Source organism: Nocardioides pantholopis (assembly GCF_003710085.1).
Lineage (GTDB): Bacteria > Actinomycetota > Actinomycetes > Propionibacteriales > Nocardioidaceae > Nocardioides > Nocardioides pantholopis.
In genome coordinates this window covers 1,863,682-1,920,490 of sequence record NZ_CP033324.1, presented here as the reverse complement: position 1 = coordinate 1,920,490, position 56,809 = coordinate 1,863,682, and the positions used below count along the sequence as shown (strand labels likewise).

General features: G+C 72.8%; 52 protein-coding genes (2 of these 52 running past the window's edge). 26 read left to right on the top strand and 26 right to left on the bottom strand.

Going from position 1 to position 56,809, the window contains the following annotated elements:
* The 5 genes from EBO35_RS09180 to EBO35_RS09160 form a co-directional block, all read right to left on the bottom strand.
* A protein-coding gene (locus tag EBO35_RS09180) for a site-specific integrase (protein WP_164477881.1) crosses the window boundary here: on the bottom strand, positions 1–50 show its 5' end (the start). 820 nt of this gene lie to the left of the window's left edge; 50 of the gene's 870 nt are visible here — the first part of the coding sequence; its start codon is at positions 48–50; its stop codon lies off the left edge, out of view.
* A gap of 122 nt (positions 51–172) precedes the next feature.
* Positions 173–1,003 (bottom strand): class II glutamine amidotransferase, encoded by an 831-nt coding sequence (locus EBO35_RS09175; protein WP_122817440.1) that lies wholly within the window; start codon positions 1,001–1,003, stop codon positions 173–175.
* A gap of 117 nt (positions 1,004–1,120) precedes the next feature.
* Positions 1,121–1,663: a flavin reductase family protein gene (locus EBO35_RS09170; RefSeq protein WP_122817439.1), complete on the bottom strand. Its 543-nt coding sequence runs from the start codon at positions 1,661–1,663 to the stop codon at positions 1,121–1,123.
* Positions 1,656–2,402: a pyrimidine reductase family protein gene (locus EBO35_RS09165; protein WP_122817438.1), complete on the bottom strand. Its 747-nt coding sequence runs from the start codon at positions 2,400–2,402 to the stop codon at positions 1,656–1,658. Before EBO35_RS09165 ends, EBO35_RS09170 begins: the two co-directional genes overlap by 8 nt.
* Positions 2,403–2,472: 70 nt before the next feature.
* Positions 2,473–2,931 carry a MarR family winged helix-turn-helix transcriptional regulator gene (locus EBO35_RS09160; protein ID WP_241153941.1) on the bottom strand — a complete coding sequence of 153 codons (459 nt, stop codon included), beginning with the start codon at positions 2,929–2,931 and terminating at the stop codon, positions 2,473–2,475.
* Positions 2,932–3,034: 103 nt separating this feature from the next.
* Here EBO35_RS09160 and EBO35_RS09155 point away from each other — a divergent pair, with 103 nt between their 5' ends.
* Complete coding sequence (locus EBO35_RS09155) at positions 3,035–4,123, top strand: alkene reductase (protein WP_122817437.1); 1,089 nt, start codon at positions 3,035–3,037, stop codon at positions 4,121–4,123.
* 36 nt (positions 4,124–4,159) lie between these two features.
* On the top strand, positions 4,160–5,092 hold the full coding sequence (locus EBO35_RS09150; protein ID WP_122817436.1) for an NADP-dependent oxidoreductase: 933 nt from the start codon (positions 4,160–4,162) through the stop codon (positions 5,090–5,092).
* Positions 5,093–5,170: 78 nt separating this feature from the next.
* Here the strand turns inward: EBO35_RS09150 and EBO35_RS09145 are convergent, their stop codons facing one another.
* A complete protein-coding gene (locus EBO35_RS09145; protein WP_122817435.1) occupies positions 5,171–6,850 on the bottom strand; it encodes a long-chain-fatty-acid--CoA ligase in 1,680 nt (559 codons plus the stop codon).
* Between the two features lie 195 nt (positions 6,851–7,045).
* Here EBO35_RS09145 and EBO35_RS09140 point away from each other — a divergent pair, with 195 nt between their 5' ends.
* On the top strand, positions 7,046–7,738 hold the full coding sequence (locus EBO35_RS09140; protein WP_122817434.1) for a DUF4389 domain-containing protein: 693 nt from the start codon (positions 7,046–7,048) through the stop codon (positions 7,736–7,738).
* Here the strand turns inward: EBO35_RS09140 and EBO35_RS09135 are convergent.
* On the bottom strand, positions 7,725–8,060 hold the full coding sequence (locus tag EBO35_RS09135; protein ID WP_164477880.1) for a hypothetical protein: 336 nt from the start codon (positions 8,058–8,060) through the stop codon (positions 7,725–7,727). The genes EBO35_RS09140 and EBO35_RS09135 overlap by 14 nt on opposite strands.
* Positions 8,061–8,541: 481 nt before the next feature.
* Between EBO35_RS09135 and EBO35_RS09130 the strand changes: the two genes are divergently transcribed.
* From EBO35_RS09130 to EBO35_RS09105, 7 genes are all read left to right on the top strand, one after another.
* Positions 8,542–9,849, top strand: coding sequence for a glycosyltransferase (locus tag EBO35_RS09130; protein ID WP_122817432.1), 1,308 nt, complete (start codon positions 8,542–8,544; stop codon positions 9,847–9,849).
* The gene (locus tag EBO35_RS09125; RefSeq protein WP_122817431.1) at positions 9,846–11,717 is read left to right on the top strand and encodes a right-handed parallel beta-helix repeat-containing protein; all 1,872 of its coding nucleotides are present in this window, start codon (positions 9,846–9,848) and stop codon (positions 11,715–11,717) included. The genes EBO35_RS09130 and EBO35_RS09125 overlap by 4 nt, the downstream gene beginning before the upstream one ends.
* Entirely contained in the window at positions 11,714–12,958 is a 1,245-nt protein-coding gene (locus EBO35_RS09120) for a right-handed parallel beta-helix repeat-containing protein (RefSeq protein WP_206422726.1), read from the top strand. Before EBO35_RS09125 ends, EBO35_RS09120 begins: the two co-directional genes overlap by 4 nt.
* Entirely contained in the window at positions 12,949–14,085 is a 1,137-nt protein-coding gene (locus tag EBO35_RS09115) for a UDP-glucose dehydrogenase family protein (protein ID WP_317983535.1), read from the top strand. Before EBO35_RS09120 ends, EBO35_RS09115 begins: the two co-directional genes overlap by 10 nt.
* Positions 13,983–14,345: a UDP binding domain-containing protein gene (locus EBO35_RS20290; protein WP_317983537.1), complete on the top strand. Its 363-nt coding sequence runs from the start codon at positions 13,983–13,985 to the stop codon at positions 14,343–14,345. Before EBO35_RS09115 ends, EBO35_RS20290 begins: the two co-directional genes overlap by 103 nt.
* Before the next feature lie 80 nt (positions 14,346–14,425).
* Positions 14,426–15,478 carry an OmpA family protein gene (locus EBO35_RS09110; RefSeq protein ID WP_127481103.1) on the top strand — a complete coding sequence of 351 codons (1,053 nt, stop codon included), beginning with the start codon at positions 14,426–14,428 and terminating at the stop codon, positions 15,476–15,478.
* 29 nt (positions 15,479–15,507) lie between these two features.
* Positions 15,508–16,551: a right-handed parallel beta-helix repeat-containing protein gene (locus EBO35_RS09105; protein ID WP_164477878.1), complete on the top strand. Its 1,044-nt coding sequence runs from the start codon at positions 15,508–15,510 to the stop codon at positions 16,549–16,551.
* A gap of 35 nt (positions 16,552–16,586) precedes the next feature.
* Here the strand turns inward: EBO35_RS09105 and EBO35_RS09100 are convergent, their stop codons facing one another.
* The 3 genes from EBO35_RS09100 to EBO35_RS09090 all read right to left on the bottom strand — a co-directional run bounded on the left by EBO35_RS09100 (position 16,587) and on the right by EBO35_RS09090 (position 18,276).
* On the bottom strand, positions 16,587–17,129 hold the full coding sequence (locus tag EBO35_RS09100) for a CG0192-related protein (RefSeq protein ID WP_122817428.1): 543 nt from the start codon (positions 17,127–17,129) through the stop codon (positions 16,587–16,589).
* A 52-nt stretch (positions 17,130–17,181) separates the two neighbouring features.
* Positions 17,182–17,604, bottom strand: coding sequence for a DUF3224 domain-containing protein (locus EBO35_RS09095; RefSeq protein ID WP_122817427.1), 423 nt, complete (start codon positions 17,602–17,604; stop codon positions 17,182–17,184).
* 141 nt (positions 17,605–17,745) lie between these two features.
* Positions 17,746–18,276, bottom strand: coding sequence for a hypothetical protein (locus tag EBO35_RS09090; RefSeq protein WP_122817426.1), 531 nt, complete (start codon positions 18,274–18,276; stop codon positions 17,746–17,748).
* Between the two features lie 337 nt (positions 18,277–18,613).
* Between EBO35_RS09090 and EBO35_RS09085 the strand changes: the two genes are divergently transcribed.
* Positions 18,614–19,714: a magnesium transporter CorA family protein gene (locus EBO35_RS09085; protein ID WP_206422725.1), complete on the top strand. Its 1,101-nt coding sequence runs from the start codon at positions 18,614–18,616 to the stop codon at positions 19,712–19,714.
* A 254-nt stretch (positions 19,715–19,968) separates the two neighbouring features.
* Here EBO35_RS09085 and EBO35_RS09080 read toward each other — a convergent pair whose 3' ends face one another.
* A complete protein-coding gene (locus tag EBO35_RS09080) occupies positions 19,969–22,587 on the bottom strand; it encodes a M12 family metallo-peptidase (protein ID WP_122817425.1) in 2,619 nt (872 codons plus the stop codon).
* Positions 22,588–22,714: 127 nt separating this feature from the next.
* Between EBO35_RS09080 and EBO35_RS09075 the strand changes: the two genes are divergently transcribed.
* The 3 genes from EBO35_RS09075 to EBO35_RS09065 all read left to right on the top strand — a co-directional run bounded on the left by EBO35_RS09075 (position 22,715) and on the right by EBO35_RS09065 (position 27,371).
* Positions 22,715–23,935, top strand: a complete 1,221-nt coding sequence (locus EBO35_RS09075; protein WP_122817424.1) for an MFS transporter — start codon at positions 22,715–22,717, stop codon at positions 23,933–23,935.
* Between the two features lie 92 nt (positions 23,936–24,027).
* Positions 24,028–26,151 (top strand): ArnT family glycosyltransferase, encoded by a 2,124-nt coding sequence (locus EBO35_RS09070; protein ID WP_122817423.1) that lies wholly within the window; start codon positions 24,028–24,030, stop codon positions 26,149–26,151.
* Positions 26,148–27,371, top strand: a complete 1,224-nt coding sequence (locus tag EBO35_RS09065) for a bifunctional glycosyltransferase family 2/GtrA family protein (RefSeq protein ID WP_122817422.1) — start codon at positions 26,148–26,150, stop codon at positions 27,369–27,371. Before EBO35_RS09070 ends, EBO35_RS09065 begins: the two co-directional genes overlap by 4 nt.
* 2 nt (positions 27,372–27,373) lie before the next feature.
* On the opposite strand, the gene EBO35_RS09060 is transcribed toward EBO35_RS09065, so the two are convergent.
* Both EBO35_RS09060 and EBO35_RS09055 read right to left on the bottom strand, forming a co-directional pair.
* The gene (locus EBO35_RS09060) at positions 27,374–28,762 is read right to left on the bottom strand and encodes a glutamate decarboxylase (protein ID WP_122817421.1); all 1,389 of its coding nucleotides are present in this window, start codon (positions 28,760–28,762) and stop codon (positions 27,374–27,376) included.
* A gap of 166 nt (positions 28,763–28,928) precedes the next feature.
* Positions 28,929–30,092 (bottom strand): acyl-CoA dehydrogenase family protein, encoded by a 1,164-nt coding sequence (locus tag EBO35_RS09055; RefSeq protein WP_122817420.1) that lies wholly within the window; start codon positions 30,090–30,092, stop codon positions 28,929–28,931.
* A 266-nt stretch (positions 30,093–30,358) separates the two neighbouring features.
* Here EBO35_RS09055 and EBO35_RS09050 point away from each other — a divergent pair, with 266 nt between their 5' ends.
* Positions 30,359–31,549 carry an oxygenase MpaB family protein gene (locus tag EBO35_RS09050; RefSeq protein WP_241153939.1) on the top strand — a complete coding sequence of 397 codons (1,191 nt, stop codon included), beginning with the start codon at positions 30,359–30,361 and terminating at the stop codon, positions 31,547–31,549.
* A gap of 47 nt (positions 31,550–31,596) precedes the next feature.
* Here the strand turns inward: EBO35_RS09050 and EBO35_RS09045 are convergent, their stop codons facing one another.
* Positions 31,597–32,769, bottom strand: coding sequence for a TetR/AcrR family transcriptional regulator (locus tag EBO35_RS09045; protein ID WP_122817418.1), 1,173 nt, complete (start codon positions 32,767–32,769; stop codon positions 31,597–31,599).
* A 207-nt stretch (positions 32,770–32,976) separates the two neighbouring features.
* On the opposite strand from EBO35_RS09045, the gene EBO35_RS09040 reads away from it, so the two are divergent.
* Entirely contained in the window at positions 32,977–34,563 is a 1,587-nt protein-coding gene (locus tag EBO35_RS09040; RefSeq protein WP_122817417.1) for a long-chain-fatty-acid--CoA ligase, read from the top strand.
* A gap of 3 nt (positions 34,564–34,566) precedes the next feature.
* On the opposite strand, the gene EBO35_RS09035 is transcribed toward EBO35_RS09040, so the two are convergent.
* The 4 genes from EBO35_RS09035 to EBO35_RS09020 are packed head-to-tail and all read right to left on the bottom strand — an operon-like array spanning position 34,567 to position 39,123.
* On the bottom strand, positions 34,567–35,127 hold the full coding sequence (locus EBO35_RS09035) for an ATP-binding cassette domain-containing protein (protein ID WP_122817416.1): 561 nt from the start codon (positions 35,125–35,127) through the stop codon (positions 34,567–34,569).
* On the bottom strand, positions 35,124–35,891 hold the full coding sequence (locus tag EBO35_RS09030) for an ABC transporter ATP-binding protein (RefSeq protein WP_122817415.1): 768 nt from the start codon (positions 35,889–35,891) through the stop codon (positions 35,124–35,126). Before EBO35_RS09030 ends, EBO35_RS09035 begins: the two co-directional genes overlap by 4 nt.
* The gene (locus EBO35_RS09025) at positions 35,881–37,863 is read right to left on the bottom strand and encodes an ABC transporter permease (RefSeq protein ID WP_122817414.1); all 1,983 of its coding nucleotides are present in this window, start codon (positions 37,861–37,863) and stop codon (positions 35,881–35,883) included. The genes EBO35_RS09030 and EBO35_RS09025 overlap by 11 nt, the downstream gene beginning before the upstream one ends.
* A gap of 9 nt (positions 37,864–37,872) precedes the next feature.
* Positions 37,873–39,123, bottom strand: coding sequence for an ABC transporter substrate-binding protein (locus EBO35_RS09020; protein WP_122817413.1), 1,251 nt, complete (start codon positions 39,121–39,123; stop codon positions 37,873–37,875).
* Positions 39,124–39,307: 184 nt separating this feature from the next.
* Here EBO35_RS09020 and EBO35_RS09015 point away from each other — a divergent pair, with 184 nt between their 5' ends.
* Both EBO35_RS09015 and EBO35_RS09010 read left to right on the top strand, forming a co-directional pair.
* Entirely contained in the window at positions 39,308–39,997 is a 690-nt protein-coding gene (locus tag EBO35_RS09015; RefSeq protein ID WP_122817412.1) for a TetR/AcrR family transcriptional regulator, read from the top strand.
* A 102-nt stretch (positions 39,998–40,099) separates the two neighbouring features.
* A complete protein-coding gene (locus EBO35_RS09010; protein WP_206422724.1) occupies positions 40,100–42,064 on the top strand; it encodes a GMC family oxidoreductase N-terminal domain-containing protein in 1,965 nt (654 codons plus the stop codon).
* A gap of 69 nt (positions 42,065–42,133) precedes the next feature.
* Here the strand turns inward: EBO35_RS09010 and EBO35_RS09005 are convergent, their stop codons facing one another.
* Complete coding sequence (locus tag EBO35_RS09005) at positions 42,134–43,006, bottom strand: universal stress protein (RefSeq protein ID WP_122817411.1); 873 nt, start codon at positions 43,004–43,006, stop codon at positions 42,134–42,136.
* A gap of 218 nt (positions 43,007–43,224) precedes the next feature.
* Positions 43,225–44,487 carry an HNH endonuclease signature motif containing protein gene (locus EBO35_RS09000; protein WP_122817410.1) on the bottom strand — a complete coding sequence of 421 codons (1,263 nt, stop codon included), beginning with the start codon at positions 44,485–44,487 and terminating at the stop codon, positions 43,225–43,227.
* A gap of 472 nt (positions 44,488–44,959) precedes the next feature.
* Between EBO35_RS09000 and EBO35_RS08995 the strand changes: the two genes are divergently transcribed.
* From EBO35_RS08995 to EBO35_RS08985, 3 genes are read left to right on the top strand one after another with little or no spacing between them, the layout of a single operon-like run.
* Positions 44,960–45,625, top strand: coding sequence for a DUF2867 domain-containing protein (locus EBO35_RS08995; protein WP_122817409.1), 666 nt, complete (start codon positions 44,960–44,962; stop codon positions 45,623–45,625).
* Positions 45,622–46,059 carry a DUF6463 family protein gene (locus EBO35_RS08990; protein WP_122817408.1) on the top strand — a complete coding sequence of 146 codons (438 nt, stop codon included), beginning with the start codon at positions 45,622–45,624 and terminating at the stop codon, positions 46,057–46,059. Before EBO35_RS08995 ends, EBO35_RS08990 begins: the two co-directional genes overlap by 4 nt.
* On the top strand, positions 46,056–46,667 hold the full coding sequence (locus EBO35_RS08985) for a TetR/AcrR family transcriptional regulator (protein ID WP_122817407.1): 612 nt from the start codon (positions 46,056–46,058) through the stop codon (positions 46,665–46,667). Before EBO35_RS08990 ends, EBO35_RS08985 begins: the two co-directional genes overlap by 4 nt.
* Before the next feature lie 49 nt (positions 46,668–46,716).
* On the opposite strand, the gene EBO35_RS08980 is transcribed toward EBO35_RS08985, so the two are convergent.
* Positions 46,717–47,208 carry a DUF3995 domain-containing protein gene (locus EBO35_RS08980; protein WP_164477877.1) on the bottom strand — a complete coding sequence of 164 codons (492 nt, stop codon included), beginning with the start codon at positions 47,206–47,208 and terminating at the stop codon, positions 46,717–46,719.
* Between the two features lie 205 nt (positions 47,209–47,413).
* On the opposite strand from EBO35_RS08980, the gene EBO35_RS08975 reads away from it, so the two are divergent.
* The 4 genes from EBO35_RS08975 to EBO35_RS08960 all read left to right on the top strand — a co-directional run bounded on the left by EBO35_RS08975 (position 47,414) and on the right by EBO35_RS08960 (position 51,770).
* Positions 47,414–48,274, top strand: a complete 861-nt coding sequence (locus EBO35_RS08975; protein WP_122817405.1) for a helix-turn-helix transcriptional regulator — start codon at positions 47,414–47,416, stop codon at positions 48,272–48,274.
* 124 nt (positions 48,275–48,398) lie between these two features.
* Positions 48,399–49,157: an NADPH-dependent F420 reductase gene (locus EBO35_RS08970; RefSeq protein WP_122817404.1), complete on the top strand. Its 759-nt coding sequence runs from the start codon at positions 48,399–48,401 to the stop codon at positions 49,155–49,157.
* On the top strand, positions 49,154–51,250 hold the full coding sequence (locus EBO35_RS08965; protein WP_241153938.1) for an MMPL family transporter: 2,097 nt from the start codon (positions 49,154–49,156) through the stop codon (positions 51,248–51,250). The genes EBO35_RS08970 and EBO35_RS08965 overlap by 4 nt, the downstream gene beginning before the upstream one ends.
* A 109-nt stretch (positions 51,251–51,359) precedes the next feature.
* The gene (locus tag EBO35_RS08960; protein WP_122817403.1) at positions 51,360–51,770 is read left to right on the top strand and encodes a VOC family protein; all 411 of its coding nucleotides are present in this window, start codon (positions 51,360–51,362) and stop codon (positions 51,768–51,770) included.
* A 109-nt stretch (positions 51,771–51,879) separates the two neighbouring features.
* On the opposite strand, the gene EBO35_RS08950 is transcribed toward EBO35_RS08960, so the two are convergent.
* The 4 genes from EBO35_RS08950 to EBO35_RS08935 form a co-directional block, all read right to left on the bottom strand.
* Positions 51,880–52,659: a hypothetical protein gene (locus EBO35_RS08950; protein WP_122817402.1), complete on the bottom strand. Its 780-nt coding sequence runs from the start codon at positions 52,657–52,659 to the stop codon at positions 51,880–51,882.
* A gap of 11 nt (positions 52,660–52,670) precedes the next feature.
* A complete protein-coding gene (locus EBO35_RS08945; RefSeq protein ID WP_122817401.1) occupies positions 52,671–53,180 on the bottom strand; it encodes a SigE family RNA polymerase sigma factor in 510 nt (169 codons plus the stop codon).
* 129 nt (positions 53,181–53,309) lie between these two features.
* Positions 53,310–54,362 (bottom strand): DUF2776 family protein, encoded by a 1,053-nt coding sequence (locus EBO35_RS08940; protein ID WP_206422723.1) that lies wholly within the window; start codon positions 54,360–54,362, stop codon positions 53,310–53,312.
* Positions 54,363–54,592: 230 nt separating this feature from the next.
* On the bottom strand, positions 54,593–55,237 hold the full coding sequence (locus EBO35_RS08935; protein WP_122817400.1) for a TetR/AcrR family transcriptional regulator: 645 nt from the start codon (positions 55,235–55,237) through the stop codon (positions 54,593–54,595).
* 107 nt (positions 55,238–55,344) lie between these two features.
* Between EBO35_RS08935 and EBO35_RS20420 the strand changes: the two genes are divergently transcribed.
* Entirely contained in the window at positions 55,345–56,598 is a 1,254-nt protein-coding gene (locus tag EBO35_RS20420) for an SDR family NAD(P)-dependent oxidoreductase (protein WP_241153937.1), read from the top strand.
* A gap of 151 nt (positions 56,599–56,749) precedes the next feature.
* Here the strand turns inward: EBO35_RS20420 and bsh are convergent, their stop codons facing one another.
* On the bottom strand, positions 56,750–56,809 hold the 3' portion of the coding sequence (bsh, locus tag EBO35_RS08920; protein WP_122817398.1) for a choloylglycine hydrolase. 888 nt of this gene lie beyond the right edge of the window; only the last 60 of its 948 coding nucleotides appear in the window; its start codon lies beyond the right edge, outside the window; it ends in the stop codon at positions 56,750–56,752.

Sequence of the window (56,809 nt, the reverse complement as noted above, 5' to 3'; positions counted from 1 at the left end):
CGGACCGCCGCCCACACCGGACAGCCGCCCGTCTCACCTGCACACTGCATGCCGGCAAGGTAGCCGCCGCCACCCCCGGGCCCCCGCCCCGGCCTCACGCGCCTGGTTGCGTCTGTTATCTAGGCGGCTCTGCCTGGCGGACCACCCGACCACGCGGCGTCTGACCCGAGCGTCAGCTCCGCACCGGGGCGAACTCGTGGACCTCCTCGCCGCCAGCACCAACGACCAGGCAGCTGGACTCCGGCACCTCGTGCCACGCTCCGCGGAGCTCCCCGAGCGGCTCCGAGACCACCAGCCGGGCGTCCTCGGAGAGGTCGCGCAGGATCGGGTTGTCGGGATACTGATGGTGCAGCGTGGTCATGTCGGCGCTGTGGAAGAGCGAGCGCGACCGGTGCTCGCTGGAGTACCGGAACGCCCACGTCGTCGCACCGTCGCTGGTGGCCACCGTCATCTGGATCGGCAGCTCGATCCCGTGCCGGCGCCCGGTCTCCTCGATCAGCCCGACGGCTCGGGCCACGGCCGGCGGCGGGTCGTCCGCGAGGCCGAAGGTCAGGGCGAGGAAGAAGAACAGCTCCGAGTCGGTGGAGCCCTCGATGTGCGGGAACAGCTCGGGGTCGACCGCTAGCGCCAGGTCGCGCCTGACCCGTGCGAAGTCCGCGATCGAGCCGTTGTGCATCCACAGCCAGCGCCCGTGGCGGAACGGGTGGCAGTTGGTCCCCTGGATCGCGGTGCCCGACGAGGCGCGGATGTGGGCGAAGACCCGACCGGCGCGCACGTGGGCCGAGAGCTCCTGCAGGTTGCGGTCGTTCCAGGCGGGGTGCGTGCCGCGGTAGAGACCCGGGGTCTCCACCGCGCCGTACCAGCCGACGCCGAGGCCGTCGCCATTGACCGGCTCCGCACCCAGGCGCGAGTGCCTGCTCTGCATCACCAGCGAGTTCTCCGGCTTGACCAGGAGGTCGTCGAGGAGCACCGGCGCGCCCGAGTACGCAAGCCAACGACACATCGCGTCCCACTCCCTGCTCGGCCCCCTCGGGCCCGGCGCCTCCAGTACACGGCGCAGCGGCGCCGAGCGGATCGGCCACAACGGCGGACCCGGGCCAGCGGTGCAGGTCGGCCGCGCTCAGCCGGGCGCGCGCTCCGTGGGTGGCGCGTGCCGCTCCTCGGCCTCGTGGCCCGGGGTCAGGTGGGCGGCGTCGGAGAGCCGCAGCGGCGTGAACGGCCCGCCGCTGGCGACCGCGACCGGCTCGGTGGCGAGGCACAGGTGGTCGCCGCCCTCGTCGAGCAGGCTGGTGCGGCGTACGACGAGCCGGTGCGGGCAGTCCAGGAGCACCGGCACCCCACCGGGGCCGGCCTCGGTCCGCAGGCCCGCGAACTTGTCGTCGTGGTCGCCGGTCAGCGTCCCGAACCGCTCGGCGAGCGCGAGGTCGTCGGCGGTCAGGAAGTGCACGACCAGGTGCGTGGAGCGCTGCGCGACCCGGGTGGTGTGGTTGGCCTTGGACAGCCACAGGCAGTAGCGCTCCGGATCGATGCTGGCCTGGGTGTGGAAGCCCACCAGGCAGCCGCCCCACTCCCGCACGCCGTCGGTGTCGTTGCCGGTCGTCACCACGATCAGCGGGGTGTCGACCGACGACATGATCGTGGAGAACGCATCGTCCTCAGGCATCGGCAGTCCTCTCGTAGCGCAGGAAGAGCGTGTCGTCGGCGGCGATCACGTGGCGCAGCGCGAAGTCGCGCAGCGGGCTGCCGGGCGGCGCGATCGACACCGGCAGCGCGTCGCCGCCCAGGACCGGCGCCACCGTGAGGCAGAGCTCGTCGAGGCAGCCGCGGGCCACCAGCTCGCCGAGCCAGCTCGGCCCGCCCTCGCAGAGGATCACCCGGTGCCCGCGCTCGGAGAGCGCCGCGACGGCGAGGGCGGGGTCGACCGACTCCTCCCCCGCCACCACCACCTCCGCGACCGCTCGGGCGCTCGCGATCCGCGCGGGGTCGGCCGCCTCGCAGGTCAGCACGATCGTGCGCCGGTCCGCGGGGGCGTCGGCGAAGACCGACGACTCCCAGTCCAGCTCCAGGGAGCGGCTGACGATCGCGAGCGGAGGCGTGTCGGGGCGCCCCTGCTCCCGGCGGGCGGCCACCCGCGGCGGCGCGAGCCGCACCGGCCCGTAGCCCTCGCGGCGTACCGTCTCCGCCCCGACGAGGACCACGTCGGCCAGCGACCGCATGTCCACGAACAGCTGGGCGTCGGGGCCGGCCGAGAGCTGGCCGACCCGCCCGCCGACCGCGGCCGAGCCGCTGAGCGTGCCGACCATGTTGGCCATCACCCAGGCCCGATCCGGGCGGCGCCGGTCCACGTCGGCGTACGGCGCGAGGAGGTCGCCCAGCTCGTCGCCGGGTCGGAGCAGGTGCATGGCGCAGGACCTCGGAACGCTCGGGGACAGGTCGGCTCAGGCTACCGGCGCGGCGGCGCGGCGGCGAGGGTCAGGGGGCGACGGTCTCCCGATTCGACTCCAGGTTCGACTCCAGGGTGCCGAGGCTCTCCAGCACCTCGGCCTGCCGGGCCTCGGACAGGGTCCCGACGGTCAACCGCTCCAGCTCGGCCCAGGCAGCCTCGACCTGCGCTCGCAGCCCGAGGCTGGCCTCGGTCGCCTCGACGAGGACCGCGCGCCGGTCCGTCTGCGAGCGCGTACGCCGGACCAGGCCGACCCGCTCCAGCCGCCCGATGCTGCGCGTCATCGTCGGGGCGTCGGACTCGATGGCCGCCACCAGGTCGACCTGCCGCTGCGGCCCGGACGACCACAGCGCCATCAGCACCAGCTCCTGGCCGGGATGGAGCCCGGTCTCGCGCAGCAGCCGGCCCGCGAGGGCCTTGTGGAGCCGGGCCACCCGGAAGACCGCGGAGCTCATCGGCGCGACATCCAGGCCCGTTCCCTCGCTCACGGCGCCAACCTAGCAAGAAAGTTTGCCGGCCAAGGAATGCGCCCGAGAACTTAGTTGTTCGGCTAAGTAACTTCCGCTGGACTCATCCTCGAAGGAGCGACCCATGACCGTCCTCGAACCCCTCGCCGCCGGCCGGCTGCGCCTGCGCAACCGCATCGTGATGGCGCCGATGACCCGCAGCCGCGCGGCCGGCACGGAGCCCACCAGCCAGACCGCGACGTACTACGCCCAGCGCGCGAGCGCCGGGCTGATCGTCACCGAGGGCATCCAGCCCTCGCCGGTGGGCCAGGGCTACCCGTTCACCCCGGGGCTGCACAGCCCCCAGCAGGTCGCCGGCTGGCGCGCGGTGACCGACCGCGTGCACGAGGCCGGCGGCACGATCGTGGCGCAGCTGATGCACACCGGCAGGATCGGGCACCCGAGCACCACCGAGGCGGTCGGCCACGGCCGGCTCACCCCGGTGGGCCCCTCGGCGATCCGGGCCGCGGGCCAGATCTTCACGCCGACCGGCCCGCAGGACCACGTCGAGCCCGAGGCGCTGACCGCGGAGCAGATCGCGGCCACCGTCGCCGACTTCGCCGCCGCGGCCCGCAACGCGGTCGCCGCCGGGTTCGACGGCGTGGAGGTCCACGGCGCCAACGGCTACCTGCTGCACCAGTTCCTGGCCACCAACGCCAACCGGCGCACCGACGCCTGGGGCGGCACGCCGGAGAACCGGATCCGGATGACGCTCGACGTCACCCGGGCCGTGGCCGACGCGATCGGCGCGGACCGCACGGGCCTCCGCCTGTCCCCCGCCAACGGGCTCGGCGACACGGTCGAGGACGACCACGACACGACGTACCCGCTCCTGGTCAGCGAGCTCGACCGGCTGGGCCTGGCCTACCTCCACCTGGTCGAGGCCGGGGCGCCGTCCCTGACGCCGGTGCTGCGCCGCGCCTGGTCCGGTGCGCTGATCCTCAACCCGGCCACCGGCGACCCCTCCGAGCACCCGCAGCGGCTCGCCCGGGTCGCGGGCGGAGACGCCGACGCCGTGTCGTTCGGCCGGCTCTACATCGCCAATCCCGACCTGGTCACCCGGCTCGCCACGGGCGCCGAGCTCGCCGAGCCCGACCTGTCCACGGCGTACGGCGGCGACCACCGCGGCTACACCGACTACCCGACGCTCACCGGCGCCCTGCCGGCCCACTGAGCCGACCACCCCAGTTAGCACGACAGGAGCGCCACCATGCACGCCTACACCCTCACGACCTATGGACCCGCCGGGCTGGTCCCGGCCGACGTTCCCGAGCCCGACCTCGGCCCCGGCCAGGTCAAGGTCCGCGTCGAGCAGATCGCCGTCAACCCGCTCGACTGGAAGATCCGCAACGGCTACCTCGCCGAGATGCTGCCGCTGTCCCTGCCCGCCGTGATCGGCACCGACATCGCCGGCACGGTCCTCGCCATCGGCGACGGACCGGTCGACGGACCGGTCGACGGCCTGGCCGTCGGCGACCGGGTGGTCGGTTTCGCCGACTCCGGCGGGTTCGCCGAGGTCGCGGTCACCCGCGCCCAGCGCCTGGCGGTGGTGCCCGACGCCCTCGACCTGCAGTCCGCCGTGGCGGTCGCCACCGCCGCCGAGACCGCCCAGCGCGTCCTCGGACTGATCGACCTCGCCCCCGCCTCGACAGTCGTCGTCAACGGGGCCGCCGGCGCGGTCGGGAGCGCCGTGACCCAGCTGCTCGTGGCCGCCGGGCACCGCGTGCTCGGCACGGCGAGCCCGGCGAACCACGACTACGTCCGCAGCCTCGGCGCCGAGCCGGTCGGCTACGGCGACTTCCTGGTCGAGGACCTCCGGGACCACGCACCCGACGGCGTGCACGCCGCCATCGACACCGCCGGCCGCGGGTTCGTCGAACGCACCGACGGCCTGATCCCCGCGGAGCGGATCGTGACGACCGTCGACTTCGCCGCCAGCGCCCGCGGCGCCATCGTGGCCGGCGGCGACCCCACCCAGCTGACGGCGCAGAGCCTCCGCGCCGTGCTGGACCGGGCGGCGGCCGGCGCCTTCACCGTGCACATCGACTCGGTCCACCCGTTCGAGCAGCTCGGGGCCGCCCTGGCCCGCAGCGAGGCCGGGCACCTGCGCGGCAAGCTCGTCGTGACGGGGCCGGCCTCCTGACAGCGGGCCGGTCGGCGGGCTGATCCGTCCGGCTGGCCGGCGGGCGGCGCCGTACTCGACCCGGCGCCGCCCGTCTGGTCAGACGTCCTGGATCTGGACCGCCACCTCGCGGCGCAGCACCTTGCCCATCGGGTTGGTCGGCAGCTCGTCGACGAAGACCACCCGGCGCGGCACCTTGTACGGCGTCAGGCCCTGCCGCGAGTGGGCTCGGAGCTCCTCGGGCTGGACCGGCACGCCCTCGACGAGGACCACCGCGGCCACGACCTCCTCACCGCCGTCCGCGTGCGGGAGCCCGACGACGGCGACGTCGACGACCCCGGCGTGGGTGCGGATCATCGCCTCCACCTCCGAGGGGTAGACGTTGAAGCCGCCGGTGATGATGACCTCCTTGAGCCGGTCCACGATGGTCAGGAACCCGTCGGGGGCCATCGTCACCATGTCACCGGTCCGGAACCAGCCGTCGTGGAAGGCGGCGGCGGTCTCCTCGGGCGCACCCCGGTAGCCCGAGAACACCTGGGGGCCGCGCACCAGCAGCTCGCCGCGCTCGCCCTGGGGGACGTCGCGGTCGAGGTCCTCGGGGTCGGCGATCCGGATCTCCACGTCGGGGAACGGCACCCCGATCGAGCCGGGCCGGCGGGCCTTGGTCATCGGGTTCCCGACGATCACCGGCGAGGTCTCGGTCAGCCCGTACCCCTCCACCAGCAGGCCCCCGGTCGCGGCCTCCCAGCGCTCCACGAGCTCGGCGGACAGCGGCATCGCCCCCGACAGCGCGTAGCGGATGCCCGCGATCGAGACTCCCCGGCGCTCCGCCTCGTCCACGATGCGCTGGTAGAGCGGCGGCACGGCCGGCACGAAGCTCGGCACCTCGCGCTTGATCGCGTCCATCACCAGCCCGGTCTCGGGCTTCGGGAGCAGCACCAGCTTGGCGGCGATGGCCACCCCCAGCAGCACGCTGACGGTCACGCCGTAGGCGTGGAACAGCGGCAGCGCCACGAGGATGGACTCCTGGCCGTCCTGGAGGCCGGAGACCCAGAGCCGCCCCTGGCGGACGACTGCCACCAGGTTGCGGTGTCGCAGCGGCACCCCCTTCGGCACGCCGGTGGTCCCGGAGGTGTAGAGCAGCAGCGCCACTGCCTCCTTGTCCGGGCGGGGGTGCGCCTCGTCCAGCGGGGGCGCGGAGGCCAGCTCCGCCCACGGCATCGCGTCCGGTGCCGGGGAGGTCAGCTGGTCACGGGAGGCGCGCGCCTTGCTGATCGGCAGGCGCAGCGCCAGCCGCTTGGTCCACGGCAGCTCGGCGGTCATGTCGACGGCGACCACGTGCTCGAGCGACGAGTCGGCCCGCAGCTCCTCGACCACCGGCACGACCTTGTCCCAGACGATCGCCACCCGGGCACCGTGGTCGGCGAACGGGTGCCGCAGCTCCGAGGCCGTGTAGAGCGGGTTGTGCTCGACCACCGTCGCCCCGAGCCGCAGCACCGCGAAGAACGCGATGACGTTCTGCGGGCAGTTGGGCATCATCAGCGCGACGTTGTCGCCGGCGCGGACGCCGAGGCGGTGCAGGCCGGCGGCCACCCGGCGGACCCGCTCGTCGACCTCGGCGTAGGTCGAGACGCGGCCCAGGAAGTCCAGCGCCGGCCGGTCCGGGAACCGGCGCGCCGAGTCCTCCCACAGGTCGAGCACCGTGGTGTCGCCGTACTCGAGGTGAGCGGGCACCCCGGGTTCGTACGCGTCTGCCCACACAGGCACCTGAGCCGACATGGCGATCCTCGTCCTCCTCGCCGCGGGGACGACGTGCCGCAGCAGACTCAAACCTAGTTGCTCCGGTTCCGAGCGCCTCGCCCGCATCCGCCGAGGCACGCGAGGCGGCTCCGGACCTCACCTGATTCGGCTGAGCACGAGACCCGCGGGAGGACCGATGGTGGACGGGAGCGACCGACGACGAGGAGCCCAGCCATGCCGCCTGCCCGCTATCCGGTGCACGTCGACGCTGAGCTCGACCCCTCGCTGAGTCGCGGGCTGTGGCTCGTCAAGTGGCTGCTGGCCATCCCGCACTACGTCGTGCTGATCTTCCTGTGGCTGGCCTTCTTCTTGCTGAGCATCGTCGCCTTCTTCGCGATCCTGATCACCGGCAGGTACCCCCGCGGCCTCTTCACCTTCAACGTCGGCGTGATGCGCTGGAGCTGGCGGGTCACGTACTACGCCTCGACGCTCGGTACCGACCGCTATCCGCCGTTCACGCTCCACGACGTGCCGGACTACCCCGCCCACCTGGAGATCGACCCTCCCGAGCGGCTCTCCCGCGGCCTGGTGCTGGTGAAGTGGTGGCTGCTGGCCATCCCGCACTACATCGTGGTCGGCATCTTCATCGGCGGCACCTCGGTCGGCCTGGCCGGGTTCCTGGTCCTCGTCGCGGCGGTCGTGCTGCTGTTCACCGGCCGCTATCCCCGCCCGATCTTCGACCTCGTGATCGGGCTGAACCGCTGGAGGCTGCGGGTCAACGGCTACACCGCCCTGATGACCGACGCCTACCCGCCGTTCCAGCTCGACCAGGGCGGCCACGAGGAGTACGACGAGCGGCCGCCGGTGCCCGGTCCCACTTCTGGGGCGACTGCCGGGGCGGCTGCCGGGGCGGCTACCGGGTCGTGACCACCGTCGTCTGGTAGCCGTGCCCCGGGTCGACCTCGAGGCTGACCCGCTCGGTGTCCGGCACCCAGTAGCCCACGAAGAACGTGACGGCCTCGCCGTGGGGCACCCGTTCCTCCGGGCGCGCGACCACGTCGTGGTCGTAGTCGAAGATCGGCTCGGCCGGGGCGAACCCGCTGGCCAGCCGCACGTGCAGCTGGCTGGGGTTCCACAGCTCCTCGGTGCCGTTGCGCACCGTCACCCGCAGCCGCACCGGAACGCCGGGGCGCCGCTCGATCCAGGCCGACGGCGTGAACCGCTCGGGTGCCTCCACCTGGATCTTCAAGCCGCTGCCATAACGAAAGAACTCGCCGAAAACGGGCGCGCGGACCTCCTCGGACGACGCAATTGTTTCGGCCGGGTTAACCAATTCCCTGGGCGCATTTCCGGGGCTTTTCCGACCCGACGCGCCCACCTCCTGCGGCGCGCCGAACTCGGGATCCCCGTCGGCGCCGAGCGCGCCACATCCGCTCAGCAACGGGGCAAACAGCACCGCGGCGGCGGCCCATCTCGCGAGTCTCATGGACCCGACGCTAGAGGATCCCCAGCACCCGAAAAGCGGTTCCGCCGAATGTTGGCGGTCCTGACCGCAGAGGTACCCACTGTTGGGTATAGGCGCCACAACCACCCCCCATTTCCGCCATTTCCGAATCTACGGTCGAAGCCGACGCCAATACCCGTGACCGGGTATTCGCGTCGCTCTCGGGTCCGACCCGGCGCGATCGCGCCGTCGAGCCGTCCGCGCCATTCCAGGGGGTCCATCCACCGTGCCCGACTTCGCCGACTTCACCCTGCCCGCACTCGATCTTGCCGAGTGGCGGGCGGCCTTCCCGCTCGCCGTGGCCGGCATCATCGTGTGGTCCCTGTGGATCTACCGGTGCGTGCTGTCCGCTCGGGCCCGCCCGATCGACAACGACTTCACGGCGACGACCTCGGTGGTCGTGCCCAGCTTCCACGAGGACCCCGACATCCTGATGCGGTGCGTGGCCAACTGGCGCGCCCAGCACCCGGACGAGATCATCATCGTCCTCGACGTGGCGGACACCGAGGCCTTCGAGCGCCTCGAGGCGCTCGACGACCCGGTCGTGCGGCCCGTGCTGTTCAGGCACGCCGGCAAGCGGTCGGCCCTGGGCGTCGGCATCCGGATGGCGACCAGCGAGGTCCTGGTCCTGGTGGACTCCGACACCCAGTGGGAGCCCGGCCTGCTGCTCGCCGTGCAGCGCCCGTTCCTCGACCCCGAGGTGGGGGCGGTCAGCACCCAGCAGAACGTCTACGAGGCGCGCGGCAACGTGTGGCGACGCATCGCCGACTGGATGGTCAACCTGCGCTACTACAACTACGTGCCGGCGATGGGCCGCGCCGGCGCGGTCGCGTGCGTCTCCGGCCGCACCGCGGCGTACCGCCGCTCGGCGGTGACGCCGGTGCTGGAGAACCTCGAGAACGAGTTCTTCCTCGGCCGGCGCTGCATCGCCGGGGACGACGGCCGGCTGACCTGGCTGGTCCTCGCCTCGGGCTTCAAGACAGTGCACCAGTCCTCCGCCCGGGCGCTCTCGATGTTCCCGGCCTCGTTCCGCGCCTTCGTCAAGCAGCGGGTGCGCTGGAGCCGCAACTCCTACCGCTGCTACCTCACCGCCGCCTACAAGGGCTGGCTGTGGCGCACCCCTTTCGTCACCAAGGTGACGGTCCTGCAGATCCTGCTCACGCCGGTCACCATGGGCGTCACGATCGGCTACCTGGTCTTCAGCCGCCTCGAGCTCACCACGCACGGCGCGCTGCTGGCGGTGGTCTGGCTGCTCGCCGGTCGCGGGATCCGCGGCTTCTCCCACCTGCGCCGGCACCCGCAGGACATCCTGCTGCTCCCCCTGCTGACGCTGGTCGTGATCATGGTGGCGCTGCCGGTCAAGCTCTACGCGTTCCTCACGATGAACAAGCAGGGCTGGCTGACCCGTTCGGAGACGACGATCGGCGGGGAGGGCCAGGACCAGGCCTCCCTGGAGCAGCGCGAGCGCGGACGTCGTACGCCGACGCACGCGGACGTCGAGCCCGCGCTGTCCGCGGCCGGTGGTCACCGATGAGCCGGCGGACCGCGCGCAACCGGGTGCTCCTGGCCGCCGGGCTCACAGCGCTCCTGGTCGGGGCCACCGGTCCCGCCGCCTCCGCCGATGCCGAGATCGACCCCGGCGCCGACCCGGCGAGCGGCGGACGCCCCTACCCCGGCGACCCCGAGTCCGAGGCCGCCCTGGTCGCCGGGGAGGACGACCGGCTCACCGAGGTGCGGACGGTCAGCTCGCTGGCCAGCTGGACCCAGGCGCCCGCGAAGAGCCCGTACCGCCTCTCGACCGGGTCGGCGTACACGCTCGTGCTGACGGCGCGGTCGAACCCGTACACGGTCGCGGACCTGCTGCTGCTGGCGCCGCAGACGTTCGTACGCCGGCCCGACGGCTCCTACCTGCTCAGCGAGCACCTCGTCGTGCAGTCCGGGGCGACCCTGAACCTCGCCAGCCCCGGCGGCCTGCACCTGCACCTGGCCAGCGACTCCGAGGGGTTCGTCTCGATCGTGAACTACGGCGGCCGGCTCAACATCGCCGGCGCCGACGGCTCGCCGGCGGTCATCGCCAGCTTCGACCGCGACACCGAACGCCGCGACGCGCTCACCGACGACGGTCGTGCCTACCTGCGGGCGATCGGCGGCCAGGTGTCGATCTCGCACGCCCGACTCGAGGGCCTCGGCTTCTGGAGCGGCCGCACGGGCGGCCTGTCCCTCACCGGCACCGACCGCCCCGACAGCGGGTCGCTCCACGACCTGGCCGACTCGCTGAAGGTGGGCCCGGTGACCGACAAGGCGCCGGAGGTCGACGGCAACAAGAACTCCGCGCTCGGCGACGTGCTGCCCGCGGGCGACCTGCCGGTGCCGACGGTCGACGTCGACAACCCGCAGTACAGCTACGTCTCGGCGGCCATCGCCGACACGGCGGTGACCGACAGCGCGTTCGGCCTCTTCGTCTCCGGGGCCAACGGGCTCGACGTCCGCGACAGCGTCTTCGACGACAACGTCGTCTCCGGGCTGGTGCTGCACCGCTACGTCATGAACGCGGTGGTGGAGACGACCAGCGCGTCCGGCAACGGCCTCGACGGCCTCCAGCTGGCGCGGGCGACGACCGGGATCGTGCTCTCGGAGGTCGTCGCCGAGGAGAACGAGCGCAACGGGGTGACGATCTCGGGCCTGCCGCTGGCGACCGGGCCGAGCGCGACCGGCACCAGCGTCGGCAGCTACGGCAACAACTCGATCGCCAACAGCCAGCTGCGCCGCAACGGCCGGTACGGCGTGGAGGTGATCGGCGGCCAGAACGTCAGCGTGCTCGCCAACGACGTCGCCGACAACGCGGTCGGCGTGGTCGTCCGCGACGACGCGACCGAGGTCAGCGTGGTCGGCAACCAGGTCAGCAGCTCCCACGACCAGGGCGTCGCGCTGCGCGACGGCGTCTCCGGCGCGGTCGTCACCGGCAATGTGGTCAGCGGCGGCGAGACGAGCGTCTACGTCCGCGACTCCAGCGCCGAGATCGACCAGAACACCCTGGAGGGCGCCAGCGTCCACGCGGTCAGCTTCGTGGGCGAGGTCGGCTCCTCGAGCCTGCGCAACAACAAGATCAGCGGCCGCGGCCCGAGCGCGGTCGAGGTCGGGCGCGCCCACGACCTGGACACCGACGGCTGGGTCAACCACAGCGACGGCTGGCAGGACACCACGCCGTTCCTCGTGACGCTCAAGCGGTTCGCCCAGCCGCTGACGGTGCTGTGGTGCCTGCTCGGCGCGCTGCTGCTCTTCACGGCCGTGCGCGGCGCCCGCAGCCGCCGCTCCCGCCGGCACCCGTACCTGGACAAGGCCCCGGCCTGGGACCCGACACCGGTGCAGGTCGGCCGGGCCGGCGACGGGAGCCGGCCATGAGGCTGCCCGAGTCGCCCCGCGCGCGGCTGCTCGCCGCGGGAGCGGGCGGAGTGATCCTCGGGATGGTCCTCGCGCTCGGCATCGTCGCCGCGTGGCCGGACGACGACCCCGGAGCGCGGGCCGGGGACGGGGTGGCGACGCCGACCGTGCCGCCGGCTCCGACGATCCCGGAGATCCCGGAGTCCACCCTGCTGCCGGAGTCGCAGCCGCCCTCCCCCACGCAGACGGAGTCCGAGGAGGAGTCCGACGAGCCCGACGAGGGGGACCAGGGAGACGAGGGCGACCAGCCCGACTCCGCGCCGCTCCTCCCGGACGCGGCCCCGGCCGGCGAGGGCCCGCTGCCGGACACCGCTCCGGTGCGGTGCCCAGCCGCGACGACGACCGTGACCTCGACCAGCGACCTGGAGCAGGCGCTCGCCGCGGCGGCCCCCGGCGACAGCATCGAGCTGGCCGACGGGACCTACGCCGGCAGCTTCGCGACCACGGCCTCGGGCACCGAGGAGGCACCGATCTTCCTGTGCGGGACGTCCGCCGCGGTGCTCGACGGCGGCGACGTCGAGGGCGACTACGCGCTGCACCTGGACGGCGCCCGCTACTGGCGGCTGGTCGGCTTCACGGTCTCCGGCGGCCAGAAGGGAGTCGTGGCCGACGGCACCGCATGGTCGGTGATCCAGGGCCTCACGGTCTCCGGCACCGGCGACGAGGCGATCCACCTGCGCAGCCACAGCACCGACTCCGTCGTGCGCGACAACGCGATCGGCGAGACCGGCCTGCGCCGCGACAAGTACGGCGAGGGCGTCTACCTCGGCTCGGCGGTCAGCAACTGGTGCACCTACACCGACTGCGAGGCCGACCGCAGCGACCGCAACGTGGTCATCGCCAACACCTTCTCCGGCACCGCCGCGGAGGCGATCGACGTCAAGGAGGGCACCACCGGCGGCGCCGTCCTCGACAACACCTTCGACGGGTCCGCGCTCACCGGCGCCGACTCCTGGGTCGACCTCAAGGGCAACAACTACCTGGTCCAGGGCAACACCGGGACCACGGCTCCCGAGGACGGGTTCCAGACCCACCAGATCCTCGACGGCTGGGGCGACTTCAACGTCTTCGCCGCGAACCACGCCGACGTGCAGGGGCCGGGCGCCGGGATCTCGTCGTGGCCACCCGGCTCCAACGTCGTGCGCTGCGACAACACCGTCGCCGGCGCCGGCGAGGGCCTCAGCAACATCTCGTGCTCCTGACCACCGACCCGAAGGGCTCCACCATGTCCACCCTCGCCACTCCCCGACCGACCACTCCCCGACTCACCACGCCCCGGCTCACCGTCCTGGGCACCGGCTACCTCGGCGCCACGCACGCCATCTGCATGGCAGTGCTCGGCTTCGAGGTGCTGGGCGTCGACACCGACCGCGCCAAGGTCGACGCGCTCAACGAGGGCCGGGTGCCGTTCTACGAGCCGGGTCTGCCCGAGCTGCTCCGCAAGGCCCTGGACTCGGGCCGATTGTCGTTCACCACCGACCTCTCGGCGGCCGGCGACTTCGGCGACGTGCACTTCATCTGCGTCGGCACGCCCCAGCAGGTCGGCTCGCACGCCGCGGACCTGCGCTACGTCGAGGGCGTGACCCGCGACCTCGCGCCGTACCTGCGCCGCCGGTGCCTGGTGGTCGGCAAGTCCACGGTGCCCGTCGGCACCGCCGCGCGGCTCACCCGGCTCGTGCAGGACAACGCGCCCGCCGGCACCGAGGTCGAGCTGGCGTGGAACCCCGAGTTCCTCCGCGAGGGGTACGCCGTGGAGGACACCATGCGCCCGGACCGACTGGTCTTCGGCGTCGGGTCCGCGTGGGCCGAGGAGTCCCTGCGCGCGGCGTTCGCGCCGGTCATCGGGGCCGGGGTCCCGGTGGTCACCACCGACATCGCGACGGCCGAGCTGGTCAAGGTCGCCGCGAACTCGTTCCTGGCCACCAAGATCTCCTACATCAACGCGATGGCCGAGGTGTGCGAGGCGACCGGCGGCGACGTGCAGGACCTCGCCACCGCGCTCTCCTACGACTCCCGCATCGGCGGCCGGTTCCTGCACCCCGGCCTCGGCTTCGGGGCGGCTGCCTGCCCAAGGACATCCGGGCCTTCGTGCACCGGGCCGAGGAGGTCGGGGTCGGCAGGTCGGTCGCGTTCCTGCGCCAGGTGGACGCGATCAACCAGCGCCGCCGCTCGCGCACCGTCGACCTGGTGCGCGAGCAAGCCGGCGGCTCGCTGGACGGGGTCCGGGTGTGCTGCCTCGGCGCGGCCTTCAAGCCCAACTCCGACGACGTCCGGGACGCCCCGGCGCTCGACGTGGCCCGGATGCTGCAGGAGGAGGGCGCCGTCGTGACCGTCTACGACCCCGAGGCCATGGAGAACGCCCGCCGGGTCCAGCCGACCCTGAACTACGCGGACGGCGTCTTCGACGCGGCCGCCGGCGCGCAGGTGGTCGTGCTGCTCACCGAGTGGGACCAGTTCCGCTCCCTGGACCCCCGCCGGCTCAGCCAGGTCGTGGCCGGCTGCTCGATCGTCGACGGGCGGCACGCGCTCGACCGCGCCGAGTGGGAGGGCGCCGACTGGACCTACCGCGCCCTGGGGCGGGCCGGCTGAGTGCCGCACCCCTCGACGGCGGGCGCCCCCTCGGTCCACACTGGCGGGCCGAGGCGCGCGGTCGACCGGCGGGAGGCACCATGAGGGCGGTGGCGGTGCTGGCCATGCTGATGGCGCTGATGGTCCTGACGGCGCTGATCACCACCTCGTGCTCGGGTGGCGCCGACGAGGCCGGCGAGACGTCCGAGTCCGGGTCCCCGTCCGCCGGGTCGCCGTCGACGTCTGTGGGCCCGTCTGTGGCCCCGCCGACCGCGGACCCGCGGTGCGAGCCCGGGCCGGGGCGCGAGGTCGAGGAGCTGCCCGACGTGCGCGTGCCCGCCGTCGAGGTGCCGGCCGTGACCGACCCCGAGACCGGTGAGGAGCTCGCCCCCGCCGCCGAGGTGCCGGCCCAGGTCGTCGACGCCGGCTGCGTGGTCCGCCACGACGCCCCTGGCGGCTGCCTCGGCGCGGTCGAGGTCACGGCCGCGACGATCCCTCCGGCGGTCATCCCGGAGACCCGGGCGGGCGACCGCGTGTACGCCGCCGTGACCGTGCCCGGCGACACCCGGCCCGGGGCCCGGGCGGAGCAGGTCTGCCGGGTCCGGCGCGACGGCGGCGTGCTGGCCACCTCTCGTGACGGGGTGATCCGGGAGGGGTTCTCCCGCGACGGCGCCGCCCGGCCGGGCGACGACCTGGTGGCCACGGTGCGGATCCCGCCGGTCCGGCTGCCGGACGTCGACGTGGACCCCGAGCGCCTCGAGCGCACCGAGATCGGCGGCGGGCTGGGGCGGGTGGACGGCGACGGCAGCACGTCCTGGGTCGCCCCGGCCGCGGTGCTCTTCGACACCGACGAGGCCATCCTGCGTCCCGAGGCGGTCGCGGCGCTGGGCACGATCCTGGACCAGGCCCGCTCCGGCCCGCGCTGGCGGGTGCTCCTCGTGGAGGGGCACACCGACGACCGCGGCGACGCGGCGTACGGGCAGCGGCTCTCGGAGCGGCGGGCCCGCGCCGTGGCCGCCTGGCTGATCGGGCAGGGCGTCGACCGGCAGCGGGTCCGCACCCGCGGCTGGGGCGAGCGGCGCCCGGCGCACCCCAACGACAGCGACGCGAACCGCCAGCGCAACCGGCGCGTGGTCCTGACCGTGCGGCCCTGAGACCGTGCGGCCATGAGAGGGAGAGGACCGTGCGAACGATCCTGGTGACGCTGCTGCTGATCGCCGCCGGCGGCATCGTCGCGCCGGTCACGCCAGCCGCGGCCGCCCCGGTTCCCGCCGAGCGGCAGGCGCAGCGCCTGATCGCCGTGCGGACCTCGGCCGGGCTCACGGCCGCGCTCGCGCGGGCGCGTCCCGGTGACGTCATCGAGCTGGCCGACGGCACCTACACCTCCGAGGGCACCCGGGCGCCGCTCGCGCTCGGAGGCCAGCACTACTCCGGGACGTTCGTCGCCTCCGCCTCCGGCACGGCCCGGCGCCCGATCGTGCTGACCGGCTCGCGCCGCGCCGTGATCGACGGCGACCCCGGCGGCGACGGGACCGGCACCCGGTACGGCCTCTACCTCGCGGGGGCTGCCCACTGGGAGATCCGCGGCATCACCGTCCGCAACGTCGCGAAGGGGATCGTCCTGGACCGGTCCCGACGCAACCTGCTCCGCGGCCTCGCGGTGCACACCACCGGCGAGGAGGGCATCCACCTGCGCGCCTCCTCGCGGCACAACACCGTCCGCGGCAGCGTCGTGCGCCGCACCGGGCTCGTGGACGCGGACTCCGGCGAGGGCATCTACGTCGGCAGCGCCCGCTCCAACTGGCACCGCTACTCCGGTGGCCGCCGCGACGCCTCCGACCACAACCGCATCCTCGGCAACCGGATCCGGCGTACCGCCGCGGAGAGCATCGACGTCAAGGAGGGCACCCGCCTCGGGCTGCTGCGCGGCAACGTCCTCGACGGTGCCGGGATGCGCGGCGCGTGGGCCGACTCCTGGGTCGACGTGAAGGGCAACCGCTGGCGGGTCGAGCGCAACCGCGGCACCCGGGCCGCGGCCAACGGCTTCGAGGTGCACGTGGCGGCCCGCGGCTGGGGCCGGCACAACGTCTTCAGCCGCAACATCGCCGTCGTGCGGGCCGCCGGCCACGGCTTCTGGGTGCAGCATGGCGCCCGCGGCACCCGGATCCGCTGCGACAACGTCGTACGCCGCGCGCGGGCCGGCTTCGCCAACGTCCGCTGCTCCTGACCACCCGGCCGCCGGGCCGGGCGTCAGGCCGGTCGTCAGCGGACCGCCACCACGGCCTGCCCGTCGGGCCAGGTGGCGACCAGCTGCTCCCGGCCCTCGGGGGTCTCGCCCAGCACCTCGGCCAGTCGCAGGTCGCCGGCCCCGGAGGCGGACCCGAGGACGCGACGGATGCGCACCACCGGGTCACGTCGGCCGACCAGCTCGCCGCCGTCGTAGACCTCCACCACCGCCTGCTCCTGATCACCGGCCAGCGCCCGCAGGAAGCACCCCACCGCGACCGGGTCGCCGCCCGCCTCGTAGATCCACCGCGTCCCGAGCACGGAGTGCTCCGCCGTGCCGATCAGGTGGCCCTCCGCGCCGGTCAACGGCGCGTCCCGATAGGTCAGCGGCACCTGGAGCACGCTCGAGTCCCGCCGGACGAGGAGCGACTCCACCCCGACGGCACCGTCGGGGTCGTCGAGGCGATAGCCGCCGATCACGTCGACCTCGCCGCTGCGACCCCAGGGCTGGCGGTCGAGCCAGGCCGTGACGATCTCGGGCTTGGTCGGGGTCAGGGTCGCACGGTGCACGATGGCCACCGGACCAACCTAGGCGAGCCGGAGCCGCACGGCTACGGCCCGGCGGGCGTGCTCACTGGCCGAAGGAGTAGTCCAGCTCGAGGTGGTGGGTGCCGTCGGCCTCGACGACGATGCGGCCAGCGCCGGCGATGCCGGCGAGCTCCCCGGTGCCGCTGTCGGGCACGACCACGAGGTGCTCGTCGTAGCGGTCCGAGCCGTGCGTCGACGCCGCATGCACCACGTTGAACGTGCCACGCCGGCCACCGAGCGCACCCTCGACCGCCTCGAGCGCGGCGTACGAGCCGTGCCCGGTGTCCGGGTTCAGCGATCCCAGGAACCAGGTCATCGACCGCCCGCTCAGGTCGCCGGTGAACGTCTTGACCATGTGTGCGAGGCCCGCGGGCGCCGCCGTGGCCGGCGCCGCCACCCCGCCCAGCTCGGCCGGCGAGCTCGCCGGGGTCCAGTGGGAGACCGTGAAGGTGGAGGTTGCGTGCATGCCACGAACCTAGCGACGCGGTGCCGGGCGCGGCTTGGACGAATCCGACAGGGAAGGGCGCAGAACCCCGGGCTCTCCCCCACCGCAGCTCGCCGGGTCCGACCGCCGGCGGCGTGCCGATCGGAGCGAGTCCGAGACCCCCTACGCGGCGGCCTGCGCCTGCCGGCCGACGTCCAGCAGCGCGATCGCGACGCCCGCACACAGCTCGACGACCGGAGCCGCCGCCAGGGAGGAGTGGTCGGCGATCTCGAAGAGCGCACGGGCACAGCCCTGGTCGAAGCGGTTCGGTCCGCCCCCGGAGGCACCGGCGATCAGCTGCCGGAACCGCCGGTCCCCCGCGTCGGCCAGCGCGGTCAGCTCCCGGGACAGGGCCGGGCTGGGCGCGGGCGCGGCGTCCGCCCCGGCGGTGTGGGCCGCGAGCCGGTCGGTGGCGGCGCCGAGACGCGCGATGCCGGCGACGAACGCCAGCTCGCGGGCCAGCTGCGGCGCGGGGACCCAGGCCCGGCGGCGCAGGGCCGCCTCCGCGTCGGCCACCTGGGCCTGGCGCAGCCGCGCGCCGGCCAGCACCGCGGCCGCAGAGCCCCGGTCGGCCTCGAGCACCGCGTGCAGGCTGGTCAGGAATGCCTGGTGGGTGCTGCGGAGCAGCGCGTCGATCTCGGCGTATCTGTTCACGCCCCGCACCCTGGCACCAGGCCGCCGGGCCGGGAGCCTCCTTGACCGGCCCTTGACGCGAGTTGTCGCGATCTTGTCGCCCGACCGGGCGACCCCGTCGACACGCCGGCACTCCTCCCACGGCAGGACACCGGCGGACCCGCGAGACGCCGCGTCAGGATTGCGTTAAGAGCAGGCCCAGGGGCCGCGCCGCGTCCCAGGATGGGCGCCCAGACCGCAGCCTCGCACCAGCGGTGCGTCGGTCCCACCGGTCAGGAGATCGCGCCTTGTCGGCACCACACCAGCCCGCCACCGCCCTCGTCCTCGTCCTCGTCCTCGCCCTCGTCAGGAGCCCCTCGTGACGACGAAGCTGGCCACCTGCGCCGGCGGTCCGGTGACGGTCCGGCTCATCGCCGCCGGCGCGGACGACGCCGGCGCGGTCACCGAGTTGCCCGTCGACGCGCTGCCCGCGCTGCTGCAGCGCCCGGACGGCGTCGTGTGGGTCGACGTGACCGACCCCCGCGACCCCGAGGCCGGTCGGGTCCTCGGCGACCTGCTCGGGTTCCATCCCCTCGCCGTGAAGGACGCGCGCGAGCGCAACCGCGTGCCCAAGGCGCACGGATACGCCGACCACGTGTTCTTCATCATCCACAAGCCCGAGCTGGGCGAACGCGGTCACGTGCACTACGTCGAGCTCGACCTGTTCATCGGGCACCGGTTCCTGGTCACGGTGCACGGACCGGTGAATCCACGGGTGCCGCCGGAGGTCGCGGTCCGCGAGACGTCCGCAGTGCTCGCCAGGATCCGCGACGGCAGGCTGGAGCCACGGTCCCCCTTCGAGCTCGCGTACGCCGTCGTGAGCACGCTGGTGCGCCAGCAGGAGGACTTCCTCGAGACCGTCACCGCTGATGTGTGGCGGCTCGAGCAGCAGGTCACCAGTGGGCGGCTCGGCGACCCGGAGGCGTTCATCGAGGAGCTCTTCGAGGCCCGGCACCAGCTGCTCGCGGTGCGGACGATGGCAGCGTTGGCCCACGCCATCTGCGGCAGCGTCGCGACACTGCCGAAGATCACCGAGGGCGGAGGTCACTGGGTGGGCCAGATGTCGGCCGAGTTCGGCAGGGTCCGCAGCGTCGCCGACGGCGAGCGCGAGTACCTCGACGGCGTCATCGACTTCTACCAGACGCTGTTGACGCTGCGCTCGTCGTTGGCGACCCAGCAGCAGAACGAGGCCGCTCACCGCCTCACCGAGGCCAGCTACGCCCAGAACGAGGAGATCAAGAAGATCTCGGCCTGGGCGGCGATCCTGTTCGCACCCACGCTGGTCGGCACCGTCTACGGCATGAACTTCCAGCAGATGCCCGAGCTGGGCTGGGCCTGGGGCTACCCGTTGGCCCTGCTGATGATGCTGTGCACCTCGGTGGCGCTGCACCGGGTCTTCCACCGCACCGGATGGCTCTAGCCGCCCCTCGACATCCGGGTGCGGCCCCGAGAAGCCGGGTCCGCGCGCCCGGCGGGCGCCAGGAGCAGCGTATGTCCTGGGCCCGCTGGGCACGGCGGGGTGAGCCGGCCCGGTCGCTGCCGGGCGACCAGGTCAGGTCAGGACGTTAGGCGGGTGAGCGCTCGCCCGTCCGGTCTTGACGCGGACCTGATGGGGCTTCGCGCCGTCTTGACGCGGGCCCGCCCCTCGGGCCCGGGCAGCAGGCCCCGTGGCCGCTACCGGATCCGGAACGGCGCGTCGTTGACGTCGAAGAAGTAGTTGCCGACCGCCGAGACCATGAGCCGCGCCGACGCGGTGGCCCGCCGCGGCATCCGGACCCGCGTCGACCCGTCGTTGCGGGTGCGCGCCACCACGGTGCGCCAGGTGGTGCCGCCGTCGGTCGAGAGCAGGACGCGGACCCGGGGGGCGAGCCGGCGGGTGCCGTTGACCTGCCAGCGGACGGTGGTCCGCTCTCCCCCGCGGACCGAGCCGCCGGTGCGGAACGACGAGACCAGGAAGGGGCCGGCGTCCGGGTCGAGCCGCAGGGTCACGTCGTCGTACCCGTAGCCGCCGCCCTCCGGGGCGCCGTCGCGGGCCGTGAGCCGGAAGCGCATCGCCGCCCGGGAGGCCGGGGTGCCGGCGGAGCCGACGTAGCCCGGCACCGGCAGGAACTCGGCGTAGCACTCGACGACCGGAACCGGGACGACGACGTACACGTCTGGGTCGTCCGGCGGCGCCGCCGGACACTGGCCGGTCTCCGCGTTCGTGTTCCCGGCGAGGACCTGCGCCAGGTCGGGGAACGTGCGCGTCGGGCTCCGGCCGGCGAGGTTCTGGCCCGGTGACGGGCTCTCCAGCGCGTCCTCGGCGCTGACGTCGGCGTAGGTGCCGAAGACCCGGAACAGCGGGCCGTCGACCTTGGCGTTGTCGACCAGGGCGGTGCCGGTCTCGCCGCCCACGTCGTTCTGCTCCCACAGGTAGCTCAGCGGGTCGCCGTCGGCGTCGCGGCCCTGCCCGGTCAGCGTGAACGGCGTCCGGACCGGGATCCTGCGGTCGCCGGGGGCCCGCACCCGGGGCGCCCGGTTGCCGGTGGTGTTGACGTCGAAGCCGGTGTTGCGGACCTCGCCGCCGCGGGCGGTCTCCCCGACCCGGGCGGTGACCCCCGGCGAGGTGGTCCCGACCAGCAGCGAGGCCATGTCGGTGCGGTCGCTGTCCTCGGTGTAGGGGTCGGCGTCCCCGGCGAACATCACCTGGAAGCCGGAGTCGTCGGGCTCGGTCAGGTCGGCCGGGATCTCGCCGCCCTCCTCGTAGATCTCGCTGTAGGGGTCGTAGCCCCAGCCGGCGACCGTGACGTCCTCGCCGGTCAGGGACTCGATCGCCGCCTCGAGGTTGCCCCGGTTGTACGCCGTGGGGCCGGTGCCGCCGCGGACCAGGGTGACCGACGGGGTCGGGCCCGGGTAGTCCAGCGTGATCGACTCGCCGTCGGTGTCGAAGCCGGTCAGCGAGACGTCCTGGACCTCGACCGGCGCTCGGGCGGGGGTGGCGGTGTAGGCGCCGATCTCGGTCTGCGAGCGCTGGGAGAAGTACGGGTCGCTGTGCGGCTGGATGTTGTCCTGGCGGCAGATCCCGGCGTACGCCATGATCGAGGACCCCGACCCCGGCTCGACCGACGTCTCGGCGTTGCGGTTGCCGCCCGAGCAGTTCCAGCGCACGCCGTTGAAGGTGTGGTTGCCGCCGAACTGGTGGCCGAGCTCGTGGGCGACGTAGTCGATCGCGTAGTAGTCGCCGATCGGCGTCGGGATGCCGGTGCAGCCCTGGCCCTTCTCGATGCCGCCCACCACGCCGAGGCCGGCGATCCCGCCGCCGTTGGTGCCCAGGGCGAGGTGCCCGACGTCGTAGTTGCCGGCGCCGACCAGCTGGCCGAGCACGGTCTGGGTGCGGACCAGGGTGCCGACGTCGCAGTAGGCGATCTGCCCCTCGACGTAGCCCGGGGCCTCGAGGTCGTCGGTGAAGCACGGGTGCGCCCCGCACGGCCCGTTCGGCCCGGTCGCCTCGGCCGCGGTGGCCAGGCTGAGCCGGTCGGTGTTGTCGACGAGCACCAGCTTGATCGCCAGGTCGTCGTTGTAGACCTGGTTGACCCGGTTGATCAGCGTGACCTTGGCCGCTGTGACGTTGGCGGGACCGAAGTACCCGGCGTACGTCGGGTCGGAGAGCAGCGCCAGGCGGTAGACCCGCTGCCGCACGGTCGCGCCGCCGGCGATCCGCTCCGCGCGCCGGGCGATCGCCGGGGCGAGGTCGGGTGCCTCGCGCTCGACGAAGCGCCGCTCCGGGCGCGGCAGCGCGCGGCCGAAGTAGCTGAGGTGCTCGGTGGTGCCCCGGCGGTCGTAGGCGGGGTCGACGTACCAGGTCCCCTTCCCGCCGGGCGGCCGGACGGCGGCGTGGAAGCCGAGCGGGGTGACGTCGAGCGCCACGGTGGTGCCGGGGTTGTCCAGGGACCGGCCCGACCAGGTCCGGATCTCGGGGTGCGCCGCGGCGAGCGACGCCTGCATGATCGCGGTGCGCTGCACGGCGAACCGCTCCGTGCCGCCCCTGGGCGTCGGCACCCGGAAGGTCGTCGCGCCGGCGGACCCGGCGCGCGGGGCCGAGCGCAGGTCGCTGCGGACCTCGCCGGTGTCGACCCGCACGGCCTGGTACTCCCGGGGCCGGACCCGCACCTTCGGGCCGGTCGCCCGGAAGCCGGTCAGCGTCTCGAACGCCGGGTCGTCGGGCGCCGCGTCGGCGGCTGGCAGCCCGGCCTGCAGCAGGGCGGCGGTGAGGACTCCGGCGGCGACGGCCGAGGCGGTCTGGAACAGGCGCATGACGACCTTCTCCCCCCGGGCCCGAGCGGCCAGCGGTCCTCGCACTCTAAGTCCGGGCCGGGGCGCTGCCTAGGGGGCAGCCGAGAAGGCCGTTGCACGTGCTCAGGCAAGCACCTACGGTCGCCCGGTGCCCGCCTCGTCCCCGACTCCGCGCCGGGCCCGGGCCGGGGTCTCGCTGCTGTTCTTCACCAACGGCGTGCTCTACAGCGCGTTGCTCCCGCGCTACCCCGAGATCAAGGCCGACTTCGGCCTGAGCAACAGCCAGTTCGGCCTGCTGGTGGTGGCCTTCCCGGTCGGGGCGATCCTGGCGGCGGCGTTCGCCGGCGCCGCCGTACGACGTCTCGGCACCCTCCGCATCACCGCGTACGGCTCGGTCGCGCTCGCCGCGGCGATGACCGTCGCGGGCGCCGGCTCGCAGGTCTGGGTCTTCGTGATCGCGATGCTCGCCGCCGGCGCGCTGGACGCGATCGTGGACACCGCGCAGAACGTGCACGGCGTCGTCGTCGAGCAGTGGCGCGGCCGGTCGATCCTCAACTCGCTGCACGCGCTGTGGAGCGTCGGCGCCGCGACCGGTGGCGCGGTCGGGGCCGCGGCGGCGGCAGCGGACATCGGCGTGGGGACCCAGATGGCCGTCAACGGCGCCGTCTGGGCCGCGGTCGCCGCTCTCGGCAGCGTCCTCGCCGTCGTCCCCGCCGACGTCCGGGCCGGCCTGCGCGAAGGGCCGGCGCACCAGGTGCGCCACGCGGCCGGACACGCCCCCGCTCGCCGACGCGCCCTGGTCCTGCTCGCCCCGCTGGTGGTCCTCGCCAGCTGCGGCACGCTGGTCGAGGACATCGCGAACAACTGGGTGGTCCTCTACCTGGGCCAGGAGGCCGGAGCCCCCACCGCGGTCGCCGGTCTCGGGCTCACGGTGGTCCTCGGCGCCCAGTTCGTGGGACGGGTCCTGGGCGACCCGATGACCGACCGCTGGGGCCGCGACCCGGTCGCCCGCGCCGGCGGTCTGCTCATCGCCGCGGGCGCCGCGCTCGCCGTGCTCGCCCCCGCCTATCCGCTCGCGCTCGTCGGGTTCGGCCTCACCGGGCTCGGCTGCGCGACGCTCGTCCCGGCCGCGTTCGCCGCCGCCGGCCGGGTCCCGGGCCTGCCGGAGGGCACCGGCATCGCGGTCATCGGGTGGCTGATGCGCCTGGGATTCCTGGTCACCTCACCGACGGTCGGCTGGCTCTCGGACGCCACCAGCCTCCGGGCCGCGATGGTCGTGCCCCTCGGCGCCGGCCTGGTGGCCGCGGTCCTCGCCCACGCGGCCGTGCAGCGCACCGGGTCCGCCACCGTGCCGGCCGGCGCCCGGTAGGAGAGCCGGCGCAGGTCGGTGCCGTCCAGCCTCACAGGAGACCCATAGCCAGGTCACGGGACGGCCCCATCGGGGGATCCGACCCTGGAGGCATGACAGCCAACGCCGTACCTGCCGTCTCCACCGGCCCCCGGCCGATCGACACCGCCCCGACCGACACCGCCCCGATCGACACCGCCCCGATCGACACTGCGCCGTCGCCCGCCCGCCGATCACGGCGCCGCTACCGCCTGGGCCTGGCCGTCCTGCTGGCCGGCACCGCCGTCCTCTACCTGTGGGGCCTGTCCGAGTCCGGATGGGCGAACAGCTTCTACTCCGCGGCCGCGCAGGCCGGGTCGGAGTCCTGGACGGCGTTCTTCTTCGGGTCCTCCGACGCCGCGAACAGCATCACCGTCGACAAGACCCCGCTCGCGCTCTGGCCGATGGCGCTGGCGGTCCGCCTCTTCGGGCTGTCGTCCTGGTCGATCCTGGTGCCCCAGGCGATCGCTGGCGTGCTGGCGGTCTGGCTGCTGACCGCCACGGTCCGACGCACCACCGGCTCCCCCGGCGCCGCGCTGCTCGCCGGCGCCGCCCTGACGCTGACCCCGGTGGCGGCGCTGATGTTCCGCTTCAACAACCCCGACGCCCTGCTGGTGCTGCTCCTGGTCGCCGCGGCGTACGCCGTGCTGCGCGCGGTCGAGGCCGGACCGGACGGCACGGTTCGACACCCGGTCCGCTGGCTGGCCCTGGCCGGCGCGCTGGTCGGGCTGGCCTTCCTCGCCAAGATGCTCCAGGCCTTCCTGGTGCTGCCGGCGTTCGCGCTGGTCTACCTGGTCGCGGGGCGGCCCCGCCTCCTGAAGCGGCTCGGCCACCTGCTCGTCGCGTTCGGCTCGATGGTCCTGGCCGGCGGCTGGTGGGTCGCGATCGTCGAGCTGTGGCCCGCCTCCAGCCGGCCCTACATCGGCGGCTCCCAGCACAACTCGATCCTCGAGCTCACCCTCGGCTACAACGGCTTCGGCCGACTCAGCGGCAACGAGACCGGCGCCGTCGGCGGCGGCGGTCCCGGCGGCCCGTCGTGGGGCGAGACCGGGCTGGGCCGGCTGTTCGCCGGCGAGATCGGCGGCCAGATCGCCTGGCTGCTGCCGGCAGCGCTGATCCTGCTCGTGGCCGGCCTCTGGTTCACCCGCGGCCGCGGTCGCACCGACCTGACCCGCGCCGCGCTGCTCCTGTGGGGCGGCTGGCTGCTGGTCACCGGCCTGACCTTCAGCCTGATGGCCGGCATCTTCCACGCCTACTACACCGTCGCCCTGGCGCCGGCGATCGCCGCGCTCGTCGGCATCGGCGCCGCGCTGGTCTGGCAGCACCGCCACACGGCGGCCGCCGGCGGCGTCGCCGTGGTGAGCGTCGCCGCGACCGTGGTCACCGCGTTCCTGCTGCTCGGGCGCAGCGCCGACTTCCTGCCGTGGCTGCGCTGGCCGGTGCTCGTGGTCGGCGTGCTGGCCGCGCTGGTCCTCGCCGGACTCGCCTGGCTGCCCCGCCGAGCGGCCGCCGCCGCGGCGCTGCTCGCGCTGATCACCGCCCTGGCCGGCCCGACGGCGTACGCCGTGCAGACCGCCGGCACCCCGCACACCGGCTCGATGCCGACCGCCGGCCCGACGGTGGCCGGGAGCGGCCCCGGCGGCGCCCCGGGCGGTGGTCCGGGTGGTGGTCCGGGTGGTGGTCCGGGCGGTGCTCCTGATGGCGCGCTCGGCGGCCCGCCCGGCCAGGGCCAGTTCCCCGGGCAGGGCCAGTTCCCCGGGCAGGCGCAGCCGCCGAGCCAGGGCCAGGCGCCCGGCCAGGGTGGCGGCCCCGGAGGCCTCCTGCACGGCAGCGAGCCGACCTCGGAGCTCACGGCGATGCTCGAGGAGGACGCCGAGGACTACACCTGGGTCGCCGCGGCCGTCGGCTCCAACAGCGCGGCCGGCTACCAGCTCGCGACCGAGGAGCCGGTGATGGCGATCGGCGGGTTCAACGGCTCCGACCCGAGCCCCACGCTCGCGCAGTTCCAGCAGCACGTCGAGGACGGGGAGATCCACTACTTCATCGGCGGCGACGGCTTCGGCCCGTCGATGGGCGGCAGCGACGCCAGCAGCGAGATCGCCGCGTGGGTGGCGGAGAGCTTCGCCTCGACCACCGTCGACGGCGTCACGGTCTACGACCTGACCAGCCCGATCAGCGACACCGGAGGTGTGGCATGAGCGCCCTGCTGTCGTCCGCCCGCCCGGCGTTCCCGCCGGCCGCGGCTCCCGGCCCGCTCTCGGTGACGCTCGACGTGGTGATCCCGGTCTACAACGAGGAGCGCGACCTGGCCCGGTCGGTCGAGCGGGTCCGCGAGCACCTCGCGACGCTCCCCTGGTCCAGCCGGGTGACCATCGCCGACAACGCCAGCACCGACGCCACCGCGGTGATCGCCCGCCGGCTGGCGCACGCCTACGACGACGTCCGGGTCGTGCACCTGGCGGAGAAGGGCCGTGGCCGGGCGCTGAAGCGGGTCTGGTCCACCTCGGACGCCGGGGTGCTCGTCTACATGGACGTCGACCTCTCGACCGACCTCAACGCGCTGCTCCCGCTGGTGGCCCCGCTGCTCAGCGGCCACTCCGACGTGGCGATCGGCACCCGGCTCGCCCGCGGCGCGCGGGTGCAGCGCGGGCCCAAGCGCGAGCTGGTCTCGCGCGGCTACAACGTGCTGCTGCGCGGGACGCTGCGCGCCCGGTTCTCCGACGCCCAGTGCGGGTTCAAGGCGATCCGTGCGGACGTGGCCCGCGAGCTGCTGCCGCTGGTCGAGGACGACGCGTGGTTCTTCGACACCGAGCTCCTGGTGCTCGCCGAGCGCGCCGGCCTGCGCATCCACGAGGTGCCGGTGGACTGGGTCGACGACCCCGACAGCCGGGTCGACATCCTCCGCACCGCACTCGACGACGTCCGCGGCATCGTGCGGGTCGGCCACGGCCTGCTCTCGGGGCGGCTGCCGGTCTCGGAGGTCGCCGCCCGGCTCGGCCGGGCCTCGGCCGACGCCGGCGGCGGCCGGCTCGGCATGCAGGTGGTGATGTTCGGCCTGGTCGGGGTCGCCTCGACCGCGGCGTACGCCGTGCTGTTCCTCCTGCTGCGCGGCGTGACTTCCCCGTTCCTCGCCAACCTGCTGGCGCTGCTGCTGACCGCGATCGCGAACACCGCTGCCAACCGGCGCCTCACGTTCGGACTGCGCGGCCGCGCCGGCGCCGTCGGGCACCAGCTGCGCGGCCTCGTGGTCTTCGGCGTGGGGCTGGCCGTCACCAGCGGATCGCTGTGGCTGCTCCAGGCCACCGGCGTCGACGACCACCACGTCGAGGTGGCGGTGCTGACCGTGGCCAACCTGCTGGTGACGGTCCTGCGGTTCGTCGCGATGCGGGCCTGGGTCTTCGCTCGGCGCCGGCACTGAGGTCAGTGGTGGAACCCGCCCGCCTCCTCCTCCGTCAGCGACTCCCTGGGGGCGTGCTTCCTGAGGATCCCGATCGCGCGCCGGTAGTCGTCGAGCAGCAGCGAGGCCAGGTCGCGGCTGAAGTCGTGGCGGACCAGGATGCGCTGGACGGCCAGGTCCTCCCGGTCGGCGGGCAGCGTGTAGGCGGGCACCTGCCAGCCCCGGGTGCGTAGCCGGTCGGCCAGGTCGAACAGGGTGAACCCGTGGTCGATGCCCTCCTTCAGCTTCCAGGTCAGCGCGGGGATGCCGCCCCGACCGTCGTAGACGACATCGAACGGACCCATCCGGGAGATCTCGTCGGCGAGGTAGCGCGCAGTCTCGTACCCCGCCTCGTGGATCTTGCGGTAGCCGGCTCTGCCGAGCCGGAGGAAGTTGTAGTACTGCGCGACGATCTGGCCGCCAGGGCGCGAGAAGTTGAGCGCGAAGACCGCCATGTCGCCACCGAGGTAGTTGACGTGGAAGATCAGGTCCTCCGGCAGCTCGGCGGCGTCACGCCAGACGGCCCAGCCGACGCCGAGCGGCGCCAGGCCGAACTTGTGGCCCGAGGCGTTGATCGACTTCACGCGGGGCAGCCGGAAGTCCCAGAGCAGGTCCGGCTCGACGAACGGGGCGATGAACCCGCCGCTGGCGCCGTCGACGTGGATCGGGACATCGAGTCCCGTGTCCTCCTGGAGCCTGTCCAGCGCCGCCGCCACGTCCGCCACCGGCTCGTACTGGCAGGTGAACGTGACGCCCAGGGTGGGGACGACCCCGATCGTGTTCTCGTCGACCCGCGCGAGCACCTCCTCGGCGTTCATGATCAGCCGGTCGCCCTGCATCGGGATCTCGCGGAGCTCGATGTCCCAGTAGCGGGCGAACTTGTGCCAGCAGATCTGGACCGGACCGGTGACCAGGTTGGGCCGGTCGGTCGGCTTGCCCTCGGCCCGCCGACGCTCCCGCCACTTCCACAGCAGGGCCATCCCGCCGAGCATGGCGGCCTCGCTCGACCCGGTGGTCGAGGTGCCCATCGTGTTCGCCGCCTGCGGGCTGTTCCAGAGGTCGGCGAGCATGTGCACGCACCGCGCCTCGAGCTCGGCGGTCTGCGGGTACTCGTCCTTGTCGATCATGTTCTTGTCCAGCGACACGGTCATCAGGTCGTCGACCTCGGGCTCCACCCAGGTCTGGCAGAACGTCGCCAGGTTCTGCCGCGAGTTCCCGTCGAGCATCAGCTCGTCGCGCACCACCTGGTACGCGTGCCGCGCGACCTGCTCGCCCGGCGGGAACTTGTACTTCGGCATCGCGATCGACAGGTCGGTCGAGGCGAAGACATCGTCCTCGAGGTCGCCGCGGATCGAGTCCTTCTTGTGCAACATGACGGGCACTCCTCATGTCGGCTCGGAGAGAGGTCGTCTTCCCGGTGTCCCCTCGCCGCGTCCTCAGCCAGGTGCTCCGCGACCTGGCGTCCGGGCCACACCCCGCCGCCCTCCGCAGCCCACGCCGCCCACCCTGACCGGCCGGGACGCCGGCGCGCCACGACCGCTAGAGCCCCAGCTCCCGTCCCACGATCTCCTTCATGATCTCCGTGGTGCCGCCGTAGATCGTCGAGATGCGCGAGTCCAGGTAGTCGTGGGCGATCCGGTACTCCAGCATGTAGCCGTAGCCGCCGTGCAGCTGCACGCAGCGACCCACCACGTCGACGTACTGCTCGGTGCACCAGAACTTCCCGGCCGCGGCGTCGGCTGCGCTGAGCTCCCCGCGGGTGTGGCGGGCCAGCAGGTCGTCGACGTACGCCCGGGAGGCCCGCACGCCGGTGACCATGTCGGCGAGCTCGAACCTGGTGTTCTGGAAGTTGCCGATCGGCTTGCCGAACGCCGTGCGCTCCTTGACGTACGCCAGGGTCCGCTCCAGGACCCCCTCCGAGGCGGCGACCGAGTTCGCGGCGATCGAGATCCGCTCCTGCGGCAGGTTGCCCATCAGGCCAGCGAAGCCCGCGCCCTCTTCCCCCAGCAGGTTCGCGGCCGGCACCCGGACGTCGGAGAAGAACAGCTCGCTGGTGTCCTGGGCGTGCAGGCCGACCTTCTCCAGGTTCCGCCCGCGCGAGAAGCCCGGCCGGTCGGTCTCGATGACGATCAGGCTGAGCCCCCGGTGCGGGTCGGGACCGGTGCGGACGGCGGTGGCCACCAGGTCGGCGTTCTGCCCGTTGGAGATGAACACCTTGCTGCCGTTGACGACGTAGTCGTCCCCGTCGCGCACCGCCGACGTGCTGATCCCGGACAGGTCGCTGCCGGTGCCGGGCTCGGTCATGGCCACCGCGACGACCAGCTCGCCGGTCGCGATGCCGGGCAGCCAGCGGCCCTTCTGCTCGTCGTTGGTCAGGTCGGTGAAGTACGGGATCACGATGTCGCTGGACAGGCCCACGCAGGCCAGTCCGTCGGAGACCGGGTCGCGGGCGAACTCCTCCCCGATCACCGCGTTGAAGCGGAAGTCGGTGATCCCGCCGCCGCCGTACTGCTCGGGGATGTTGAAGCCGAGCAGCCCCGCGCGGGCCGCCTCGGTGAACAGCCAGCGGTCGACCTTGCCCTCGGTGCGCCAGCGCTCGGCGTTCGGCTTGGCGTGCTTGGCCACGAACGCCCGCACCGTCTCGCGCAGGTACTCCTGGTCCTCGTCGTAGAGCGACCGCTGGGCCACCACACCACTGCTCATGCCTGTCTCGATCCTCTCGTTGCGGGTCCGACCGAGAAGCGCCAGGTCAGGGTGGGGACGGTAGGGCTCTCGCCGGAGTGAAGTCAATGGATCCAGCGCACCCTTGCCAGCGTGCGTTGCGCTCCGTATGTTAACGGAGAATCACATCACTCGTGGATGCCACAGCGGGAGATGGGAGCGCGGCAGCCCCGCGTCTCGCACCGCCCATCGAGGCGTCCGGCCTCCTGGAAACGGACATGGAAATGACCTCTGTGAGCAGACGGAACGTGTTGAGCCTCGGAGCCGCCCTGGGATTCACCGGCGCCCTGGCGCCGACCGGCGCAGCGTGGTCCTGGGCACCCTCGGGATCGATCGCCGGCACCGGCGCCGGCGTGGACCCCCAGTGGGTCTGGGACGACGAGCTCGACCGGATCATGGCCAACATCCTCGACAGCAAGCAGGTTCCGGCGGTCAACAAGGCCTATGGCACCTGGGTGAACAACAACGACCCCGTCCCGGCCGGCCTGCCGCCGGAGCTGCGGGCGTTCCTCCAGCAGTCCACCCGGCTCCCGTCGTGGGCGGACGTGACGAAGCTGCGGCGGGCGGCGGACTACAACCGGCGCAAGGACACCTACTTCTTCGTGATCTACGGCATCGGCGGCGGGATCATGAGCACCGTCATCCCGCGCGAGGCCAAGTCGGTCTACTGGTCCCAGGGCGGTGCCGACATGCAGGACCGGGCCGCCAAGACCTTCACCTTCGGCTACGACCAGGCCGAGCTCGGCGGCTACGAGCCGAACGGGCAGTTCCTGGTCACCGCCAACAAGACGCGGACCGTGCACGCGGCCGTGCGCCACCTGCTTCCGCAGATGCCCCAGTGGCGGGCGGTGGCCGACGAGCGCGTCCCGATCAGCAACCACGACATCCTGGTGACCTTCCACTCCACCGGGACCTTCGCACACAAGAAGCTCACCGAGTGGGGCGCGGCCGGCTCCGCAGCCGACCAGGAGGCGTTCCTGCACTCCTGGCAGGTCGCCCTGCACCTGCTCGGTGTCCGCGACGAGTACATCCCCGCCACCTGGGCCGACGCCCACGCCCAGTCGGGGCAGATCCTCACACCGATCCTCAACCCGACCTACGAGGGCCGCGAGCTCGCCGAGGTGCTGCTGGGACTGACCGCGCAGGTGGACCTGGGCGTCACCCGCGGCTTCCTCAACGAGTTCGTGCGCTACATGCTGGGCGACCAGGTGGGCGACTGGCTCCACCTGCGACGCGACTATGCCGCGAAGGCCCTGATCCGCACGGCGTGGCCGACCTACATCGGGTTCCGTGAGGGGACTGTGCGGATCATGCCGGTCACCTACTACATGTTCGACCAGTTCATCCGCGCGCTGGCCATGGCGTTCCTCAACAAGGGCAAGGACGGCAAGACCACCCCGATCACCGTCCCGGACGGGAACCGCCCCACCGGCTCCTGAGGCGTCACGGGGTCCGGGGGCGCGGCCGGCCGGCCGCGCCCACGGACTCAGCCGGAGAGGCCCAGGGCGCCCAGCATCAGTGCCGCGACCGCGTCCCGGTTCGCGTCGGTGTCCTGCCAGCGCAGCTGCCGGCCGGCCTCGACCACCACGCCGAACCCGGCGTGGACCAGGGTCCGCACCTGACGCGTGTCCAGCCCGTGGCACGTCTGCGCGAGCCGGCGCTCCCACAGCGCGACGTGCTCGCGCTGGGCGAGCGTGACGGGCCGCCGCAGGTCCGGCGGCAGGCCCACGATCTCCGCCTCGGCGACGCTGATCAGCGCGGTGTTCTCGAAGCTGTACGCCACGTAGGCGGCCGCGAGCGCCTCCAGGGACTCCTGGGGCCCGTCCACCGCGTGCAGCGCCTGCCCGGCCGCCTGCTCGAGCATCGCCGCCGTCTGCAGGCAGGCGGCGGCCAGGATCTCCGCCTTCACCGGGTAGTGCCGGTAGATCGCCGAGGAGGTGAGCCCGACCGCGCCCGCGATCTGTCCCATGCTCACGTTGCGGAAGCCGTGGTCGGCGAACAGCGGGATCGCGGCCTGGAGGATCTCGCCGCGCCGGCTGGCGGGCTCCGGGCGGACCGGCAGGTGCACCGCCGAGGCGGTGCGCGGCGCCGCCGCCGGGTCGACGCGGGCGGCGCGCAGCGCGGCGTCCACCAGCAGCTCCACGGCGCGCTGCCGGGCGATCTGGGTGTGGTGCAGCGTGATCGAGCCGATCGCCCCGAGTGCCGCGGAGGCGCGCAGGCGCGTCTGGGTGCCGCCCAGGTCCCGCTCCAGCGCCGCGGTCACCGAGTCGACGACGGCTGTGAACTTGGCGCGCAGCTCGCGCCGGTCCTCGACGTCGAGGAACCGGGCCTCCCACCGGTAGACCCCGCCCGAGGCCCGGTGCTCGAGGGTGACCTGGGCCAGCGCCGGAAGCAGCTCGGGCAGCGCGACCTGGTCCGGCAGCTCGCCCAGGACGTCGCGGAGCCGGTCCACCATCAGGTTGGCGCACTCCACGAACAAGGCGTACTTGTTCGGGAAGTGCCGGTAGAGCGCGGCCGCCGAGATGCCGACCCTCGCCGCCACCTCCTCCATCGAGGCGCCGTGGTAGCCGCGCTCGCTGAACACCGGTCCGGCCGCGTCGACGACCAGCTGGCGCCGGTTGCGCGGGCGCCGGCGAACCGGCACCTCCTCGACCGTCATGCCGCCACCTCCCCGCGCCGCGCGCCCCCTGGGCCCGTCTCCGGCGCCCCAGTCAACCATGCCCGGTCGGACCCGCGGAGCCGGCCCGGGGCGTGAAAGCGCGTTCACAAAAGGGTGACTCGCCATTAACATAACCATTCCCCTGGAGCCCGGTCCTGTGCATACTGGCCAGCACGCCAATCCGCGCACGCAGCTCGAGGAGTGAGCATGTCGACCACCGCCCTGCCCCCCGCCTGGACCTTCCGCAACCACTGGATGGCCCACGCCGGAACCCATGCGGCGATGCGGCCCGACAAGCCCGCGCTGAGGTATCGCGGCGAGACGACCACCTGGTCGCAGCTCTCGGAGCGCTCGTTGCGCGGCGCGGCGGCGCTGGCGGCGCGCGGTGTCGGTGCCGGCGACCGGGTCGCGCTGCTGACCCTCAGCCACCCGTGGTTCGTCGAGTCGGTCCTCGCCGCCAACAGCCTCGGCGCGATGGCCGTCCCGCTCAACTTCCGGCTCGCGCCACCGGAGCTCGACTACATCCTCACCGACAGCGCGCCCGTGGCTGTCGTCGTCGACGCCCTGCTGCTGCCGCTGCTCAAGGCAGCCCCGGCCTCGGCGTCGATCGGGACCGTCGTCGTGATCGGCGAGGCGGACCTCGGGGCCGAGGCCGACCACGTGCTGGCCTACGAGGACTTCCTGGCCGGCCAGGAGCCGATGGAGTTGCCCGACGTCAGCGAGGACACCACGGCGCTGATCATGTACACCTCGGGCACCACCGGGCACCCCAAGGGCGCGATGCTGTCGCACCGCAACATGCAGGTGCAGGCACTCACCTGCATCCGGGCGATGGAGATGTTCGACGACTCCGACATCGGCTTCCTGACGGCGCCGTTCTTCCACATCGCCGGTCTCGGCTCGATCGTGGCCAACCTCGTCGTCGGCGGCACGGTGGTGATCCACCCGCTGGGCGCCTTCGACCCGGCGGCCGTGCTCGACGCCTACGAGGCCGAGGGCGCCACGGTGGTCTTCAACGTGCCGGTGCAGTGGGACCTGATCTGCGCCCAGCCCGACATCGACCAGCGCGACCTCAAGCTGCGCATCATCAGCTGGGGCGCGGCCCCGGCCTCGGACGCCACCCTGCGGGCGATGGCCGCGGCCTTCCCGGACGCCCTCAACGTCGCTGTCTTCGGCCAGACCGAGACCTCGCCGATCACCTGCGTGCTGCGCGGGGAGGACTCGCTGCGCAAGCTCGGCTCGGTCGGCCAGCCCATCCCCACGCTGCAGTACCGGGTCGTCGACCAGCTCATGAACGACGTCGCCCCCGGCGAGGTCGGCGAGATCGTCTACCGCGGACCCACGGTGATGAAGGGGTACTGGAACAAGCCGTCCGAGACCGCCGAGGCCTTCGCCGGCGGCTGGTTCCACTCCGGCGACCTGGTCAAGCAGGACGCCGAGGGCTTCGTCTGGGTCGTCGACCGGATGAAGGACATGATCATCTCCGGCGGCGAGAACATCTACTGCGCCGAGGTGGAGAACGTCATCGCGGCCCACCCCGCCGTCCGCGAGGTCGCCGTCATCGGGCGCCCCGACGACCGGTGGGGGCAGGTCCCGGTGGCGGTCGTGTCGACGGTCCCCGGCTCCGAGCTCGGGCTCGGGGACCTGACCGCGTTCCTCACCGGCAAGATCGCCTCCTACAAGCTGCCCAAGGACCTCGTGGTGCTGCCCGAGCTGCCCCGCAACGCGGGCGGGAAGATCCTCAAGGGGACGCTGCGCGCCACCGCCACCCAGCTGGTCCCCCAGGGCGGCTGACGCTCAGACCGGGTCGGTCCGCCCGAAGTAGGCGTCCTCGACCCGGCGGCGGTCCGCCCGCAGCACGGCTGCGTCGTCGACCAGCGCGACGCGGCCGTGGTGGAGGACCGCCGCCCGGTCGGCGATCGAGAGCGCGAGGTCGACGTGCTGCTCGACGAGGACCACCGCGAGGCCGCGCTCGTCGGCCCACCGGCGCGACCAGAGCGCCCGCAGCCTCGGGAAGTCGTCGAGCACCGGCTCCAGGCCGGCGGGGTTCCGGGCGAGTCGCAGGTTGTCGGCCACGCTCAGCCGGTGGAAGACGCCACGGTCGTCGGGCACGAGCGTGACGCCGGCGCGAGCGTTCTGCTCGGTACGGCGACCCAGCGGCCGCCCGAACGCGGAGACCTCGCCGGCCGCGCGGCGGATCGCGCCGACGACCGCGAGCAGGGTCGTGGACTTCCCGGCGCCGTTCGGCCCGAGCAGCGCCAGGACCGTCCCGGCCGGGACCTCGAAGGAGACGTCGCGGACGGCGAGCAGCCCCCGGTAGCCGGCACTGAGCCCCGCCACCCGCAGCGCGGCGCTCACGCGACACCGCCCAGGTACGCCGCGAGCACCGCCGGGTCCTCGCGGACCTGCTGCGGGGTGCCCGACGCGATCACCGCACCGAAGTCCATGACGTAGATCCGGTCGCAGAACTCCAGCACCAACGACATGTCGTGGTCGATCAGCAGCACGCCGCGCCCCGAGTCCGCGACCCGGCGTACGTCGTGGCCGAGCTGCTGGCTCTCGTGGGTGTCCAGGCCGGCGGCCGGCTCGTCGAGCAGCACCATCCGGGTACCGCCGACCACGGCGCGGGCGACGCCGACCAGCTTCTGCCGGCCCAGCGAGAGCTCCGAGGGGCGCCGGTGGGCGTCGTCGAGGAGCCCCATCAGCGCGAGCGCCTCGGCCTCCTCGGGCCGGCTTCGGGCGCTGCGTCCGCTCAGGTCCTGCAGGAGCGTGCGCAGCCCGACGGTCCGGGCGGCCACCGCCACGTTGTCGGCGACGGTGACGTCCTCGAAGAGCTCGCCGGCCTGCCAGGTCCGGCCCAGACCGGCCCGGCGGCGGTGGTGCGGCCCACCGGTAAGCCGGCGGCCGGCCAGCAGCACCTCGCCGGTGGAGGGGGTGAAGCCGGTGACGGCGTCGACGAAGGTGGTCTTGCCGGCGCCGTTGGGGCCGATCAGCCCGACCACCTCGCCGGCGCCCACACTGAGCGTGACCGCGTCGTTGGCGCTCACCCCGCCGTAGCGCACGGTGAGGCCCTCGGCGCGCAGCAGCGGCTCGGCGGCCGAGGACGGGTGGTCAGCCGACATGGGCGGGCTCCTGGGTGACGATCTCGCGCGGCGGCCGAGCCCGGTCGCGGCGCAGGTGGGCGGTCGCGGCCCGCACCGAGCCGGCGACGCCGGTCGGGTTGGCGACCGCGGTGAGCACGAGCAGCAGGGCGGCGACGAGGTGGTAGTACTCGCCGACCTCGAGGGTGGTGTTGAGGAACGTGTGCACCACCCCGAGCGGGGCGACGAGCCCGGCGACCACGGCGCCGCCGATGCTGGTGACGCCGCCGACGTAGGTCAGCGCCAGCAGCACCAGGCCGGTGAGGACCGAGAACGACGCCACCGACAGCTGGCCGCGGCTGTAGCCGATCAGGCAGCCGCCGACGCCGGCGAGCAGGGCGGCGAGGGCGAAGCCGAGGAGCTTGGTGCCGGCGACGTTGATGCCGGCCGAGGCGGCCGCCCGCTCGTTGGAGCGGACCGCCAGGAAGGCGCGCCCGGTGGCACCGCGCATCACCAGCACCAGCGCGACGGCGAGCACCGTCACGACGGCCAGCGCGAGGAGCGCGAAGCGCATCGTCACCAGGGTGGTCTCGTTGCGGACGCCGAGGGAGACGCCGAAGAGCTCCACGTCGTTGATCCGGTGCCCCTCGAACGGCGTCAGCGCCGGGTTGCCGAAGACGAAGCTCTGCAGCGCGATCGCCGCGGCGAGGGTGACCACGGCGAGCTGGGCGCCGCGGATGCGCAGCGCCGGGATCCCGACGAGTACGCCGGCCAGCGTCGCCGCGGCGACGGCGAGCACCATGTCGAGCGGGAACGGCAGCCCCCAGGAGGTGCCGAGCTTGGAGAGCACGAAGCCCGCGGTGCCGGCGAAGGCCATCGTGGCCAGCGAGATCTGGCCGAGGTAGCCGGTCAGCAGCACCAGCGAGAGCGCCAGCAGGGTCATGATGATCGAGCTGATCAGGCCGTAGCGCCAGCTGCCCGAGGTCAGCAGCAGCGCGAGCGCGACCGCGGCCACGACGAGGCCGCCCAGCACGGGGCGGACCCGGGGCAGCACCACCTCCGGCATCGCCACCTCCCCGGTCGCGCCCCGGGCCGGGATCCGGCCGCCGAGCGCGAACAGCGCCGCGATGACGATGAGGAACGGGATCGTGTCGCCGACCCCCGCCTGCGCCCACTCGGGCCACCAGGACTTGGTGGCGAGGTAGAACAGCTCGGTCTGCAGGCAACCCAGCAGCAGGCCGGCCACCGCGGCCGTCAGGACCGAGGTGAGCCGGCCGACCAGGGCCACCGCGAGCGCCGGCACGACGTAGAACGTGAAGCTGGTCGGGTCCAGCCCGATCGAGGGCGCCGCGAGCACCACGACCAGGCTCGAGGCGGCCCCGGTGATCGCCCACACCACGGCCGCCAGCCGATCCGGGGAGAACCCCATCAGCCGGGCGGCCCGCTCCGACTCCGCGGCCGCCCGGGTGGCGATGCCGCGCGTGGTGAACCGGAAGTACGCCGCCAGCGCGGCCGCCGCCGCCAGCGCCAGCCCGGCCACCAGCAGGTCGCTGCGGGCCAGCACGGCCTCGCCGATCTCGACGGTCCCCTGCGGCAGGATGGCCGGCGTGATCGCGATCGCCGCCGTGTCGAAGCGGATCGTGACCAGGGCCTGCAGGAAGATCATGATCCCGATCGAGGCGACCACCTGGGCCAGCACCGGGGCCCGGCGCAGCGGCCGGAAGACCAGCAGGTGGGCGAGCAGGCTCCAGACCACGCCGGCGGCGACCCCGATCGCCACCGCCGGCCAGGCCGGCAGCGCCTCCTCGCTCAGCGAGACGCTGCCGACCGGCAGGACCAGGGTGCCGTCGTAGCGCAGCGCGGCGACCTGCCACACCGCCCACAGCGTGATCGAGCCCTGGGCGAAGTTGATCAGTCCGGTCGCGGCGTACACGCCCACCAGGCTGCTGGCGAGCACCGCGTAGACCGCTCCGGTGGAGAGTCCGAGGGCGGCGAACTGGAGGACCTGGTCCATGACCGCGGCTCAGGAGGCGCCGGGGATCTTGGCCAGGATGTCGGGCAGCGGCGTGATCCACTCCCCCGTGACCGGCTCGGTGGCGCCCTGGTCGTCGACGTTGAACAGCAGCATCTGCGAGGTGCAGTTGGGGGTGGTCGCCCCGCCGCAGGTCAGCTCCGGGCCCAAGAAGGACGGGAACGCCTCGAGCCCCTTGAGGGTGGCGAGGATCGTGGGTCCGTCGAGCGCGGCGTCCGGGGAGGCGTTGAGCGCCTCGGCCAGCGTCGCGGTGACCCCGAGCTGGGCGAAGGCGTAGAAGTCGGCGGTGCCGCCCTCCTCGCTGATCGCCTCCTCGGCGACCTCCAGCTGCTCCTGGACGTCCTCGGGCGCGTAGTCGGCGGCCCGCGGCAGCCAGTGCGAGGAGTAGAGCGCGGCACCCGCGGCCTCGGCGGGGGCCTGGTCGATGAACTCGGTGCAGGCGGCGGTGAAGATCGTGCCCTCGTAGCCCAGCTGGCGCAGGCCCTGGACCAGCTTGGTGCACACCGACGGGTCGGGGGCGGCCATCAGGCCGCCGACGTCAGGGTCGGTCTCCTTGATCGTCGAGGCGATCGCGTTGAAGTTCGGGTTGGTGGGCGAGAAGTAGAGCCCCTCCACCTCGATGCCGAGGGCGGCGCCGACCGGCTTGAGCACCAGGTCGACGCTCTGGTGGGTGGCCGGGATGTCGGCGGCGACGAGCGTGACGGACTTCTTCCCCTCCTCGCTGAAGGCCTGCAGCGCCCCGATCAGGAACGCGGCCTGGGGGGCACTGAAGAACACCCGGTTCTCGACCTCCGCGCCCGTCGCCGAGTCGAACGGGATGCCGCCGACCAGCGGGATGCCGGCGGTGGTGAGGATGTCGATCGCCGAGCTGGAGGTGGTGTTGAAGCCGTCGAGGGCGGCGACCACCTCGTCCTCGGCGAACTTGTTAGCACACGAGATCGTGGTCTCGGGGGTGCCGTCGGTGGCACAGCTGACCAGCTCGACGGGCCGGTCGTGGATGCCGCCCAGCTCGGAGTTCACGTAGTCGACCCCGGCCCGCGCCCCGACACCGACGCCGAGCGACTTGTAGCCGCCGGCCGAGGGGTCGAAGAGCCCGATCCGGACCGGGTCGCCGGTGGGCTGGTCGCCCGCGGCCTCGTCGTCGGAGTCGTCCGAGGTGCCGCAGGCGGCAGCGGTGAGGAGGAGCGCGACCGCGAGCAGGGCCGGCACCCCCCGTCGGGTGGGACGTCGCGTCAGTCGCATGAGATGCCTTTCGGTGGGCCCTGGATCCCGAGACGACCACGCGCGCCGTGTGACGTGGCTCACCAGCGGAACGTAGAGTAAGAATGAGGTTGAGGTCAACCTTAGTTTCCAGCACGGTGACCACCGGTCGCCGGCGGCAGCCCTCCCGGCCCTAGGCTGGCCAGGCCGACACCCGGAGGAATCCATGCCCACACCCCCCAGCCCGGCCCAGTCCACCGAGGCGCCCGAGGTCTCCGCCGTACGCCGGCGCCGGGACCCGCGCCGCGAGCAGACGCCGCTGAGGTTGATCGCGGCCGCACGGGTGATCTTCGAGCGTGACGGCTTCTTCGAGGCTCGGCTGGTCGACATCACCGACGAGGCGCAGGTCGCGTCCGGGACGCTGTACCGGTACTACGGCTCCAAGCACGAGATCTTCGGGGCCGTCATGGCAGAGGTGGTCCGCGAGCTGACCGGGGTGACGCCGGAGCACGTCAGCGGCCACCGCGACCCCGTCGCCCGGCTGCGCGAGGTCAACCTGGTCTACGTCCGCGCGATCCGGCGCAACGCCCGGCTGATGAACCTGATGTACCAGGTGGGCGAGGCCGACGAGGCGGTCCGCAAGCAGGGCGACGAGATCGTCGCCCACCTCCAGGGGCGCGCGGTCGACGCCGTACGCCGCTGGCAGGGCGAGGGTCTGGCCTACCCCGACCTCGACCCGGTGCTGACCGCGCACGCGCTGACCTACATGGTCGAGCGGGTGGCGATGGCCTGGTTGACCGGGCGCGCCGACTACGACGAGGAGGCCATGGTCGCCGCGATCAACGGCATCTGGGAGCGCTCGCTCGGCCTCGGGATCTATCGGGCCCCGGACGCGGAGCCGCGTCCACAAGAGTGAGGTAGATCTCAACTTTCCCTGGTCTGGGGAGCACGGACGCCCTAGGGTCCGGCTCAGAGCGCATGTCGACCGTCGACGCACGCGCCGCCTTGGAGGTGCCCCGTGGCCCACGGTCCGATGGAGCTCAGCGAGCGTCAGGCGGGCGTCCTGCGCCTGATCTGCGACACCTTCGCGCCGGGTGACGGCGCCGTTCCCGCGGCCAGCGCGCTCGGCGTACCGGAGGTGGTGGCCGGGCTGGTCGCCGGCAATCCGCGCCCGGCCGAGCGCCAGACCTTCCTGCGCCTGCTGGACCTGTGGGACACCCGGCTCGGCGGCCTAGCACTGACCGGCAGCCCGCGCACCTTCTCCTCCCGCTCCCCCGCCGACCGGGAGGCCGTGCTGGTGGCGATGTCGCAGTCCCGGCTGCCGCTGCGCCGCACGGCGTTCAGCGCCCTGAAGGGGGCGGCCACCCTGGGCTACTACCTCGCACCCGGGCCGACCGGGCACTCCCCGGTGTGGGACGCGATCGGCTACCCCGGCCCGCTCGGCACCCGCGCCGACGCACCGCCGCCGCTCCTCGCCGTCCAGCGGGTGACGGCCGACGCCACCATCGACTGCGACGTCGTCGTGGTCGGCTCGGGGTCCGGCGGCGGCACGGCGGCCGCGGTGCTGGCAGGCGCGGGCCTCGACGTGGTGGTGCTCGAGCGCGGTGAGTACTACGACGACGCCGACTTCGACGGCGGCGAGCTCTCCGGGCTCTCCCGGCTCTACGCCAGCGGCCCGACGGCGACCGCGGAGGGGCAGCTCTCGCTGCTGGAGGGCGCCTGCCTGGGCGGCGGGACGGTCGTGAACTGGACGACCAGCTTCGCGACGCCCGACCACGTCCGCGAGGAGTGGGCCGCGCTCGGCGCCCACCAGTTCGCCGGGGACGAGTACGCCGCCGCCCTCGCCACCGTCACCGACCGGCTCGGCGTGAACCGCGACCACAACCTCGCCTCGGCCCGCGACGAGGCGCTCGAGCGCGGCGCGAAGGCGCTCGGCTGGCACGTCGACTCGATGCCGCGCAACGTCCGTGGCTGCGACCAGGGCATCGACTGCGGTCGCTGTGGCTACGGCTGCCGGCTCGGTGCGAAGCAGTCCACCACCAAGACCTGGCTCACCGACGCGGCCGCGAACGGCGCCCGGATCCACGTCGGCGTCAGCGCGCGGCGGGTCCTCGTCGAGGCCGGTCGGGCCACCGGCGTCGAGGCCGTCGGGCCGGACGGGCACACGCTCACGGTCCGGGCCCGGGCGGTGGTCGCGGCCGGCGGCTCGCTGCAGACCCCGGCCCTGCTGCGCCGATCCGGCCTCACCAACCCCAACATCGGCCGGCACCTGCGGCTCCACCCCGCGACCGCGGTCTGGGCGCTCTATCCCGAGGTCGTGAACCCCTGGGAGGGCACCCTCCAGGCGCGCTACTGCGACGAGCACGCGGACCTCGACGGCGAGGGGTACGGCGTCATCTACGAGACCGGGCCGTCCAACCCGGCCTCGGCCCTGGCCTTCCTCAACTGGCGTGGCGGTCGCCAGCACCTCGACATGATGCGGCAGCTGCCGCACGCCGGCGTGATCGGCGTGATCACCCGCGACCGCGACTCCGGCCGGGTCGAGGTGGGCAAGGACGGCGAGCCCGTCGTGCGCTACCGGCTCTCCGCCCGCGACCGGGAGCACCTGCACCACGGCGTCGTCGGGGCGGCGCGGCTGGCCGAGGCCGCCGGCGCCCACACCGTCTTCTCCGGCCACCAGTCCGGCGCCGGCTTCGAGCCGGGCCGCCGCGGCACCCTGGAGTCCTTCGCCGCCGAGGCGCTCGCCAGCGGCTACGACCCCGGCCGCTGCGCGATGGCTGCCCTGCACCTGATGGGCTCGGTGCGGATGGGCGGAGACCCGGGCGACTCGGCCCTGGACCCGGACGGCGCCACCTGGGAGGTCCCGAACCTCGTGGTCGCCGACGCCTCGACCTTCCCGACCTCCTCGGGGGTCAACCCGATGATCTCGGTCCAGGCGATCGCCCACATGAACGCCACCCGGCTCGCGGCCCGCCTGGGGTGATCGCGCGGCGGTCGAGCCGCGAGGGCTCCCCGGCTCCTGAGCCTGTCGGAACCCCCGCCACGCTCCCGGTCAGGTCCGGGCCGCCGGGACGACGGCGACGAGGCACGGGGCGTGCTCGAGGACGCCCCGGGGGACGTTGAGGTCCAGCAGGCCGAAGATCGAGCGTCGCACGTGGGCGCCGAGCACCACCATGTCCGCCGAGGCCGCGGCCTGGGTCAGCGCCTCGTCGGCCAGCCCCCGTCGCAGCCGCAGCTGCACCTCGACGTCGGGGAAGCGCGGCGCGAACCGGTCGGCGATCTCCTGGAGCCGCGCCCACTCCTGCGCGTGGCCGGACACCTCGGGAGGGATGTCCCCCTCCGGCAGCCCTTCGAAGAGGGTGTGGATGATCGTGAGCGGCGACCCGCGCAGTGCGGCCTGCCGGAAGGCCCACTCCAGGGCCGCCTCGGAGTTCTCCGTCAGGTCGGTCCCCACCAGGATCTCGGCCCCCGGGGGCCGGGGCTCGTGCGGACGGCGTACGACGACCGGGCAGCGGGCGTGCTGGGACAGGGCGATGCCGACCGATCCCAGCAGCAGGCTCGTGACCGGACCCCGGCCCCGCGAGCCCACCACCAGCAGATGAGCCACGGACGACGCCTCGAGCAGCGCGGCCCGCGCGTCGTCCATCACGAGCTCGGTGGCGACCTCCGACAGGTCGTGCTCGTCCCTGGCTCGCTGCGCCGCGCGCTCCAGCACGGCGTGCCCCTCCCGCCGCATCGCGGTGAGCAGGAGCGCCGGGTCGAGCTCGGCGCCCGGCGGCATCTGGACGACGCCGCCGTGGACGATGGTCAGCCGCCGGCGCTCCAGGGCGGCCTGCTCGGCCGCCCAGTCCAGCGCCTGGTCCCCGGCCTCGGAGCCGTCCACCCCGACGACGACCGCACCGGTGCTTGCCTCCAGGATTGTCATCCCGATCTCCCATCGACAACGCCGGGGCCCGAGACGACTCCGAACGACCAGGTCAGCGTAGGCGGGTCGGCCGCCGTAGGCGAGGGCCTGGCGCGCTCTCAGCGGCTCGCCTCCTTGTCCAGCTGCGCCGACTGCGCGCGTTCCTGCTGACGATCGAGCGGCCCCTGCCCGCCGAACGGGACTCGGCCACCTGACGCGGTGCGGCCACGAATCGCGGTCTAACACCGTCGGTGGAAGGCGACCTTCCCGCCGGGCAGGGTCTTGGTCTCGTACGCCGGGTCGTGGGCGCGGGCGTGGTGGCGGGGGCAGAGGAGCCGGCCGTTGGTCAGGCTGGTGCCACCGCCGAAGTGCCAGGGGATGACGTGGTGGCCGTGACACAGTCCCGGTGGCCGGTCGCATCCTTCGGCGGTGCAGCCGCCGTCGCGCAGTGCCATCGCGATGCGCTGGGCCTTGGTGAACAGCCGCCGGGTGCGGCCGACGTCGAGGGGCTGACCCTGACCGTCGAGGACAGCGGGGATGATCCCGGCCTGACAGGCCAGCCTGCGGGCCTCGGTGGCGGAGATGGTCTCGCCCGTGCTCAGCTGCGCGGCCCGCAGGCCGCCGACCAGCGACTCCATCTCCATCGTGACCACGATCGTGGCGGCGACGCCGCCGGCGTCGGGGAGCCGGTCGGTCGGGTAACGCTCTAGGTACTCGCAGAAGGCCTGACCCATCCGCTCCGGACCCGGCCGCCGCTCACCGGACCCAGCTCCGTTCACGGCCTGCTGGTGCTTCGGGGCCGCGATCGCCAGCAGGGCGGTGCGGAGCATGGCTGCATGGTGGGTGGGGATCGTGAACCGGCCGTGGGTCTTCCCGTGCCCGTCGTCGGACATCGTCAACCTCGCCGCAGCACGGGCGGCGGCCTCCTCCCGCTCCAGCCGCGCGGCCTCGACGGCGTCCGCGTGCTCGGGGGCGATGACCTCGACCAGCCGCTTCCCCAGCCGGCGCAACGCGATCGCGTCGTGGTGGCGGGCCTGCCCGAGCAGGAACTCCTCGGCCCGCAGCCGGGTGTCCTCGTCGACCAGATCGCCAGGCAGGTCGTCGACGGCATTCACGATCACCTGCGCCTGGTCCAGGTTGACCCGGCCCGCGGCCAAGGCCTCCCGGACCGGGTCGTGGCGCGGGATGTCCAACGCCCGCGCCAGCCGCATCAGCCGGTGGCTCTCCTGGCGGGTCAGCCGGGCCTCGTGCGCCCACCAGTTCGCCGTACTCGTGGCGCCGACCGCGCCACCCACCTCGACCGTGTGCGCGTGGACCGCGACCCGGAGCCGCAGCTCCTGCAGCCGGGCGATCTCGGACGTCAGCTCCAGCAGCGCGACACCCGCCTCGGCCGCGTCCAGCGACCACACCGGCGCATCGACCACCCCGTCCAGCGCCTCGTGCACGCACGCCGCCGCCCGGGCCACCGGGTGCCCGGATCGAGGTGCGAACGCTGCCGTCATGTGACCTACTACACCACCGACCACCGACAGTTCTGATCGGCTGTTCGCCCAGTCAGACCCCCTGTGGACAACCCCGCTGGGACCATCGGAGGGCAGTGCGGCTACCGCTGCAATGCCGAGCACCGCACCCGCGCGAGCGCCACCCCGACTCCGCCGAGGACCGCCACCGATCCCGGCGACCACCAGCCAGCCCGGCGCGCCCCGGACCGCAGCCACCCACGCAATGACCACCAGCACCCACGCCCCACAGGCCGGGCCTATGGCGGCACGCGCCTTCGTGGTCGCACGGGCCCGTTCACCGACCAGGACACCACGGGCTCAGGCCTCCCGATCACGCCGCGAGGCCACCCGCAGAAAACCGGTTGATCCACGTACATGCATGTTTGTATGTTCAGACCATGACAACGTTCCCGAGCGACGAGGCGGCTTCGCACGCGGAGCTCCGCCGTCCTGACCCACCCCGGCGGCGGCCATGAGGTCGAACCGGCTGCCCGACGTCGAGCACACGACCCGTCCGTGGCGGATCCACGAGATCGCGCCCGACTTCGAGGTCGAGGACGTGTGGGCCTACCGGACTCCGGGTGCCGGACCGGCCGACTTCCCCGTGATGCTGGACGCGCTGCGGGTCGCCGGCGGGCTCAACCAGAATCCGCCGGTGGTGCGGCTCCTGTTCGCGATCCGCTGGCGGCTCGGGGCGGTGTTCGGCTGGGACGAGCCGCGGGCGGGTCTTGCCGGGCGGGTCGAGTCCCTGCGGGATCGCCTCCCCGCCGACCTCCGTCAGGAGGCGGCCGGGTCCCCGGTGCCCCACACCCCGTTCACCATGGTCTTCGAGCTCCCCGACGAGTGCGTGATCGAGCTGGCCAACAGGACCGTCCACGACCTCTGCCACCTGGGGTGGGTGCCGACGCCCAGCGGCGAGTACGAGCTTCGGATGGCGGCGCTCGTCAAGGCCAACGGCTGGTTCGGCCGGATCTACCTGACCGCGATCAAGCCGATCCGGTACCTGGTCGTCTACCCGGCGCTGACCCGGAAGTGGGAGCGCGCCTGGCGGGACCGGGACGTCCTCCTCGCGTCGCCCACCCCGACCGCTCCGAGGCGCCCCCGGCCGCGCGGCGACAGCGATGGATCAGCCACATGACCACGTGGGCCGGATGGATCATCACCGTGGCCGGCCTCGGGCACACGATCGGCAGCCTGGCCGAGACGGTGCCGCACCACCTGGGGGCCTGGTTCGACGGGCGCCTGTGGAGCGAGCATGAGTACGCCGAGCAGAGCGACGCCGCCGCCGGGTTCTGGTACTCCGTCTTCAGCTTCGGTCCCCCATTGATCCTGATCGGGGTCCTGGTGCTGTGGCTGGGCCGGCGCGGTCTGACGCCGCCAGCGTTCCTGGCCTGGGCCATCGGGGCCTGGGTGGTGATCACCTTCGTCGCCTCCGGACCGTCCCCGCTGCCAGTCCTCCTGGTGGCCGTCGTGCTGGTCCTCCTCGCTGCCCGCCGACCAGGGCCAGGCGGCGGATCCCGCCCGTCGTCTCGGCTAGCCTCGGGCCACCCCGAGCCGAGAGCAGAAGCGTGAGCGAACCCGTCGTGCGCCGTACCCAGGTCGATCGACGCGCCAAGACGCGCAACGCTCTCCTCGTGGCCGCGGCTCGGGGCCTGGCGACCTACGGCTACGCCAACCTGGTCCTGGAGCAGGTGGCCCGGGACGCCGGGTACACCCGCGGCGCGCTCTACCACCTGTTCGCCAACAAGGAGGAGCTGGCGCTCGCCGTGGTGGAGTGGGTCGGAAGCACCTGGGACGCGGAGGTGCGCCAGCCAGCCCTCGACGAGGCCGATCCCCTGGACGCACTGATCACGATGACCAGAGGTCACGCCCGCTACTGCCGCCAGCACGAGGGGGCCCGGGTGATCCTCACCCTGAGGGTCGAGCTGACCGGGCAGGATCACCCCGTCGGGCGCGCCATGGCAGGGACCTACGACGTCCTCGAGGCCGGGTGCGCCGACCTCGTCACCGCCGCGCGCAGCGACGGCTCCATCCCCGCCGGTCCCCCGGCCCGCCTGATGGCGAGGGCCTTCCTCGCCATCTTGGAGTCGGTCGGCATCGAGGTGGCGGACAGCCCGCCGTACGACGTCGAGCTGCTGGAGCGAGCAGTGCGAGGAGTCCTGGGCGTCCCGCCCGCCTGACGCCCGGGACGAGATCCGCGACGCGTCGACCTACCGCCGCCCCCGCCGCTCAGCGGCCTGGCGACGGCGTGCGCTCTCGCGCGGAGGCGATGGTCCTTCCGAGCGCCAGCCAGATCAGTCCGCCCAGCACGAAGGCCGGCTCCACCAGGCCCAGGATGAGCGGCGGGAGAGCGTCGCCCGACACGACGTCCACCGCCAGGGCGGCGAGTCCGACGCCGCCGCGCAGCAGCAGCAGGACTCCGGCGGTGAGCGCGACGAGCCGCAGCAGACCCGAAGGCCGGTCCAGGAGCCTCGGGGTGGCCAGCAGCAGTGCCCAGGCAGCCCCCAGCACGCACAGCACGATGACCGCACCGTTGTAGAGGGTGAACCACGCCTGCTCGAACGCCTGGTCGGCGGCCCGGGACGAGTCGCCGAGGCCGGCACGGCCGCCCAGTCCCCAGTAGCCGTGGGGGATCAGGAAGACCAGGCACCACGCAGCAGCACCGAACGCCACGACTCTCCGGGTCTCGGCGGACGAGTGACGCTCAGCGGTTCTCCCCATGCCTCGGTGCCTTCCGTGGTGCTGGTGCCGGGCCAGCGCCCGAGCCCTTCGCCTCATGCCGAGTGTGGGCCAGACCAACGGTGGACGCGGCCAGGTTTTCTGCAGCGCCGGCCGCGAGGCACCGTCGCTGGTCGGTGCGGCCCTCGTCAGCCGGGGGTGCGACAGGACCCCCTCTGCGGGACTTTCCGAGACCTACGATGAATTCGTGAGCGAGAAGACGAACCCCTTGGGCACGTTCCTGCGGGCGCGTCGAGGGCTCGTGACCCCCGAGCAGGCGGGCATCCCCGACTTCGGCGTACGACGCGTTCCGGGCCTGCGGCGTGCGGAGGTCGCGATGCTCGCCGGCATCAGCGAGGACTACTACCTGCGCCTGGAGCGAGGCCGCGATCGCCACCCGTCAGTGCAGGTGCTGGAGTCGATCGGCCGTGTCCTCCAGCTCGATGACGAGCACCTGGCCCACCTCCTGGCCCTGGCCGCGGACGTTCCTCGCAAGCGCCGGGCCCGCCGACCGAAGGAGACAGTTCCTCCCGGCGCACTCAAGCTGCTGGACTCCTTGGCCCAGCCCGCCTTCATCGAGGGGCGGTACTTCGACATCCTGGCCGCCAACGACCTCGCCGGGGTTCTGTCCCCCGGACTCGTCGTCGGCGGAAACCAGCTGCGGGCCTTCTTCCTCGACCCGGCCGAGCAGCTCTACTACCCGGACTGGGAAGCCATGACGGAGTGCTTCATCGCGAACCTGCGACAGGCCGTGGGCACCGACATCGACGATCCCCGGTTCATCGAGCTCACCGGGGAGCTGTCGTTGGCAAGTGCTCAGTTCCGGCGGCTCTGGGCCCGCCACGAGGTGCGCGGGCAGACAGGGACCCCGATCCGGTTCAACCACCCGCAGGTCGGCGCGCTCACCCTCAACCGGGAGCGGCTCAGCATCGGCGGTGCCGAGGACCTGATGCTCGTGATCTACCACGCCGACCCTGGCTCCAGTCACGCGGAGAAGCTCAGCCTGCTGGCGTCCGCCGGCCTCGCCGGGAGAAGAACCCGGCACCCGGCCCAGCCGGCCACGACCTGAGGCCCCGCGCCGGGGACTCACGGATTCGTCTGGGCGACCAGCGCGAGGACACACGTTCTCGCGCTGACCATGCACGCACGTCATCACGTCATCACGTCATCACGTCGGACAGGAGGACGCATCCATGCCCACCATCGGGATCATCGGCGCCGGCCAGGCCGGAAGCACGCTCGCTCGAGCGGCCATCGCCGCTGGCTACGACATCGTGATCGCCAACTCGCGGGGACCCAGGACCTTGACCGGCGTGGTCCGCGACCTGGGTCCGCGGGCGCTCGCCGCGTCCACGGCGGATGCCGCCGCGGCAGCCGACTTCGCCGTCATCGCGTTCCCGTACGCGCCCGGCGACAGGCTGCCTGTCGAGGAGCTCGCCGGGAAGGTCGTGCTCGACCCCAACAACTACATGCCCTGGCGGGACGGGGCCTTCCCCGATGTCGACTCCGGCCTCAAGACGATTCACGAGCTGCGCCAGGAGCAGCTGCCCACCTCGAAGGTCGTGAAGGCGTTCAGCCACATCCAGTTCCACGAGCGCTCCCAGATCCGGGTCCCGAGCGACGCACTGCCTGCCGTGCTCCGGCTGGCCAGACCGCCCGGAGCACCTGACCGAAAGGCCCTGGTCGTCTCGAGCGACCACCCGGACGCCGTCGAGCTCGTGACCCGCTTCTATGACGACCTCGGGTTCGACGCGGTCGACAACAGCCCCCTCAGCGAGTCCTGGCGCAGTGCCCCCGGAACGCCGATGTGGCGCCACCACGTCGATGGACAGAGCCGCGACGAGCTGATCCGCAACCTGGGACGTGCGCGGCGCCCGGGTGACGTCGAGCTTGGCGAGCCCGAGCGGGACGCGCGGCTGCAGCTCACCCGCAAGATCGACGGTGCGCCGTGACCCGCGCACCGGGTGCTGCGGCCCGTCACGTCATCGATCACCCCCGCCGGACCCTGCTGGTGCTCGCCTTGTTCCTGGTCGTCGCCGGCGTCCTCGGAGGGCCCGTGGCCGGCGCGCTCAACTCCTCCGGAGGCTTCGTGCCCGAGGACGCCGACTCCGTACGCGCGACCGAGCGCCTCGAGTCGGCCACGGGTCGGGCCCCCTCCCCCGGCCTCGCCATCCTGGTCGAGGACCCCGGCGAGTCCCGGCTCGACGACATCAGCACCCGGCTGGCTGACCTCGACGGGGTCGCCGGGGTGGCGCCGGGCGGCTCCTCGCAGGACGACAGCAGCAGGTTGGTCCTCGGCACCCTCGCGGCCGGGGCCGAGAGCGACGACGTCGCCAGGGCGGCCCTCGACGAGTTCGCCGACGACGACGACGACGTTCTCGTCGGCGGCCAGGCCGTGGCGTCCCTGCAGATCACCGAGACCGTCGGCAAGGACCTGGCGCGGGCCGAGCTGCTCGCCGCACCCCTCCTCCTGGTCCTCTCCCTGATCCTGTTCGGCGGGCGAGCAGCACTGCTTCCGGTGGTCGTCGGGATCACCACGGTGCTCGGCACGTTCCTGGCGCTCACCGGCGTCAACCAGCTCTACGGACTGAGCGTCTTCGCGCTCAACCTCGTGATCGGCCTCGGGCTCGGCCTCGCGATCGACTACACGCTGTTCCTCCTCGCCCGCTACCGCGAGGAGCTGCAACGGCAGGGGACGACACCCGGCGCGATCCTGGCCACGATGCGGGCCGCCGGGCGAACCGTCGCCTTCTCCGCGGCCACCGTCGCCACTGCCCTCGTGACCCTGACGGTGTTCCCGATGAACTTCCTCAAGTCGATGGGCATCGCCGGGGCCATCGTCGCGGTCGTCGCTGCCGCCGCATCCTTGGTCGTCACGCCGATGTTCTTCGCCCTGATGGGAGCCAGGCTCGCCCGCCGCTCGCGTGACACCGGGGCGCAGGGGCGCTGGTACCGCTTCGCGCATGCAGTCCTGCGCCGCCCGGGCCGCATCGCCGCGGCGACCGCCGCGGTGATGCTGGTCCTGTCCGTCCCGAGCCTGCGGACCGAGTGGGCCCCGATCGACGAGACAGTCGTCCCGACCGACCAGAGCGCGCGAGTCGTCTCGGACCGGCTGGCCGAGGAGTACGCCAGCACCGGGACCACCCCGATCACGGTCGCGATGCGGGCCGACAGTCCCGAGAAGGTGGCCGAGTACGCGGCCCTGGCCAGTGCGGTCCCCGGCGTGCAGACCGGCACCGAGCCCCTCGCGCTCGGGAACGACACCTGGCAGCTGGCACTCCCCGCCGGCGGTCGACCTGCGGGGCCCGTCGCGCAGCAAGCGGTGGGCGACCTGCGCGAGCTCCGGGTCGACGGGGTGGACGCCTTGGTCGCCGGGCCGGCCGCGGCCTTCGTGGACCAGCAGGCAGCCATTCGCGCCAACCTCCCCCTCGCGATCGGCCTCATGGTGGCGCTCACCCTGATCGTGCTGTGGCTGATGACAGGCTCGGTGGTCCTGCCCATCAAGGCCGTGGTGATGAACACGCTGACCGTCGGGGTCGCCCTCGGCGCCCTCACCTTCGTCTACCAGGACGGCAGGCTGACCGGCCTGCTCGGCTACACACCCAACGGCGGCGTCGAGCCGACCGACTTCCTGGTGGCCGCCGCGCTCGTGTTCGCCCTCTCGACCGACTACGGGGTCTTCCTGCTCGGTCGGATCAAGGAGGAGCGTGAGAGCAGCGAGTCCGAGAACGAGGCGGTCGCGACGGGCCTCGCACGAACGGGAGCCGTCGTGACCAGCGCCGCGCTGCTGCTGGCGGTCGCCATCGGTGCCTTCAGCACCAGCTCGATCTCGTTCATCCAGCAGATCGGTGTCGCCACCGCGGTGGGCGTGCTGGTGGACGCCTTCATCGTCCGATCCCTGCTCGTGCCGTCGCTGATGGGTCTGCTCGGCGCGTGGAACTGGTGGTCGCCCGCGTGGCTGCGCCGGGTCCACGAGCGCATCGGCATCCGTGAGAGTCCTGTCCGCGCCGACGATCCCCCGGGCGTACGAACGCCTGCTCGGTGACCCCTCGCACACCGCCGGTCTGCGCACCCGTGGGACGCGCCGACCTGAAGGTGTCGCCGCTCGTCGGACGGGGCGGGTTCCTCGCCGTGGGCGGCCGTAGCGTGGACGCATGCCGATGGAACTGGTTTCGCTGCTCGTCGACGACTACGACGCAGCGATCAGCTTCTTCACGAGCACCCTGGGCTTCGTCTTGTCGGAGGACACCCCATCCGTGACCACAGACGGACGTCCGAAGCGGTGGGTCGTCGTGCGGCCCGCAGACGGGGGCTCCGGACTGGTGCTCGCTCGCGCGGACGGTGATGAGCAGACTGCGGCGATCGGCCGCCAGTTCGCCGGGCGGGTCGGGCTGTTCCTTCGCGTCGACGACTTCGAGGGCACCCTCGATCGCCTGTTGGCCGCGTCCTGTGAGCTGGTGCGTCCAGCCCGAAACGAGGCTTACGGGCGGGTCTGTGTCTTCCGGGACCCGTGGGGCAACCTCTGGGACCTCCTCGGCGCGGCCCCGACGAGCGCCACCGCTTGAGGTCGGACTGTCTCCGCCCCGGTCACGGGTCCGACATCGCCGAGGCCGTCGCCTACCTCGCGTCGGACCGTGCGCAGTGGGTCACCGGAGTGCCCCTGACCATCGACACTCAGTCGAACCACTCGGTCTTGGTGACCAGCTCGACCAGCTCGTCGGCGTCGAGCACCGGGTCGGCACGGGTCGGCTCGCCCCCGAGGGCGGCCTTCATGGCGTTGTAGGCGATGAGATTGACGATCTTGCCGTCGCGAAGGATGTAGATCGCCCCCACACCCGCCAGCTCTGGATGCTTGCCCGAGACGTCGGGCAGCGACGGGCCCGTGAACACCCAGCCGGCGCCGGTGTCGACACAGTCGTCGGGGCCCGGCGAGGCGGCGACTCGGTCACACTTGGCGTCTTTTCCACTGACAGTCCCGGAATCGCCGGAGCTGATCATCGCCAGGATCTCGCCGAGCCCGCGTCCGTCGGGGTTGTAGTCGACGGTGGCGATGTACCCGGGGTCCCGGATGTCGTCCGGGAGCGCGCCGAGCAGCAGCTCCTGTGCCCGCTGCAGGTGGGGCGGGAGCGCGTCTGGCGGCTGTGACGCCGGCCCTTGGGTCCGCTCCGCAGCGGTGCTGGGGTCGACATCGGCCGGGTTGCTCGCCACCGAGGATCGCTGATCGTCCTGGCCACCGAGGAATGACGGCGCCGCGACTGTCGCCACGGCCGCCACCGTCGCCAGCGCCGCGGTCGCGCCGATCCCGACCGCCTGAGCCGTGCGCCGGCGACGGGTGGCACGCCGGCCTCGGCTGAGGCCACCGGCGACGAGCTCCTCGCTCGCGGTCACCGAGCGCATGGCGTGCTCCATCAGGCGGGTCATCTGATCGTCGTGCAGGGGCTTGTCGTGAGTCATGTCATCGCCTTTCACCGGCTGTTCTCGTGTAGATCAATGAAATCGGCTCCGAGGTGCGCTCGGATCCGGGCGAGAGAGCGTGAGGCCCTGGCACGGACCGCGTTCTCGGTGAGCGAGAGCTCGCGAGCCACAGTGGCCACATCGGCGTCGAGCAGGTACCGGTGCACCACCACCGCACGATCCAGCGGCGTCAGCTCGCGCAGCGCGGCCACCAGCACCTGCCGCAGGTCACTGTCGGGCGTGGCCACCTGGCCGTGCGGCGGGTCGGCGACCGAAACCTCGGTCGAGCTGCGGCGCCGTACCGAGTCCAGATAGATCCGGGTCAGGATCGTGCGAGCGTAAGCAGTGGGGTTGTCGGCCGCCTTGACCCGCGACCACCGCGAGAAGACCCGGGCCAGCGTCTCCTGGGCCAGATCCTCACCGCTGTGTCGGTCCCCGGTGAGCAGCCACCCAGCTCGTAACAGCTCGTGGGAGCGAGCCCGCGCGAACTGCTCGAAGTCGGCCCGATCGGTGCGCTGCACATGTCCTCCTGCGCCGTCGAGGACCACGTCCCCTGGGTGTCGGTGTCTCTACCCCTACGACGAGGCCAGCGACGAATATGTGTCAGCCGGTCCGGTCCCATCCGCACCCGAATGGCGTTGGACGGTTGCCTACTCCGAGGAGGACGTACCGCTCTCCAGGATGGAGACGATCGAGTACAGCGTGAAGCAGATCGCGCCCAGCCCCACGAGGACGTGCGCGGCGATGAAGACGTTGGTGTCGCTGAACGCCGCCTGGAAGACGAACGCCGCCAGGAACAAGCAGCTGAGGGCGGTCACGATCGGGATCAGCGGGACCCGGTTGGCGAGGCCGAAGGTACGCCGCCACACCAGCGCGAGGAGCCCGACCTTGCTGAGGATGCTGAAGCAGACCAGCCCGAGGCCGATCATCACGAACCCTGGGGTCCGGTAGTACGGCTCGCTGTCCAGGATCAGCAGCACCACCCCCCAGGACATGCTCGCAGTGCCCATCACGATCACGAGCCAGGGCCACCGGACGCGGTCCCGCGGACCGTAGGAGTTCTGGACCTGGCGCAGGATGCTCCACACCAGCCCGATCAGGCTCGTGCAGATCATCGCGAGGCCGCTGACCACGTGGCCGACGGTGAACCTGCTCGGCGAGGTGGTGAGCAGCAGGTTGCCGATCCCGAAGGTCCAGGCGACCGCCGCGAGCAGCACCGGAAGCACCGCCAGCGCGACGACCGCACCCCTGGAGAACGCCCCGGGTGGCGGCGTCCGGTCGCCGGCCGGCTTCGCGGAGTTGGCGGGGATGAGCGAGAACTTCGTGGATGCGGTGGCGACGGTGGACACGCAGCCGCAGATCAGGCCGAGCCCGAAGACCACGTGGCCGGCGACGTACTCGGGGTTCTGGCCGCTGCCGGAGGCGCCGGCGAAGAGGTAGACCCCGTACGCCGCGGTGCCGACCGCCGCTAGGTACCCGAGCGCGGGGTAGAGGACCCGGTCGACGGCGTTGAAGCGGCCGATCAGCTGGCGGATGATCGTGGCAGCGGTGCAGAACAGGCACAGGCAGATCGCGCCGAGGAACGTGACGACCCGCCCGGCGACGAAGTTGCCTGGCGCATCGCCGGCGTTCCACACGTAGACGCCGAACCCGACGCACACCCCCATCATCGCCAGCGGGATGGCCCGGAAGATGACGCTCACCCAGTAGTTCGTGACACCACGCCCCTCGGTGCGTTGACGCTCACTTGCTCTTTGGTCGCCGCCCGGAGGGCCGCGCCCGCAGGCCGTTCACCCAGTAGAGCACGCATCGTGCGGTTCCGGGGCCTGCGGCAGCGGGCGAGGTCGCGTCGGGAACCGATGGCGGAATGGTCCTGGTGGCTGCGGTCGCGAGCATCGGCGCGACGGTGGGACTCGTTCGCGGTCGGTGGAACTCAGTCCTTGGCCGACGACCCTGGTCCCGTCGTGGCGTACCGGGCAGCGATGGTGCGGACGGCCTCGTCGACCACCTGGGCGACGCGCTCGGCGCTCACCTCCCAGCCCGGCACGAGGAGTGTCGGCCAGAACACGTAGTTGGAGATCATGCCCAGGAACTGGGTGGCTGCGAGGTCGACATCGTCGACCCGCACCGTTCCGGCGTCGTGCTCGGCGAGCAGGTAGCTGCGTACGGACTCGAAGTAGGGCAACTTCCCCTGCGAGAACTGCGCATGGGCCAGCTCCGGGAACCGCGGCAGCTCGGCGATGACGATCCGGAACAGGTCGGTCATCTGGGGCCGGCTCAACAGGTCGGCGTACCGGCGACCGAGCGCGCTGAGCCCGTCGACGACGTTGCCTGCCGGCGGAGGGTCCTCCTCGTCAGCGGTTGACCAGGACTCGGTGACGATGGCGTCGAACAGGGCAGCCTTGCTCGGAAACTGCTTGAACAAGGTGGCCCGCGAGACACCCGAGCGCTCTGCGATCCGCGCCAGCGACGTCCGGTCGTAGCCCAGCTCGAGGAACAGTGCGGTCGCGGCCGTCACGATCAGCGCGCGCTTCTCCTGGGCGACGCGCTGGTGGTACGTCGGTACGTCCCTGCTCATGGGGGTGAGCATACGAGGTAAGTGGCTCGACTCGCCATTGACGCCGACCTACTGTCAGGGCGTGGTGAGTCACTCGACTCGCCACCCACGTACCGAAGGAACATCTGATGAACCGCTTCGAGAACCAGACAGTGCTCGTGACCGGTGGGACCGGTGGCCAGGGATCGAGCCATGTGCGCGCCTTTCACGCGGAGGGAGCGAACGTGGTGATCGGCGACATCGACACCGAGCGCGGCGCCGCTCTCGCCGACGAGCTCGGGTCCCGTGCCCGCTTCACCCGCCTCGACGTCACCGACGAGAGCTCGTGGTCCGCCGCTGTGCTGGCCGCCGAGAGCGCCTTCGGCGCCCTGAACGCGCTCGTCAACAACGCGGGCGTCCAGAACCCGCCGGCGCCGATCGAGAACACCGACCAGGCCACGTGGTCGCGCATCCTCGACATCAACCTCACCGGGACCTTCCTCGGCATCAAGGTCGCCGCCCCCGCTCTGCGCCGCGCAGGAGAGGGAGCCATCGTCAACATCGCCTCGACCATGGGCCTGGGCGGCACGGCGCACTACGCGCCGTACGTCGCCAGCAAGTGGGCCGTGCGTGGCCTCACCCGAACGGCAGCGCTCGAGCTCGGCCGTGACCACATCCGCGTGAACACCATCCACCCCGGAGTGATCGCGACCCCCTTCATCCACGAACCAGCAGCCGGAGCCACCGCGGCCATCGCCGACTTCTACTCCCCCGAGCCGTTCGCCATCCCCCGGGCTCGGGGAGCCGACCGACGTCACCCGACTTCTCCTGTTCCTCACGTCACCCGACGCCTCGTTCATCACGGGGTCGGAGTACATCATCGACGGTGGCCTCCTCCTCGGGCCCGCCCTTCAGGCCGAGACCGCATGAGCACCCCAGACCCGACCGGATCGAACGACTCGGCACGGGACGCGTCCTTGTCGCACCTGCCCGATGACATCCGGCGAGCCATCGAGATCACCCCCGCCGCAGGCACCAGGGAACGGATCATCGACATCACGACGCTGGGGCGCCGCACCGGCCGGTCACGCCGCCTCGAGATCTTCTTCTACCGCGCTGCGGGCAACACCTACCTGTGCAGCGGCGCCGGCGGCGCCGCTACCGACTGGCATGCGAACCTGCTCGCCAATCCCGACTTCACCTTCCACCTCAAGAACGGGATCCGTGCAGATCTGCCGGCACGGGCCACGCCGGTCACCGACCCAGCCGAACGGCAGGCCGTGCTGGCGGAGATCGTCGCGGATCTCAATCAGCCCCACGACCCCGGCACCATCCGTCCGACCCGGCTCGAGGACTGGGCCGAGAGCCGGCTGATGCGCATCAGCTTCCGCCACCGGCCGTGATCGCGGACCCCCTCGACAGGTGACCTGCTCCCCGTCGCGTCGCCCCGGATCCGCACCTCGGGCAGGGCGATGCGGGCGGCGCAGGCCTTCAGGTGGCGCATGGCGCCGACCAGGCTTTGCTCTGCTGACACGTCCAGTCGGAAGGCTTCCGTCAGACGACGACGAGCTTGCTCCCGTCTGTCGCGTGGTCGGCCATCGCGACCCGCTGGAT

Coding starts and splice junctions, on each gene's coding strand:
- EBO35_RS09175 (WP_122817440.1), bottom strand. CDS start 1,003: ATGTGTCGTTGGCTTGCGTACTCGGGCGCGCCGGTGCTCCTCGACGAC.
- EBO35_RS09170 (WP_122817439.1), bottom strand. CDS start 1,663: ATGCCTGAGGACGATGCGTTCTCCACGATCATGTCGTCGGTCGACACC.
- EBO35_RS09165 (WP_122817438.1), bottom strand. CDS start 2,402: ATGCACCTGCTCCGACCCGGCGACGAGCTGGGCGACCTCCTCGCGCCG.
- EBO35_RS09155 (WP_122817437.1), top strand. CDS start 3,035: ATGACCGTCCTCGAACCCCTCGCCGCCGGCCGGCTGCGCCTGCGCAAC.
- EBO35_RS09150 (WP_122817436.1), top strand. CDS start 4,160: ATGCACGCCTACACCCTCACGACCTATGGACCCGCCGGGCTGGTCCCG.
- EBO35_RS09145 (WP_122817435.1), bottom strand. CDS start 6,850: ATGTCGGCTCAGGTGCCTGTGTGGGCAGACGCGTACGAACCCGGGGTG.
- EBO35_RS09140 (WP_122817434.1), top strand. CDS start 7,046: ATGCCGCCTGCCCGCTATCCGGTGCACGTCGACGCTGAGCTCGACCCC.
- EBO35_RS09125 (WP_122817431.1), top strand. CDS start 9,846: ATGAGCCGGCGGACCGCGCGCAACCGGGTGCTCCTGGCCGCCGGGCTC.
- EBO35_RS09120 (WP_206422726.1), top strand. CDS start 11,714: ATGAGGCTGCCCGAGTCGCCCCGCGCGCGGCTGCTCGCCGCGGGAGCG.
- EBO35_RS09110 (WP_127481103.1), top strand. CDS start 14,426: ATGAGGGCGGTGGCGGTGCTGGCCATGCTGATGGCGCTGATGGTCCTG.
- EBO35_RS09095 (WP_122817427.1), bottom strand. CDS start 17,604: ATGCACGCAACCTCCACCTTCACGGTCTCCCACTGGACCCCGGCGAGC.
- EBO35_RS09080 (WP_122817425.1), bottom strand. CDS start 22,587: ATGCGCCTGTTCCAGACCGCCTCGGCCGTCGCCGCCGGAGTCCTCACC.
- EBO35_RS09070 (WP_122817423.1), top strand. CDS start 24,028: ATGACAGCCAACGCCGTACCTGCCGTCTCCACCGGCCCCCGGCCGATC.
- EBO35_RS09065 (WP_122817422.1), top strand. CDS start 26,148: ATGAGCGCCCTGCTGTCGTCCGCCCGCCCGGCGTTCCCGCCGGCCGCG.
- EBO35_RS09060 (WP_122817421.1), bottom strand. CDS start 28,762: ATGTTGCACAAGAAGGACTCGATCCGCGGCGACCTCGAGGACGATGTC.
- EBO35_RS09055 (WP_122817420.1), bottom strand. CDS start 30,092: ATGAGCAGTGGTGTGGTGGCCCAGCGGTCGCTCTACGACGAGGACCAG.
- EBO35_RS09045 (WP_122817418.1), bottom strand. CDS start 32,769: ATGACGGTCGAGGAGGTGCCGGTTCGCCGGCGCCCGCGCAACCGGCGC.
- EBO35_RS09040 (WP_122817417.1), top strand. CDS start 32,977: ATGTCGACCACCGCCCTGCCCCCCGCCTGGACCTTCCGCAACCACTGG.
- EBO35_RS09030 (WP_122817415.1), bottom strand. CDS start 35,891: ATGTCGGCTGACCACCCGTCCTCGGCCGCCGAGCCGCTGCTGCGCGCC.
- EBO35_RS09025 (WP_122817414.1), bottom strand. CDS start 37,863: ATGGACCAGGTCCTCCAGTTCGCCGCCCTCGGACTCTCCACCGGAGCG.
- EBO35_RS09020 (WP_122817413.1), bottom strand. CDS start 39,123: ATGCGACTGACGCGACGTCCCACCCGACGGGGGGTGCCGGCCCTGCTC.
- EBO35_RS09015 (WP_122817412.1), top strand. CDS start 39,308: ATGCCCACACCCCCCAGCCCGGCCCAGTCCACCGAGGCGCCCGAGGTC.
- EBO35_RS09005 (WP_122817411.1), bottom strand. CDS start 43,006: ATGACAATCCTGGAGGCAAGCACCGGTGCGGTCGTCGTCGGGGTGGAC.
- EBO35_RS09000 (WP_122817410.1), bottom strand. CDS start 44,487: ATGACGGCAGCGTTCGCACCTCGATCCGGGCACCCGGTGGCCCGGGCG.
- EBO35_RS08995 (WP_122817409.1), top strand. CDS start 44,960: ATGAGGTCGAACCGGCTGCCCGACGTCGAGCACACGACCCGTCCGTGG.
- EBO35_RS08990 (WP_122817408.1), top strand. CDS start 45,622: ATGACCACGTGGGCCGGATGGATCATCACCGTGGCCGGCCTCGGGCAC.
- EBO35_RS08980 (WP_164477877.1), bottom strand. CDS start 47,208: ATGGGGAGAACCGCTGAGCGTCACTCGTCCGCCGAGACCCGGAGAGTC.
- EBO35_RS08970 (WP_122817404.1), top strand. CDS start 48,399: ATGCCCACCATCGGGATCATCGGCGCCGGCCAGGCCGGAAGCACGCTC.
- EBO35_RS08960 (WP_122817403.1), top strand. CDS start 51,360: ATGCCGATGGAACTGGTTTCGCTGCTCGTCGACGACTACGACGCAGCG.
- EBO35_RS08950 (WP_122817402.1), bottom strand. CDS start 52,659: ATGACTCACGACAAGCCCCTGCACGACGATCAGATGACCCGCCTGATG.
- EBO35_RS08935 (WP_122817400.1), bottom strand. CDS start 55,237: ATGAGCAGGGACGTACCGACGTACCACCAGCGCGTCGCCCAGGAGAAG.
- EBO35_RS20420 (WP_241153937.1), top strand. CDS start 55,345: ATGAACCGCTTCGAGAACCAGACAGTGCTCGTGACCGGTGGGACCGGT.